Raw genomic sequence first — 57671 nt, 5'->3', positions numbered from 1 at the left:
ACCACGCGCGGAGGGCAGCGTTCGCACGGGCACGCAGCGGCACAACAACGAGGTGACAGTATGAGCTCCAGCTTCAAACTCTCCGCCGTTCCAGTTGTCGCTTCTCTCGCTTGCGCGCTTTCTTGCGGCATGCTCGCGCCTGCCGCCTACGCGGCCACGCCGATCACGGTGACGTCGCAATCCGCGCTCGACGGTCCGATTCGCTACACGGTGCGCGTCACATCGAAACAGTTCGGCAATTCGCAGGAAACCCGCACGATCCGCTCGGGGCAGTCGGACGACTTCACGTGGAAAACCGTGCCGCCGGGCGGCGCCGTTCCCGCGAGCGATGCGTGCCCGAACTACGCGTCGCTGCCGCTCGACTCGAATGGCGCGATGATTCGCCAGACGCAGATACGGCTTGCGCCCGTCGTCGGCGAAGATGGCACGGCGACCGTGCAGTTGAGCTTTCAGGCGCACAAGCCGGACGGCACGAAGACGGTCACGGCCGGCGGCAAATCGATCAAGTGTCCGAACGATGTCAGCGTGAGCCAGGTGCTGCGTTTCACCATGCCGGTGAACGGCAGCACCAAAACCCTGACCCTTAGCGACGGCACCACGGTCGCGATCAGCGCGAAACGCTGACACGGCTCCCGCTTTGCACCGCCGATAAAAGCCCGCGCGGTTCAGCGCCGCGCGGCGCCTCGCTCGAGAAGCCGCGCCGACAGGAAGCGGTGTTCCGCCGAAAAGAGCCGCCGGTAGGTGAGCAGCACCGCGCCCACGGTTCCAAGTGCCGACGAAGCGGCGATCAGGAACATGATCACGATCTGATAACGCACCGCCTGCAGCGGCGACTGGCCCGCCAGCACCTGGCCCGTCATCATGCCGGGCAGGCTCACCACGCCGACCACGGCCATCTGGTTGAGCGTCGGCATCATGCCCGCGCGCACGGCCTGACGCGCGGGCGCCTGCGCGGCTTCCCAGCGGGTCGCGCCGAGCGCGAGCGCCATGTCCACGCGGTCGCGCCGCGCGGTCAGTTCCTCGGTCATGCGCTCGATGCCGAGCGAGACGCCCGTGAGCGTATTGCCGAGGATCATGCCGAGAATCGGAATCGCATACTGCGGCTCATACCAAGGGCGAATGCGGATCACGACAAAAAGGCCGACCGCGGCCACCAGCCACGAACTGACCCAGATCGACAGCACGCTGTCCGCGCGTTGTCCCGCGTAGGTGCGGCTGCCGCGCTGCGCGCCCGCGAAGCCCGCAATCAGCGTCATCAGGATCATCAACGGCAGCACGACGAACCAGTGGTCATAGCGGAAGACCCAGCCGAGCACATAGCCGATGGCGAGCAGCTGCACGACGGTGCGCACGGCAGCCCACGCAAGCTTGCGTTCCAGATCGAGCTTGAGCGCGACCGATACCGCGCCGTTCACAACGATCAGCAACGCGGCGATTGCGACGTCCCAGAGACTCAGGTTTTGCAGGGTCATCGGCTGGATGCTCCGTGGGGGCAGACGACGGCGGGCTCGTCGAGCGTGCCGGCGCGCATCGTCAGATGGCGCGCGCTCATGCGCGCGGCCTGCGCCGGATCGTGCGACACCCAGATCGAAGCACGCGCGTCGGGCGCCGCATCGAACCAGGCGCGCACGAGCTCCTCGATCGCGCGCGACGACTCGGGGTCGAGCGAAGCAGTGGGTTCGTCGAGCAGCAGGACTTCCGGGGCGAGTTGCAGCACGCGGATGAGCGCCGTGATCTGCGCTTCGCCGCCCGACAGCTCGCTTGCGCGCTTGTCGAGGAAGTCGCTGCCGCGGCCCGCCTGCGCCGCGAGACTCGCCGCGTGGCCGCGCTCGAAGCGCACGTCGCGATAGGCGCGCAGCTCGAACGGATAATGCAGATTGTCTTCGACGGTGCCGTCGATCAGCGCGGGCCGTTGCCGGATATACGCGACGCTGCGCCGGTAGCGCGGAATCGCCGCGCGGGCGACGCTCGCGCCGTGCCACCGGATGCATCCGGCATCGAGCGGATCGAGGAGCGCGAGCGCGCGCAGGAACACGCTCTTGCCGGAGCCCGACGGACCGGTGATGGCGACGCGGTCGCCCGCGTGGAGCGCGAACTGCGTGGGCTGCAATAGCGTCTCGCCGCGCAGTGCGTCGCGCCGCACGATGCCGTCGGCAAGAATGAGGGGGACGTCGGTCATGGCAAAGAATGGGCGCGGCCCGCGTTGAGCGATGCAGCATGATAAAGGCATGGCGCGCGACGTGTGCCGCGGTGCGCAAGTGACGCTCCTTCACGCAATCGCAGCATTAAGCGTACGCTGGAAGCGGGCACAAAATCTGCTGGACTGTCCACAACCAGAAAAAGCGCGGGAGCGTTGAATGGCAGGGTCGGGCACAATCGGAAGACGGGTCGGCAAAGTCGCCGCATGGATCGTGGCGATCATCGTCATTCTCGTCGTTGCGCTCACGGTTTTCATCCTGACGTTCGACTGGAACCGCGCGCGCCCGTATGTCAACGACAAGGTCACGCAGGCTATCGGCCGGCAGTTCACGATCAACGGCGATCTGAAAGTCGGCTTTCGTCATGCCGTCGGCGAGACGGGCTGGAAAAGCTGGGTGCCCTGGCCGCGCTTCTCGGCGGCGAACATCACGATCGCCAACCCGGAGTGGGCCAGGCGCCCGCAGTTCGCGACCGTCGACGAAATCGACTTCCAGGTGAAGGTGCTGCCGCTCCTCGCGCACGACATCGTCATTCCCGCCATCAACCTCGTGAATCCTTCCGTCGATCTCGAACGCATGGCGGATGGCCGCAACACCTGGACCTTTCAGCTGCCCAAATCGAAAAAGCCGTCCGAGTGGAAGCTGCAGTTGCATGACATTGTGTTCGCGAAAGGCAACATCGCGCTCTCCGACGAACAGAAGAAGGTCGACGCGCAGATCGTGGTGGATACGCTCGGCAAGCCGATCCCGATCGGCGAGGCGATGAAGCAGCAGGAAGACGCGTCGCGCAAGGCATCGGCGGAAGCGGTAGGCAAGGAGGGCGCGAAGAAGTTGAGCGCCCAGGCCGAGGCGCAGGCGGCCTCCGCCGCGTCGGCGGCGTCTGCCGCGGCGGCGTCCGGGGCGTCGGCTACCGACATCCATGCTTCCGGCACCACGGCGGCCACGGGCGCGTCGGGTGGGCTCGTCGCCGGCGGTTCGAAGGGCGCGAGCGCGGCTGAGCGGGCGGGCGCAAGCACGCCAGCGGTGGGGGCGGCGAGCAGTGCCAGCGATGCCAGCGCGGCGCGCGGCGGCCCGCGCGATATTCCACCGTATGCGATCGGCTGGACCTTGAAAGGCACCTACAACAAGACGCCGGTTTCAGGCAGCGGCAAGGTGGGCGGCGTGCTGGCGCTGCAGGACGCAACCCGGCCGTTTCCCGTGCAGGCGGACGTGAAGGCCGGCGACCTGCACGTGGGCCTCGTCGGCACCATCACCGACCCCGCGCATCTCGCCGCTGTCGATCTGCGCCTGTGGGTGCAAGGCAGCAGCATGGCGAAGCTCTATTCGCTCACGGGCGTGACCTTGCCCGACACGCCGCCTTATGCCACGGAAGGACGTCTCGTCGGCCAGTTCAAGACGAGCGGCAACGTCTTCAAGTATGAAAACTTTACAGGCCGCGTGGGCGGCAGCGACCTCAATGGTTCGCTGACGTACACCGCCCGTCGACCGCGCCCGCTGCTGCAGGGCGAACTCGAGTCGCGCCTGCTGCAGTTCTCCGATCTCGCGCCGGTGATTGGCGCGGACTCGAACGCGAGCAAGGCAAAGCGTGGCGATGCGGCAAGGCAGCCTGCCGACAAGGCGTTGCCGGTCGAAGAGTTCCGCACCGACCGCTGGAAGGCGATCGACGCCGACGTGAAGTTCACCGGCCGGCGCATCATCAAGAACGTCAATCTGCCGATCAGCGACCTGTACACGCACATTGTGATGACCGACGGCGTGCTGTCGCTCGAGCCGCTCAAGTTCGGCGTGGCCGGCGGCACGCTCGCGTCCGACATTCACCTCGACGGCAGCGGCGCGCCGCTCAAAGCGCGCTTTGCGACCGCCGCGCGGCATCTCAAGCTGAAGCAGCTGTTCCCGAACTTCAAGACCATGCAGAACGCGCTCGGCGAAATCAATGGCGACGCCTCGCTCACGGCGACAGGCAATTCGCCGGCCGCGCTCGCGGCCACTTCCAACGGCGAGGTGAAGGCGCTCGTGACCGAGGGCACGGTGAGCCGTTTGCTGATGGAAGCCGCAGGGCTCAACGTCGCGAACGTCGTGTATGAAAAGCTTTTCGGCAACCGCGACGTGAAGATCAACTGCGCGGCCGCCGACTTCGTCGCCACCAACGGGGTGCTGGAATCGCGTGTGTTCGCGCTCGATACCGACGACGCCGTGATCGACATCGACGGCACCGTCAACCTGCGCGACGAGACGATGGACCTCGGCGTGCATCCGCATACGAAAGGCTTCCGGGTGTTCTCGCTGCGTTCGCCGCTGTATGCGAAGGGCACTTTCAAGAATCCGCATGTCGGCGTGAACGCCGCCGCGCTCGCCTTGCGAGGCGGCGCGGCAGTCGGCCTCGGTCTCATCAATCCGTTTGCGGCGCTGCTGCCGCTGCTCGCGCCGAGCAACAACAAGCCGTTGCCGTGCGCGCAACTGCTGTCGCAGGTGCGGCAGGCGCCGAAGGCGCCGCCGCCGGGCATGAAGCAGCCGCCCAAGTCGGCGATTTCGCTCGAGGGCGCGCCGGTCAACAAGCGTTCGTCGGATGGCGCCGCGGCGGCGTCCGCAGCTTCGGCGCCTGCGCCCGCGCAACGCAAGGCGGCACCGGCGTCGCCCGCGAGCGCAGCCGAATACAAGGGAAGCTGAGGCGCTTTCCTGTTTCCGCTGACAAGTGTTGAGGGGGAATTCGGCGGCGAGCTTTCTTTCTTCTTTCTGTTGCGGTTCAGCGTGCCTTCGACATTACGCCGATGTCGAAAGCAACTGACTCATTGGCGCGAACGAATCGTGCGAACGAATTTCGGCACCGAGGCGCCGCCCAATACGCTCCCCTGCGCCGCCGGTGGAAAACGCAAGTCGCCTAGCGCAACGAGCGTGGCGTTGCGTCGCCTGCTGCGTCCTGCCGGCGCACGCCGCGACGCGCACCCACGCGTGTCGCGCCGAACTCGGCCAGGATTTTGCCGCGCGCACGGCTGGCAAATACCAGGAATCCGAAGCCATCGGCTTCATACCAATAGCCGCCGTTCTCGAGACCGTCGAGCGGTTGTTCCAATGCATTGGTAATGGATTCGATGCAGCGCCGCCGCAATTCCGCCGCAGCCGGATAGGGCGGATGGGCGCCGCGCACACTGCACAGAAGCACGTCGAGCCCAGGTAGCACATGGGCATACAGGACCGGCTCGTCTTGAGCGCGAGCACGTGCGATCTTGGTGTCGAGTTGACCGAAGGGCTTGAAATGCCGCAGCACCGCGAGGAACGACTCATCGCCGTCCACCTTCGCGCGTCTACGCTTTTTCGGGAAGGACATAAAAATTCGCCTGAAAAAGAATTGCAAGAAACGCAGCGTCCTCATGCGACAACTCCCGGCTTCGCGCGCCGCACGTCGATCTTTTATAGCATACGACAAGGCCGGATTCACGATGATTCGACGATCCCGCCGCCTCACCGCCTCCCGCACGAATCATGCCGAACCGCCTCGCCGCGCGCCTGAGCATTCCAGCACATCTGACTCCATCATAGACGCACGGGGCGCCGAAAAAACATCTTGTACCAATAAAAAAGTCATTTTCATGTGCGCCGGGACATTCTTGCCTCACGTTGAAATCTTGCCGATTCACGTCGATAATGGCCCGTCCGGCTGGCGCGTTCCCGCGAGTCGCCGCAGCGTGAACGACCTTCGGGCGAACATGAAATTAGTCACCAAGGGTCTGTTGCTGATCGCAGTGCCTAGCCTCGTCGAACTGGCGCTTCTCGGCGTCGTCTTCGACACGCAGGAGCAGACAGCGCAGGCCGCGCAATGGGTTACCACCAGCAAGCAGATTCTTTATCAGTCGTCGGCGCTCGTCGATCCGCTGCTGCGTCAGGCCGCCCGGGTTCGCACGGGCATGGTGATCGGTGACGCCGCGCTGCTCGATCGGCACACGGTGTGGATCGACGTGAGCGACCGTTTGTCGAAGCTCGACGCACTGGTGGCGGACACGCCGCAGCAAGTGCAGCGTGTGCAGAACATGAGACGCGCGGTCGACGCCTATCGCGCGCAGACCGTCAGGATTTCGGAGGCGTTGCACGACGGGCAGAGCCCGCGGTCGCTCGCCGCGCTGGAGAGCGGGGCGCTGCCGCAGCCTATCGTCGTGTTTCGCGACGAACTCGCGGCGTTCGGCGAAGAGGCCTCGCGTCTCGATGCCGAGCGCTCGGCGGCGCTCGCGCGGCGCCGCGAGCGTCAGCAATATGCGTTGATCGCCGCCGTGATCGGTTCCATGCTGATCTGGGCCGGCACCGCGGTCGTGTTCGCGCGCAGCATCGGCCGGCGTTTCGAGGTGCTGACCGACAACGCGGAGCGCCTGGGCAACGGGCGGCCGCTCGCCGCGCGCCTGTCCGGCACGGACGAAATCGCGGCGCTGGACGCCGTGCTGCACGAGACGGGCGCGCGTCTGCGGGAGGCGGAGGCCGAGCAGGCCTCGCTCAAGCAGCGTCTCGAAGCGCGCGCGCAGGAACTCGTCGGCGTCAATGAGGAACTGCGCCAGGAGACGCAAGACAACGAAATGTTTATCTACAGCGTATCGCATGATCTGCGATCGCCGCTCGTGAACCTGCAGGGTTTCTCGAAGGAGCTGCAGGTTTCGTGCGACGAGCTGGACCGCATCGTCGTGGAAGCAGGCCTGCCGGCAGCGGAGCATAAACGGATGGCGCATATTCTCGACGGCGACGTGCGCGAATCCCTGCAATACTTGCGGGGTGCCGTTACGCAAGCGGCCGCCATCATCGAGGCGCTGTTACGCATTTCGCGTGCGGGCCGGCTCGAATATCAGTGGCAACGGGTGAGCGTCGCGCGCGTGGTAGTGCGCATCGTCGACAATCTGCAAAGCGCCATTGAGGCGCGCGGCGCGGTGATCACCGTGCGCGATTTGCCGCCGGCCTGGGGCGACCCGGCCGCGATAGAACAGATCTTCAGCAACCTGATTGGCAATGCGTTGAATTACCTCGACCCGGCGCGCAGCGGGCGCATCGAAATCGGCGCGCTCGAACCGGAACCCGTGGAGGCGAGCGGGCCGCGCCCGCTGCGCATGCGCACCTACTACGTGCGCGATAACGGCCTCGGCATTCCGGCCGCGTATATGTCGAAGGTGTTCCGCGCGTTTCAACGGCTGCACGTGGATGTGGCGCGCGGCGACGGCGTCGGCCTGGCAGTGGTGCGGCGCACGGTGGAGCGGCATGGCGGGCGAGTGTGGGTGGAGTCCGCGGAAGGCGCGGGGTCGACCTTTTTCGTGGTGTTGCCGGAACAGCCCGCGCGTCTCTAGCTTGCGCGGGGCGCAATGGAAACTTGCACCGCGCGATTCGGGCGGCACGACCTCGGCGCCGCCTTGCAGGAACCGGGCGGGAACTGGGAGAACGGAGGGCATATGAGTCACGGGGAAACGGTCAGCATCGTACTGATCGAAGACGACGACGGCCACGCCACGCTCGTCGAACGCAATCTGCGCCGTGCCGGCATTTCCAATGGTTTTATGCGCTTTCGCGATGGTCAGCAGGCGCTCGACTATTTCTTCGGCGGAGAGGCAGGCGGCGAGAGTGCGCCGGGCGCGCATCCGCAACCGGAAGATCTGAGGAATTCCGTCGTGCTGCTCGACCTCAAGATGCCACGCGTGGACGGCTTCGAGGTGTTGCGGCGTCTGAAGGAGTCGCCGCAAACCGCACCCGTGCCTGTGATCGTGCTGACCACCACGGACGATCCGCGCGAAATTGCCCGCTGCTATGAACTGGGCTGCAATGTCTACATCACGAAGCCCGTCGAGTACGATGCATTTATTGAAGCCGTGCGCCGCCTCGGGTTTTTCCTGCAGGTGGTCAAGCTGCCGTCCGGGCATCGGTTCGCGTCGTCGTCATGACGTGCGCGAATTGGTTACATACTCTATAAAACGACTACACAAAGATTGCGCATGACCGAAGACGTGTCTCCGCAGCCGGCCGCCTCCATTCTCGTCGTCGACGACGACGAGGGTATCTTGCGGCTCGCACGCAAATCGCTCGAACGCGCCGGCTGCCGGGTCGCGGTGTGTGCGAGCGTGGAGGCTGCGCGCGAACGGCTCGCCTTAGGCGGGCTCGATCTGCTGGTGCTCGACTACCAGTTGAGCGGACCGGAAACCGGCCTCGATTTCTTTCGCCGGCTGCGCGCGGAAGGCGTGCGCATTCCGGCCATCCTCGTGACCGGTTTTACGGATGAATCGCGTGTGATCGAAGCGCTGCGCGCGGGCGTGTCCGACGTGGTGCCGAAATCCGGCGATTACCTCGATTACCTCCCCGAAGCGGTGGAGCGGGTGCTTTCGCAAGTGCGTCTGCAACGCGCGTCGGACGAAGCGCTCTTGCTGCGCGATCGCGAGCAGCATTACCGCAATCTTTCCGAAGCGCTGCCGCATCTGGTGCTGACCTGCAATGCCGCGGGCGACTGTGATTTCCTCTCCAAGCAGTGGTACGACTACACGGGGCTCGCCGAAAACAGCTCGCACGGTCTCGCCTGGCTCGACGCCGTGCATCCCGAGGATCGCGAAGAAGTGCGCCGCAGCTGGCTCAAGGCGGTGGCCGGTCACGCGGGCACCTATCGGCACGAACTGCGGATTCGCCGCCACGACGGCGAATACCGCTGGTTCGACGCACGCATGGTCGCCACGCGCGACAACGACGGCAACATCAGCAAATGGTTCGGCAGTTGCACGGACGTTCATTCCGAGCGCGAGGCGATGCAGGAGCGCGAACGGCTGCTCGCTTCCGAACAGGCGGCGCGGCAGACCGCCGAAGAAGCGAACCGCGCGAAAGACCGCTTTCTCGCGATGCTGTCGCACGAATTGCGCACGCCGCTCACACCGGTGCTGGCCGGCGCGAGCGTGCTCGAAATGATTCCGGACCTGCCGGATCAGGCGCGCGCGAGCGTGCGCATGATTCGCCGCAACGTGGAACTCGAAGCGCGCCTGATCGACGATCTGCTCGACCTCACGCGTGTGGCCAACGGCAAGCTGCGCCTGTCTCTCGAAACGGTCGACGTGCACGAGGTGATCGACAGCGTGCTCGAGCTTTTTCGCAGCGAAATCCAGGTGAAGCAGCAGGACGTGCACGTGCACAAGGACGCGACGCATCACTACGTGCTCGCCGACCGCGCGCGCCTGCAGCAGATGCTGTGGAACCTGATCCGCAACGCCGCCAAGTTCACGCCCGACGGCGGCCATATCTATGTGCGCACGCGCGACGAGCGCATGCACGTGCAGATTTCGGTGGAAGATACCGGCATCGGCATCGAGCCCGAACAGATCGGCAAGCTGTTCAATGCGTTCGAGCAGGGCGATCAGAAAATGACGCGGCAGTTTGGCGGCCTGGGGCTCGGGCTCGCGATCACCAAGGCGCTCACCGACGTGCATGGCGGTACCGTCACCGCGCAAAGTCCGGGCGCGCATTGCGGCGCGACGTTCACGATTACGCTGCCCACCGCGGCCGCGCCCGCGCGGACCTCGCAAGCGGTCATGCCCGAGCCTGTCCATCCGGCCGGTGTACTTAACATTTTGCTGATCGAAGATCACGTCGATACCGCCGAAGTCATGGGGCAGCTCATTCGCACGCTCGGCCACGACGTGACGACCGTGGGCCGCGTGGACGACGCACTCGCGGCCACCCAGTTGCAGACTTTCGATCTGGTCATCAGCGATGTCGGCTTGCCTGACGGCACGGGCCTCGACTTCATCAAGGCGTACCGCGAGCGTTCCGACGTGCCGGCGGTCGCGCTGACCGGGTTCGGCACCGACGAAGACGTACGCCGTTGCCTTGCCGCCGGTTTCACCTCGCATTTGACGAAGCCCGTCAACTTCGCGCAGCTGGAAACGATGATCGAGAACGCGATCAATCTGAAGGCGCAGAAGGCAAGCTAGCGCGCGGCGCCTTCCGCCTTCCATGCCTGTGCATCAAGAGAAAGGCCTGTCGCGACGGTGTCGCAACATGCCTTTTGCTTTCGCCGGCGTACCGCGAGGCTACGCTTAGCGCGGCGAGTTTTTCAGCGAGTCGCGGATTTCGCGCAACAGCACGATGTCTTCGGGCGGCGGGGGCGGTTCCGACGGCGCGGCGTCGGCCGGTTTGCGCAGATTGTTGATGAACTTCACCATCAGGAAAATGATGAAGGCGAGGATGATGAAGTTGATGAGCACGGTAATGAACGAGCCGTAGCCGAATACCGCGACGCCCGCTGTCTGCAAGTCTTTATACGATTCGGGATTGCCTTTGAAACTGGCCGGAATGGCGCCGAGGCGAATGAATTTGTTCGAGAAATCGAGGCCGCCCGTGGCAACGCCGACCACCGGCATGATCAGGTCTTTCACGACTGAATTGACAATGGTGGAGAACGCGCCGCCGATGATCACACCGACCGCCAGATCCATCACGTTGCCCTTGAGGGCAAATTCCTTGAATTCCTTGACCATGCTCATAGGGGTTTCCTCCCGAATATCGATGACTTAATCATACCAATCTGAGACGGATAGGCTAGCCCTTCGGCCGCGAAACTGGATGCGCGTGGATCGTTTTGATTCAGCGTGGCGGCAAAGCGCGACTTAGTCCGGAAACTGCGACGCGCTGTGGCGCGCGCGTTCGATGTGCGCCGCAAAAGTGACCGGGTCGGTGTTCGTGCCGCACAGCAGAACTCCCACGCGTTTGCCCTGCAGCTTCTCGCGCAGCGGTCCGAGGAGCGCTGCGGTGGCCGCCGCACAAGCCGGTTCCACCGCGAGCTTCAGTTGTCCGAACAAGGTCAGCATGGCCGCGCGGAGCTGATCGTCGGAAACGGTCACGATTTCGTCGATATGACGGCGGCACAGCTCATAGCTGTATTCCTCGGTATGCGGAGCCATCAGCGAGTCGGCGATACTGTGCATGTGGCCCATCTTGACCGTGTGCTTCGCGGCGAAGCTCCTGCTCATCGCGTCGGCGCCTTCTGGCTCGACACCGAACACGTGCACGTCGGGATTCGCGAGGCGCATCGCCGTGGCCACGCCGGCCGCAAGACCGCCGCCGCCGATCGGCACGATCACCGCTTCGAGGTCGGGCGTCTGCGTGGTCCATTCGTAGCCGAGCGTGGCCGAACCGAGCACCGTGCGATAGCCGTTGAACGGATGCACGAAGTAGCGGCCTTCCTCCGCCTCGATGCGGCGCACGAGCTCGAAAGCCTCGGCGAGATCTTCCGCGAACACGATCTCCGCGCGATAGTGGCGGCACAGCGCGACCCGCGCCGGGTTGGCCGCGCGAAACAGCACGACCTTGGCGCTGATGCCGAGGCGCATCGCCGCATACGCGACCGCCACCGCATGATTGCCGCCCGACACGCAGGTGACGCCCGCGCTGCGCTGCGCTTCGTCGAGCGCGAGCAGGTTCGTGAACGCGCCGCGCGCCTTGAAGCTGCCGCCCGCCTGCAGCAGCTCGAACTTGAAGTTCACCACCGTGCCTTCGAGCGACGCGAAGTCCTGCCTGTCGAAAACCGGCGTTCGCGACACCCACGGCGTCAGCGCAAAATGCTGCGCGGCGATATCGTCGAGCGTGGGGATCGGCTCGCCGTCGATCGTATGGTCGGTGTGCTGCGGCGTGGCGGTTGACATGGCGTGGACGGAAATGGGTTGATGAAGAACGCTCGAGGCGTCTGTTCCCTGCGTCTATTTCGCGGCTCGCGCTTGACCCACGCGCCGCACTCAATGCGCCTGCGCTTCCACCGACATGCTGTGAATGAACTTGCGCAAAAAGCGCTCGCATTCCACGAGCTGATCCAGCGCGACGAACTCGTTTGCCTTGTGCGCCTGCTGGATGTCGCCGGGCCCGCACACGATGCTCGGAATCCCCGCCAGCGAAAACAGCCCGGCTTCCGTGCCATACGCGACCTTGCGCTTGTCCTGGTCCGCGGTGAGCGCGCGCACGAGCTGGGTGATGGCTGCCTGTTCGGACGAATCGAGTCCGGGCGCCGCTGCGATCTTCGTGATCTCGATCGCGGCCGACGGATGCTCGCGCAACATTTTCGGCAGCAGCGTTTCGCGGGCGTATTGCTCGATGCGCGCGAAAATCGGCTCGGGGTCGAGCGTGGGCAGATTGCGGAACTCGAACTGGAACTTGCATTCGGCCGGCACGGTATTGATCGCATTGCCGCCGACGATCGTGCTGGTCTGCGCGGTGGTGAAGGGCACGTCGTACAGTTCGTCGAACGGACCCTGCTCGCGGAACCGATCGGCCATGTCGCGGATATAGCAGATGAGGCGCGCCGCGTATTCAATGGCGTTCAGCCCCTTCGGCGTGAGCGACGAATGCGCCGCCTGGCCGCGCACGCAGCACTGGTAAGCGTTGATGCCCTTGTGCGCCACGATGGGCCGCATGCTGGTCGGTTCGCCGACGATGCAGCCGTCCGGCTTCACGCCGCGCTTCATCAGATCGGCGATCATGAGCGGTGCGCCCGCGCAGCCCACTTCCTCGTCGAACGACAGCGCGAAGTGAATCGGCTTGGCGAGTTTTGCGCGCTGCATGTCGGGCACGAGCGCGAGCGCCGCGCCGATGAAACCCTTCATGTCGCAGGTGCCGCGGCCGTAGAGTTTATCGCCGCGAATTTCCGGCTTGAACGGGTCGCTGTCCCACTGCTGGCCGTCCACGGGCACGACGTCGGTATGGCCCGACAGGACGACGCCGCCGTTGGTTTCGCCGTCGTGCGCGGGGATCGTCGCGAAGAGGTTGGCCCATTTGCCGCTCTCGTCGTGCGTGAGCGTGGCTTCAATGCCCGCGCCGCGCAATTCGTCGCGCACGGTTTCGATCAGGCCGAGATTCGGGTTGCGGCTCACCGTGTCCATCGACACGAGACGGGTAACCCAGGGAAGCGAGACAGGCGTGACGCCGGAGGCGGAAGCGGATGAAGCGTTGGCGGATGCTGGCGAGGACTGCGCTGAATCAGCGACGTGAGACATGACGAGGCTCCGGCATTTGAGTCTTTCGATCATACCCAAAAAATGCCGTGCCGTATGCCGTCCAGTGCGCCGTCGGCATACCGCGCTCATGTTGCGGCGCGCGCATGGCGCGCCGCAACATTGCCGAATCACGCTAGACGTCCTGCGGTTTTCTGCGTTGCCGTGACCGTGGTCACAGTGGCGGACAACGCGCGGCGAGCGATGACGCAGCCCTATCCATGCAACCTCGCGGCCGCCTACCGCGCCGCCGTGGCCGCCGCGGTGCCGCGGCTCGGCGAACCGAGCGCGCGCAAGGTCTCCTTCACGGTCGCAACGCGCACGGCAAGATCGGGACTGCGCGTTTCGATGCGCAGCTTGTCCTGGCCCGCCAGCTTGATGTGCTTGTGCTTCTGCACCATCTCGATGATACGCATGGCGTCGACGGGCGGATTCGGAATGAACTGCAGGCCGATCACGGCTTCGCCCGCGTCGATCTTCGAGATGCCCAACGGCTTGGCCGCAAGCCTCAGCCGATGGGTTTCCACGAGCGCCAGCGCCTGCGGCGGCAGCTTGCCGAAGCGGTCGATCAGCTCTTCCTGAATGCCGTCGATCGAATCGTTGTGCTCGCAATTCGCGAGCCGCTTGTAGAGCGACAGACGCTCCTGCACGTCGCCGCAATAGTCGGCGGGAAGAATGGCCGGTGCGTGCAGATTGATTTCGGTGGTCGCGGCGAGCGGCGCGGTCAGGTCCGGCTCCTTGCCGTCCTTCAGCGCCTTCACCGCGTCGTTGAGCATGTCCGTGTACAACTGGAAGCCGATTTCGTGAATTTCGCCCGACTGCTTGTCGCCGAGCACTTCGCCCGTGCCGCGAATTTCCAGGTCGTGCATGGCCAGATAGAAGCCCGAGCCGAGTTCCTCCATCTGCTGGATCGCTTCGAGACGGCGCTGCGCCTGCTTCGTCAGTCCCTGCGGATCGTGCACGAGCAGATACGAATAGGCCTGGTGATGCGAGCGTCCCACGCGGCCGCGCAACTGATGCAGCTGCGCGAGCCCGAACTTGTCCGCGCGATGAATCAGGATCGTGTTCGCGCTCGGCACGTCGATGCCGGTTTCGATAATCGTCGTGCACAGCAGTACGTTCGCGCGCTGCGCAACGAAGTCGCGCATCACGCGTTCGAGTTCGCGCTCGTGCATCTGCCCGTGCGCGACCGCGATGCGTGCTTCGGGCACGAGTGCCTCGAGCATTTGCCGGCGATTCTCGATGGTCTCTACTTCGTTGTGCAGAAAGTACACCTGGCCGCCGCGCTTCAGTTCGCGCAACATGGCTTCGCGGATCACGCTTTCTTCCTCGCGACGCACGAAGGTCTTGATCGCAAGGCGCTTTTGCGGCGCCGTCGCGATCACCGAGAAATCGCGCAGGCCTTCGAGCGCCATGCCGAGCGTGCGCGGAATCGGCGTAGCGGTGAGCGTGAGCACGTCGACTTCCGCGCGCAAGGCCTTGAGCGCCTCTTTCTGCCGCACGCCGAAGCGATGCTCCTCGTCGATGATCACGAGCCCGAGCCGCTTGAACTGCACGTCCGACGAAAGCAGCTTGTGCGTGCCGATCACAATGTCGACACTGCCTTCGTTGATCTGCTGGATCGCGGCGTTCACTTCCTTCGTCGACCTGAAGCGCGACAATTCGGCGATGCGCACCGGCCAGTCGGAGAAGCGGTCCGTGAAGGTTTGCGTGTGCTGTTCGGCGAGCAGCGTGGTGGGCGAGAGGAGCGCGACCTGCTTGCCGCCCATCACCGCGATGAACGCCGCGCGCAACGCGACCTCGGTTTTGCCGAAGCCCACGTCGCCGCACACGAGGCGATCCATCGGCTTGCCGCTCGTCATGTCGCCGATCACCGCCGCGATGGCCGCGGCCTGGTCCGGCGTTTCCTCGAAGCCGAAGCTCTCGGCGAACTTCACGTAGTCTTTCGGTTCGAGCGCGAATGCGTGACCCGAGCGCGCCGCGCGGCGCGCGTAAAGGTTCAGCAACTCGGCGGCGGTATCGCGGATCTGCTGCGCGGCCTTGCGCTTGGCCTTTTCCCATTGGCCCGAACCGAGCGAATGCAGCGGCGCGCTTTCCGGGTCGGCGCCGCTATAACGCGAGATCACGTGCAATTGGGCGACGGGCACGTAGAGCTTGCTGTCGCCCGCGTATTCGAGGTGCAGGAACTCGGTCTCGCCTTCGCCGAGGTCCATGGTGACGAGGCCCATGTAGCGGCCGATACCGTGCTGCGAATGCACGACCGGATCGCCGACTTTGAGCTCGGACAGATCGCGCACCATCGAGTCGACGTTGCTCGCCTGTTCCTGGCGGCGGCGCCCCGCGCGCCGCGCGAGCGGCCCGTAAAGCTCGGTCTCGGTGATGATCGCGATGCCGTCCGCCGGCACGGCAAAGCCGTTTGCAAGCGGCGCCACACCGAGCGAGAAGCGCGCGTCGCCGGTCAGCCAGTCCTGGAAGCTGTCGCTCGACGCAGGTTTCAGATGGTTGTCCGCGAGCAGTTGCAACAGCGTTTCGCGCCGGCCCGCCGATTCCGCGGCGAACAGCACGCGGTTCGGCGTCGTGTCGAGGTAGGCGCGCAACGCGGAAACGGGATCGTCCGCGTGACGGTCGATGGCGAGGTTCGGCAAAGGCGTCGACCAGCCGCCGCCCGCGTTGACCGGCAGCACGAGGCGCGCGAAGGGCTTGGCGAGCGTGAAGAAGTCCTCGTCCGTGAGAAAGAGGCGCTGCGGCTCGAGAATAGGCCGGTCGCGATCGTGCGACAGGAAGTTGTAGCGCTGCTTCGTGTCGTTGTTAAAGCGCCGGATCGCCGCGTCCAGATCGCCGACAAACGCGAGTTGCGCGCCGGGCGGCAAATAGTGGAAGAGGGTGGCCGTCTCGTCGAAGAAAAGCGGCAAATAATATTCGATGCCCGCCGACGGGACGCCGTTGCCGATGTCCTTATAGATCGACGCGCGGCTCGGATCGCCCTCGAACGTCTCGCGCCAGCGGCTGCGAAACGCGGTGCGCGCGGCTTCGTCGAAGGGAAATTCGCGGCCCGGCAAGAGGCGCACGTCCTTGACCGGATAGAGACTGCGCTGCGTGTCGGGGTCGAACGCGCGGATCGAGTCCACCTGGTCGTCGAACAGGTCGATCCGGTAGGGCAGGGGCGAGCCCATCGGATAAAGATCGAGCAGCGAGCCACGCACGCAATATTCGCCGGGACGCACGACCTGGCTCACATGTTCGTAGCCCGCGAGCGTGAGCTGCGCCTTCAGCTTCGCCTCGTCGAGGCGCTCGCCCTGCGAGAACGAGAACGTGTAGGCGGCGAGAAACGACGCGGGCGGCATGCGGTACAGCGCCGTGGTGGCCGGCACGAGCAGGATGTCGCAGCGGCCTTCGCCGAGATCGTGCAGCGTGGCAAGACGCTCGGAAACCAGGTCCTGGTGCGGCGAAAACGTGTCGTAAGGCAGCGTTTCCCAGTCGGGCAGAAGACGCACGCGTGCTTCGGGCGCGAAAAAGCCGATTTCTTGCGACAGGCGCTGCGCATCGACGGCGCTCTCGCACACGACCGCGAGCAACGGCACCTTCTCGCGGTAGGCGAGATGGTAGCGGGCGATCAGCAGGGCGTCGGACGAGCCGTGCGTGCCGTCGAAGGCGAAACGCTGGCCGGCTTTGACGAGCGCGACGGGCGAGGAGTACTGCGATGATGCGGCGATATCTGGCATAGAAAAGAAAAGGCGGCCTCGGGCTCACTCGAACGGCCAAGTTTACGCGTGTCGGGGCGTGGATGCGAAGGACCTATTATAAAATCCGTCCTTTACTTTCACCTCGCGGCATCCGCACTCGTGACTTCCCGTCTATTTGCCCTGATTCCGTGCGCAGGCACCGGCAGCCGTTCCGGTGCCGCGATGCCCAAACAGTACCGCACCGTCGCCGGGCGCGACATGTTGCATTACTCGCTTGCCGCATTCGACGCCTGCAGCGAATTCGCGCAAACGCTCGTCGTGATCGCGCCGGACGACCAGCACTTCGACGCGCGCCGCTTTGGCGGCCTGCGCTTTGCGGTGCGCCGCTGCGGGGGCGCATCGCGCCAGGCGTCGGTGCTCAACGGCTTGCACGCGCTCACCGAATTCAATGCGCGCGACGACGACTGGGTGCTCGTGCACGACGCCGCCCGGCCGGGCATCACGCCGGGCCTGATCCGCACCCTGACCGGCGCGCTCAAGGACGACGCGGTGGGCGGCATCATGGCCTTGCCGGTCGCGGATACCTTGAAGCGGATCGACGAGGCGTCGGCGGACAGCCGCATTGCCCGCACCGAATCGCGCGACGGCCTCTGGCAGGCGCAAACGCCGCAAATGTTTCGCATCGGCATGTTGCGCGAAGCGATCCTGCGCGCGCAGGCCGACGGTCACGACCTCACCGACGAAGCCAGCGCAATCGAATGGGCCGGCCATGCGCCGCGGCTCGTGCAAGGCAGCCTGCGCAACTTCAAGGTGACGTACCCGGAAGATTTCGATCTGGCCGAGGCGATCCTGCTGCGGCCTTCGGCCACGTAACGGTTGGGTTGTGAGTGGTTGATTTTCAGCTAACAGACTTGTGGACCTGAGGACTTGACGCAGATGGATTTCAGAATTGGACAGGGATACGACGTGCATGCGCTGGTGCCGGGGCGTCCGTTGATCATCGGCGGGGTGACGATTCCGTACGAACGCGGCCTGCTCGGCCATTCGGACGCCGACGTGCTGCTGCATGCAATCACCGACGCGCTCTTCGGCGCCGCCGCGCTCGGCGACATCGGCCGTCATTTCTCCGATACGGACGCGAAATTCGCTGGCGCCGACAGCCGCGTGCTGCTGCGCGAGTGCGTGGCGCGCGTGAAGGCCGCCGGTTTTTCGATTGCGAATGTCGACAGCAGCGTGGTCGCTCAGGCGCCGAAGCTCGCGCCGCATATCGAGGGCATGCGTGCGAACATTGCCGCCGACCTCGGCCTGCCCACCGAAAAAGTCAACGTCAAAGCCAAGACCAACGAGAAGCTGGGTTATCTCGGCCGCGGCGAGGGCATCGAGGCGCAAGCCGTGGTGCTGCTGGTCAAGGATTGACGGGCTTTTTAGCCGGGAGCCTGCTCCGCCGCAATGCACTGCGCGGCGGCATTGATCACCGCCGCAATCCGCCCGACGTCGCGCAACTGCGTGGCACTCATGCCTTCGGCGATCAGCGTGTCGAAGTGCGATTTCACGCAGAAATGACACTTGCCGATAATCGAGGCCGCGAGCGCGTACATCTCGAAGCGCCGCTTGTCCACGCCGCCATGCGATGCATAGGCGTTCATGCGCAACTGCGCCGGTTGCGATTTCAGGTCCGCGTTGCCGGCCATCTCCACGTACGGATACCAGACATTGTTCATGCCCATCAACGCGGCGGCGGTCAGCGCGCCCGTGGTTTCTTCGGGAGAGAGCACGCCCGCGTTGCGGATCGCATTGACGATCGCCGTGCTTTTCGCGGCGAACGCCGCCGCGAGCGCGACGCCGACTGCGTCGTTGCCTTCTAGCGACGAGCGCGCGATCGTGCCGTCCAGATTCAGCCGGATATCTTTCGCGTAGTCGGGTACGAGCGCCTTAATGGAAGACAAGAATTCCATTGTCATCTCCTATCGGGTTGTCGATAAAAAAGCCCGCTGCTTTTTCAAGCGTGGCGGGCTCGGGCGGGCACGGCTTACAGCGTTGCGCCGCCGACTGCGCGGTTGCACGGACAGAGTTCGTCCGTTTGCAGACCGTCGAGAATCCGCAGCACTTCCTCGGGATTGCGGCCGACGTTCAGGTTGTTGACCGAAACGTGCTGGATCGTATTGTCCGGATCGACGATAAACGTGGCGCGCAGCGCGACGCCTGCTTCCTTGTCGCGCACGCCGAGCTGGTCGATCAGCTCGCCCTTCACGTCGCCGAACGAGTAGTGGTTCAGCTTGCTGAGATCCTTGTGCTCGCGGCGCCAGGCGAGTTTCACGAACTCATTGTCGACGCTGCCGCCGAGCAGCACGGCGTCGCGCTCTTCGAAGTCTTTGGCCAGCTTGGCGAACTCGACGATTTCCGTCGGGCACACGAAGGTGAAGTCCTTCGGATAGAAATAGATGATCTTCCACTTGCCCGGGAACGACTGCTCCGTGATTTCTTCGAACGCCGAGGCGCCGTTTTCCTCATGGTTGTTGAAGCCAGGCTTGGCAGCGGTGACGGTGAACGCTTCGAGTTTGTCGCCAACGGTTTTCATGCGAGTGCTCCTTCGTGTGTTGGAAAAAACAGCATGTTGAGGCTACCAGCTCGTCATCACGAGCGCGTGTCAGGGTTTTAAACTATAGCTCTATTGAACTATCGGCTCAATAGTTTTTTCCTAACGAGTGGGATAGTTATTATTCAACGGAGCAGGCATCCGCAGTGCGGGCATCCCGCGGCGGATGCGATGCGGCTCACACGCCCTTGGCGAGCGGGAATTCGATGGTGACTTCGAGGCCCGGTCCCGGCGTTCTGTTACGCAGGCGCAGCGCGCCGCGATAACGCCCCACGAGCCGTTGCACGATGGCCATGCCGAGACCTGTGCCGTTCGCCTGCGTGCGCGCGGAATTGACACGATAGAACGGGCGTGTGACGAGCGCGAGCTGGTCTTCCGGAATGCCGGGGCCTTCGTCGACCACCGACAACTCGACGCGCGAGTGCGACACGCGCGTCTCCAGAATGACGTGCGGGATGCCGTCACCGTCGCTCAGACCGTACTTGCGCGCGTTTTCCAGCAGATTGCCGACGACCCGCCGCATGTCGGTCTCGTCCGCCTCGATCACCGCCGAGGGCGCGAGCCGCGTGATGAGCCGCATGCTGTCTTCGCTTTGCATACGCGCGGCGAGCTCGCTCGCGATCACGGACAGATCGACCGGCTCCGGCACGCGCTGCACCGGGCGCGCGTAGTCGAGGAACCGGCCGATGATCATGTCCATCTGCTCGATGTCGTCGACCATGGCGTCTTTCGTGCTCTGGTCGGACGGACTCATTTCCGTTTCGAGCCGCAGCCGCGCGAGCGGCGTGCGCAGGTCATGCGAGATACCCGCGAGCATCAGCGCGCGGTCGGCTTCCAGTTGCTCGAGGTCGCGCACCATCTGGTTGAAACTGCGATTGGTTTCGGCGGCTACGCCCATGCCGCGCTCGGGCAGCGGTTCGGGCGACTGCCCCGAGCCGACCTTGCGCGCGGCCATTGCGAGGCGGGCGAACGGCCGGTTCACGAGACTCGTGATGAAGGCCGCGCCGAAGAGGGACAGCGCGAGCGCGAACACGCCCCAGCCGGCCCACTGCAGGCCTGTCGCATTGTCGAGCTGATCGCGGTCGAGCGCGACCCAATAGTCGTCGTCGTCGATCTTGAAGCTGATCCAGACGCCGGGGATATCGTTCACGCTTTGCGCGATCACCGTGTCGTCGCCGAGACGGCCGCGAATGTCATGCTCGATCAGCCGGTTCAGCGACTCGTCCGGCTGCAGCTTGAACTTGTCGGTGGTTTCGCGCGGATACACGCGCACCCCTTCATTGCTTTCCAGGTCCTGCAGCAGGGCGCGCCGCAAGTCGGGATCGGAATAGAGGAGTGCGGTGCGCGTGAGCTTGACGATGGCGACGAGTTGCAGCGCCACGCGCTGTGCGCGCGGCTCGCGTTCGATCACCCGGAAGCTCTGGAACCAGGCAGCGAGACTGACCGCGATCAACAGCGCGATCAGCAGAAAGGTCCGCCAGAAAAGGCCGCCGAACGCGAGCGTCAGGAGGCGCCGGTCGATCCGCATGGGCCCTTCTTATCTGAAAACAAAAGCAGGAGGTGTGAACAAACTCAGGCTGCGCCGTCGGGAATGAACACGTAGCCAAGACCCCACACCGTCTGAATGAAGCGCGGGCTGCCCGGGTCCGGTTCAATGAGCTTGCGCAGACGCGAGATCTGCACGTCGAGGCTGCGGTCGAACACTTCATACTCGCGGCCGCGCGCCAGTTCCATCAACTTCTCGCGCGACAGCGGCTGGCGCGGATGACGCGCGAACACCTTGAGTACCGAAAACTCGCCCGTGGTCAGCGGAATTTCCTGGCCGGCCTTGGTGAGCGTGCGGGTCGCGAGATTGAGCGCGAACTCCCCGAACTCGAAAACTTCGGTCGTTTCGGACGGCGCGCCCGGCAACTCCGACGGCGACTGACGGCGCAGCACCGCGTGAATCCGGGCCACCAGTTCGCGCGGATTGAATGGCTTCGGCAGATAGTCGTCCGCGCCCATTTCAAGGCCGACGATACGGTCGACGTCTTCGCCCTTCGCGGTGAGCATGATGATCGGCGTGCGGTCATTGCTGCCGCGCAAACGCCGGCAGATGGACAGGCCGTCTTCGCCCGGCAGCATCAGGTCGAGCACCAGCAGATCGAAGCGCTCACGCACCCACAGCTTGTTCATGGACGGCGCGTTTTCGGCCACATACACGTTGAAGCCCTGTTCGCCGAGGTAGCGGCGCAGCAGATCGCGCAGGCGCGGATCGTCGTCGACGACGAGAATTTTCGAAGGGTTTTTGGTTTCCATGGTCGGCATCTTAGCGCGATTAGAAAGTAGTGCGCGGTTGCATCATTTATCGAGTTACAGTCAGTTACAAAATTTACCCGGCCTGTGGCACGGCGTAAAGCGGCGACAGTTAGACTCCTTTACTGAATGCGGCTGTTCGGTGGATACTTCACTCGACTAAAACCCACGCGCCCGGCTCGTTACCGGGTTTGTCACACGCATTTGAGGTAGCCGGTTGCCGCGCCACGAAGGGAACAACATGAAGGGAGGGGTTTGGCCGAATGTGCGCCTGAGCGTGATTGCACTGGCGGTTGCCGGTACGCTCGCAGGCACGTTGGGACCAACGCTCGCCCACGCCCAGCCTTCTGCCGACAGAGCTGCGAGCGAGCGCGCGTCCAGGCCCGGCACTTCAAAGGCAAACCGTCACAACTCCAGCACCGAGCGGCCAGCATCAGACGTGATGTTGCGCACCGCGGTTCCCCCCGATCTCGATCAGCGCCGTCGCGACGGACATATGACGCCGGACGAGCGTCGTTTGCTGAGGCAGCATATCGAAGACGCCGTGCGCGAGCTGTATAAGCGGTAAGCGCCGAACGGCGGCGCCCGCTGTCGTCCGCTGTGTTACCTCGCGCGCCAGGCAATCCAGAGCTTGCGGATCGGCGTCAATGCGATGCGTTGATGCAGCACGTGATAACCGTCGCGCTCTATTTCCTCGAGCAACGCTAACGCGAGCGCGCCCTGTGCAAGCAGCGTGCGCTGCGAGCGGCGCTCGCGTCCCGGCACCGCAGCGAGCGCGGCATGCAAGGCATCGCGCGCGCGCTTCGTCTGAAAGCGCATGAGCTCCGCGAACGCATCGGTATATTTTCGATTGATCAGATCCGCAGCTGTCACATTGAAGCGCTGCATTTCGTCAATAGGGATGTAGATGCGGCCGTGGCGCGCATCGTTGCCCGTTTCCACCACGAGCTGCGCGAGCAGCAACGCGTCGCCCAAGGGCGTAGACCAGGCCGGCGCCTGCGTGCCGTCTGTGGCAACCGCCTTGCTCGCCGCGCGCGCCACCAGCCCCGCGAACGTGCCGCCCACCGCCTGCACATAGCGTCGCAGGTTCGGGTAATCGAGGTAGCGTGCCTGGTCGAGATCCATTTCGAAACCGCTCAGCAGTGCCTGCAATGCCGGGTATTCGGCTTTCACGTCGGGCAGCGTGGCGGCGAGCGCTTTCGAAACCGGGTGCGTGGGCGCGCCCGAAGCAAGCGCGCCCAGTTCGTTTTGCCACCAGGCGAGCTTCGTGCGGCCAATGGCGGGGTCGCTGACTTCCTTAACCGTTTCCTCGAACTCGCGGCGCAGTGCGTACAGTGCGGTCAGGCGCGGTTGACTGGCTGCGGGCGCCTGGCGGAGCGCATAGTAAACGCTCGATCCTGGCGGCGCCGCTTTTTGCTGGCAATATTCGTCGAAATTCACGGCTTGGAATGTGGGGAAGGGCGGGCGATGAGCGCACGGCGTGCATGCGCGAAGCCGAAAATTGTAGCATCGGCGCAGGCGCCGCAGGCGTGCGGCCGTATGTGTGGCAGTTGCAGACAAGCGCGAATCAATGCGTTAGAATCTCGCGCTTACGCTTTTGGGCGCGTACCTCCGGACGCCGCGCAGAGCATGCAGACATCGGGCGAGACGCACAACGCTTGCCCGGCTGCGAGGGTGGCGAAATTGGTAGACGCACCAGGTTTAGGTCCTGACGCCCGCAAGGGTGTAGGGGTTCGAGTCCCCTCCCTCGCACCATTCATCTGTAGCGAAAAACCCCGTCAAGTCATTGGACTCGCGGGGTTTTTTGTTTGGCGGGCATCTGTGGCGCCCGCGTGGCCAAGCTTGCTCAGGCTTGCGGCGCGGGCGGCGTGTCGGCGCTGCCGGGCAGGTCGGCCTGTGCGGCGCCTTCGAGAAAGCGCCGGGTCGATTCGAAGGCCTGCAACATCTGATCGGGCCACGGCGTTTGGAGCATGACCGCCTGATGGTTTTCGAATGCCGACGACAACAGCTTCGCCAGTTCCGGCGAGCGCAGATGGCGCAGCAGCACGCTGACCGCAATCGCCGTCGCCTGGCTCGCGCCGGCTGTCTGGAGTTCCGAGGCGGTCAGCGCCGCGACCTGTTTGTTGATGTCCACTGAAACTTCCCTGAATAGATTGGATGACTGGAGTGGTGCGCCGCGCGGGTTGACAACCGCCCATAAAGCCGGGCCGATGTCTGCTGCGGTGGGTCTCGAATTTTGACACGGCTGGCATGTCGGTGCGAAGGCAGTGGCGCGATCAAAGAAACGTAACGCCCGCATAATCGCGTGCCGTTCGCTCAAGTCATTGTTCCGGTAATGGCCGTTTGTGCCCACTTTGATTCGCGGGCGATCCGGTGGATCCGCTCGATTAATCGGTGCGCATTAGTCGCATAATGGCCGGTGACACGCCAGCAGTTGTCGACGGACGCGCGGCAAACCGAATTTCAATTGGCGTCATTGCCGCCCGTTATGAGCTTCGAGCGGATAGTCGCTTGAAAAGCCCGCGGCGCATGCTATTCTGCGCGCCGATTTGCGCTGCTTGCCACTGCGGTATTCGCGAATAGTCCGTGCGGGAGCGCCTTGCGATCAAACGGATATCGCCGCACAAGACAATAAAAGAGGGTTGCGATGAGCGTGATATTTACCGTGCTGGGCGCTGTGGTCGGCCTGCTGGTTTCCTTGTCGAACGATATTCCGCTCGGGTATGGCGCATTCTTCGGCGCGCTGGCGGGGTTCGCGCTCGCACGCCTGCGCAGCAGAAAGTCGGCGAATGCCGCGCATCGGCCAGTGTCGACGCCCGCCGAATCGGATGCGCGTCGCGATCTGGCGAGCCGCGTCGAGTGGCTGGAGCGCGAGGTCGTTGCGCTGCGCGGCGAGATTCGACAGTTGCGCGAAGCCGCGGGTATCGCTCCGGCAGACAGCGACGCACCCGCGCCAGCGGCGCCGCCCGACCACGCTGCTGGCTTCGCGACGGTTCCCGGCGCGGCTTTCGCGGCCGCCAGCAGTCATCCCTATGCCATCCCGCCGCAGGCGCCCGTCGAACTGCAGGAGAGCGCGTCGGCAGCGCATGCATCCGCAAGCGTGGAGGCCGACGCATCGACTGAAACTGATCGGCGAATTGAAGCCGGCACTTCGGCCGTGACGCCCGTCGCCACGCCGGCCCGCGCCGGGACTGTCGAGACTGTCGAGACTGTCGAAGCGCCCCAAGTCGCGCCCGCGCCCGCACCGCCGCGCGGCCCGGGCGTCGTCGAGCGCCTTGTCAAAGCAGGCCGCGACTGGCTCTTCGGCGGCAATACGGTGGTGCGCGTCGGCATTGTCGTGCTGTTCTTCGGCATCGCCTTCCTGCTCAAATATGCGGCCGACAACAGCCTCCTGCCGATCGAATTCCGGCTCGCCGGTGTCGCTCTGGCAGCGACGGCCTTGCTCGTGCTCGGCTGGCGTATCGGCGAGAGCCGCGGCGCGTACGGACTCGTGCTGCAGGGCGGCGGCGTCGGCGCGCTGTACCTGACCGTGTTCGCGGCAACCCGGCTGTACCCTCTGCTGCCCGCCGCCGCAGCCTTGCCGCTGATGATCGCGATCTGCGCACTGAGCGCCTTTCTCGCCGTGCGTCAGAACGCGCCTTCGCTCGCGTTCATGGGCAGCGCCGGGGGCTTTCTCGCGCCACTCCTGCTGTCCACGGGCGGCGGCAGTCATGTGATGCTGTTCAGCTATTACGCGCTGTTGAACGCGGGCATCTTCGCGATCGCGTGGTTCAAGGCGTGGCGCCCGCTGAATCTGCTCGGCTTCGTCTTCACGTTTTCGATCGGCGCGGCGTGGGGCGCGACGGCCTACCGTCCCGAACTGCTTGGCAGCACCGAGCCGTTTCTGATTCTCTTTTTCGTCATGTACGTGGGCATCGCGCTGCTTTACGCGGTGCGCCGTGAACTGACGCTTAAGCATTACGTCGACGGTACGCTCGTGTTCGGCACGCCGCTCGTCGCAATCGGCCTGCAAGCCGCGCTGATGAGAAACGTCGAGTTCGGACTCGCGTGGAGCGCCGTCGCGCTTGCGCTCTTCTATCTCGCGATAGCGGGTTGGCTTGCCCCGCGCCGCTCACGCCTTGGCATGCTGTTCGACTCGATGTTCGCGCTCGCCGTGATCTTCGCCACGCTCGCCGTGCCGCTCGCGTTCACCGGGCCGACGACGAGCGCAACGTGGGCCATCGAAGGCGCCGCGCTCGTGTGGCTCGCCGTGCGGCAACGGCGCCTTGTCGCACTCGCTTTCGGCCTGCTCATGCAATTGGCCGCTGCGGGCGCGTTTGCCGTCGGCAGCATCGTGCCGGCCGGTGATGCGGCCGCGCTGCCGGTGCTGAACGGCGCGTATCTGGCGACGGTGCTGATGGCCCTGGCCGGCATCTTCACCGGATGGCGTTTGCATGGCCGCAGCGAAGCGGGCGACTGGCATGCCTCGCTGCCGCAACTCGGCGTGGTTGCGAGCGTGTGGGGGCTCGCGTGGTGGGTGGCGGGCGGACTCAATGAGATTCACGCGTACGTGCACAGCTTCGTGCCGGACGACCGTGAGCGTGTCGGCGCGGCACTGGCCGCGCTCTTTGCCGCGCTGAGCGCGTGGCTCGCTCATGGCGCGCGCCGCAAGCTGCGCTGGCCGCTCGCCGAATGGCCGGCGCTGCTACTCGTGCCTGTGCTGGCTGCGCTTACCGTCGGCCTTTTCGCCTTGGACATGAAGCCGGTCAGCGGCTATGGCTGGCTGGTCTGTCTGCTGGTCGCCGTGTCCACCTACACGCTGCTATGGCGTCAGCAGCGGGAGGTCGGCGATCGCCTTCTTGCGCCGCTGCACACGCTGATGTTCTGGAGCGCCGGCGCGCTCGCCGCGCTCGAAGGCTACTGGGCGTTGCGTGCCTACGTACCCGAAGGCGCGTGGAGCTGGAGCGCGTGGGCGTACGGCTTTGGCGCGTTGCTATTGCTGCTGGCGGGCGCCGGGCAGCGTTTGCGCTGGCCCGTGGCGCGCTTCACGCGCGCGTATCAGGTGTGGGCCGCGGCACCGCTCGCCGCGCTGCTGTGGGCGTGGAGCATCGCGAGCGTGACGAGCGACGGCAGCGCCGCGCCGCTTTTCTGGCTGCCGATTGTGAATCCGCTCGACGTGGCTCAGATCCTCGTGTTCGTGGCCGGCGCAGTGTGGCTGCGCCGGCTTCGCGCGCTCGGCGTGCAGTGGCATCCGCGCGCGCTCGATTACGCGGTGCTGGCGACCGTGTTCGTGTGGTTCAATGCGTTGCTGCTTCGCACGCTGCATCATCATTTCGATGCGGCGTACGATATGGCGGCGGTGCTGGCGTCGTTCGGGCTGCAGCAGGTTTTCCTCGTCGGCTGGAGCGCGTTTGCATTTGCCGGCTTGTGGCTCGCGCGGCGCGACAGCATCGTGCGGCTGTGCGCGATCGCTTCGACACCGCTCGTGCTCGTGATGTGGCTCTGGACGTTCTACGCGAATCTGACGCAGGACGGCGGCGCGTGGGCGCGCTTGCCGTTGCTCAATCCGTTCGATCTCGTGCAGGCCGTGATCTTCGCGCTGGCCGCGCTCTGGCTCTGGCGCGTGCACCGTCTCGGCGTGCCGCTCGACGACTACCGGCTGCCGCTGCAGGTCGCGGCCGGCGCAACCGCTTTCATCTGGTTGAACGCGATGCTGCTGCGCACGCTGCATCATTGGATCGGCGTGCCCTACGAGTTCGAACAGATGTCGCAGTCGATGCTGGTGCAGGCGTCGGTCTCGGTCTTCTGGACGCTGTGCGCGCTCGCGACGATGATCTGGGCGACGCGGCGCGCGAGCCGGATCGTCTGGTTCATCGGCGGCGCGTTGCTCGGCGCGACCGTCGTCAAGCTGTTCCTGTTCGACCTGTCGCACGTGAGCGGCATCGAGCGGATCGTATCGTTTATCGGTATCGGACTGATGTTGCTGCTGATCGGCTACTTCTCGCCGTTGCCGCCCAAGCTGATGGTCGGGGAAACTGAACAATGAAGCATCTTCTGAAGCGGACGGGCTGGTGTGTCGCGCTCGTGTCCGCCTATGCCGCGGCGCCTGCCTGCGCTGAAGATTTTGCGCGGCGCTTTGCGCTCCAGCTCGACGAGGGCGCCGCCTACTACAGCGTGACGGTGCCGGCCGCGGTCTATGCCGCGAGCCAGCGCAACGATCTCGGCGACCTGCGCATCTTCAACGGCGCAGGCGAGCCCGTGCCGTACTCGCTCGAGGCGCCGCGCGAGCCGGCCCGCACGCCGCCGTCGCTGCATCCAGTCAGATGGTTCCCGCTGCGGCCCGCTCCCGCGGGCCAGGCCGGCGCGCCGCTCGGCGTGACGATCGCCGCCGACGGCTCGCTGCGCGCAACCGCCGCGCCGCCCGGGCGCGCGCAGCACGACACGGATCTGATCGATGCCGGCGCGGCGTCGCATGAGGGCCGCGCGAGCGCGCTGCTGGTTCATCTGCGCGACGACAATTATCAGGGGCGCGTGTCGGTCGAATCGAGCGACGATCTGCGCAACTGGCAACCCGCCGGCGACGCGCAACTGCTCAAGGTCAGCTACAACGGCAGCACGCTGAGCCAGGACCGCATCGAACTGAACGGCGCCCACGCGCGCTATTTGCGGCTGCACTGGCTGGACGGCGCGCCGTTCCTCGAATCGATCGACGTGGAAGTGCAGGCGGCCGGCGCGGGGCGCGCGCAGCTCGCCGACAGCCGGCGCGAATGGCGCGAAGGCATCGTCGCGCAGGCGGGACCGAAGGCGGGCGAGTATTTCTTTTCGACGGGCGGACCGTATCCCGTCGACCGCTTGCGGCTCGACTTGCCGCAGCCGAACACGGTGGCGCCCGCGGTCGTCTATTCGCGCGGCGAGCTGGGCGGCGCGTGGCGCGAGGTGTCGAGCGCGACGCTCTTTCGCCTGCATAACGGAGCGGTCGAACAGAACAATCCTTCTTTGCAATTGACGCCTGATACGGATCGTCACTGGCGGGTGGTTGTCGATACGCGCAACGGCGGGCTCGGCAGCGGCGCGCTGACCGTCGCGGCGGGATGGCGGCCGGCGACGCTGACTTTCGTCGCGCGCGGGTCGGCGCCTTTTACGCTCGGTGTGGGCAGTGCGTCAGCGGTGTCGACGGCGGTTGGCCGCGACGAGTTGCTGATGGGCGCGTCGTCCGTCATTGCGACGGCGCGCGTGGGAGAGGCGCTCGCGCTTGCACAGAACGGCAACGGGCTCGCGCCGGCGAATGCGGACGCTTACCGCCGCTATGTGCTGTGGGCCGCGTTATTGCTGGCCGTCGGCTCGCTCGGGGCGATTGCATGGCGTCTTGCGCGAAGCGTGTCGCATCGCGTGCCGGCTGGCGACGGGGCCGGCGTGTCGAGTGTGCCGGGTGTGTCCGGGGCGATGGCGAGCGGCCCTGGCGAGACGGCGGCTGGGGTAACCGATGCAGTCCGCACTGCTAGTGCCGCGCCGCAGAACGCAGCGGCCGGTGGTACGGCGAGTGGGGCGAGTGCGGCGGGTGCAACACCAGCCGGACCTCAGCGCGACGACAACGACTGAACTGTGTGCGCGCACAACCAACTGTGCGCGTCATGATGTGTTGATGAGCGAAGCATTGACCGCGGAACGCCGGCGACGCCCGTCATGCGGGCCGCTGGCACGCCTCGATTTCCAGTTTTCTTCGATGCCGTTATGCAGCCGCGCTTTACGCGTCGCCTCCGGTGATGGCTGCGATCACCTTATCGAGCGCCTCGCCTAGCGCGCGCTTTTCCTTTTCGTCCAGAGAATCGAACAGATCGCCGTTCCACTTGCGCGCGATCGGCATCACCTTGCGATAGAGCGCGCGGCCCTCGGCGGTGAGCGAGACGAGCACCACGCGGCCGTCTTCTGCGCTCGCTTCGCGTTTGACGAGTCCCTGCCGGATCAGCCCTTCGGCGGCGCGACTCGCCTGGCTCTTGTCGAGATTGGCATGCCTTGCGAGCTCCATGATCGAAAACGGTCCGAACGATCCCACCGAGGCGATCACGCGAGCTTCCGGCAATGTCACGCCGAGCTTGTCCTGGTAACGCTCGCTGATACCGCGCTCAGCAAGCTTGTTGAGTACATGCAGACGATAGGTGAGGAGCTGTTCCAGGCCAGCTTTGGCGGAGTCCTTCATGGTCATCCCGTGATGAGTGGCGCGGTTGTGGCGCTGTGATTGTTGCCGCAACCATGCCGCCGGGTCAACGCGCGCCGTACTTCAAACGCGTCAGTTGTTCGGCCTCATCCGCCAGGAGTCGCGCGGCGTCGCGAATCGCGAATTCAAGGGTGATCGGACCGGGCGCTGGCGAGAAGCAGCCACTGAAATAGTCGGCAAGCCGCGGCAGTGCGGCGGAGTCCACGGCGCCCGAAAGCAGCGTGGCCGGCACGCCTGCCGCCTGCGCATGACGGCAGGCAATGAAGGGTGCCTTGCCGTGCAGCGTTTGCACGTCGGAGCGTCCTTCGCCGGTGATGAGCCAGTTCGCGCCCGCGAGCGCCGCGTCGAGGCCGATCTGCCGCGCGACCGTTTCCGCGCCCGGCTCGAACTGTGCACCGAGCAAGTGCAACGCGAAGCCGAGGCCACCCGCGGCACCCGCGCCGGGCAGCTCGCGCGCCGTGCGCCCGAGTGCCGCTTCGAGCAGATCCGCATAGCGGGCGAGGGCGGCGTCGATCGTCGCGACCTGGTCCGGCTTGACGCCTTTTTGCGGACCGAAAACAGCCGTTGCGCCGTGCTCGCCCGTCAGCGGATTGTCCACATCGGACATGCCGATGAAGTGCGCGTCCGCGAGCCGCGCGTCGAGCTGCGACACGTCCACGCGTGCAACGCGCGCGAGCTGTTCGGGCGTGGGCTCGAGCGCGTTGCCTCGCGCGTCGAACAGTTTCACGCCGAGCCCCGCGAGCAGGCCCGCGCCGCCGTCATTGGTGCTGCTGCCGCCGAGCGCCACGAAGAAGCGCCGCACGCCGGCGTCGAGCAGCGCGCCGATGGCTTCGCCCATGCCGCGCGTGCTGCGCGCCTCGACCGGGACGCCCATTCCAACCGGGTCCGTAATGCCGACGACCTCCGCGGTTTCGACGATCGCGCTGCCGTCGGCGAACACGCCCGCGAGCGCGTCCCGCACCGGGCCGGCCGCGCCGCGCACGCTCAGCGTGCGGCGCTCGCCGCCGCGCGTCAGCATGGCGTCGAGCGTGCCTTCGCCGCCGTCCGCCATCGGGCAGATGCGGACTTCGGCGTCCGGGCGGGCGCGCCGTACGCCCGACGCGATCGCCTGTGCGACCTGTTCGGCGCTGAGCGAACCTTTGAAGGAATCGGGGGCGATGACGACGACAGGCGTGGACGGCGAATTCGGCATGATGTCTCTGAATGGTTGGAGTCGTGGCGAGAGGCGAAGCGGCCGGCGGTTAAAGCCGATGAGGCCGATGCGGCCGATGCGGCGCGGCTGCGAGCGCGTTCGCTAGCTTAGCAGCATGCCTACGCTGGCCCAATATGTCGAACGGCATAGTGGGCATCGTCATGTCTCGCGACGCATGCGGCAGGCGTTGCAAGGCAACGCGCGGCGAAATTGTCCGGGAAACGCAAAACCGCCAGAAAAACGGCCCGGAAACGCCCCTGAATGGGCCTGAATCGCGATAAAAACGCGCGCAGGCATCGAATCCCGGCTAGCTGTGCAAATAGTTTGCTAAAATATTTGGCTCTTTGGACCCAACCGTGCTGCCGGCGGCCTGCAAGCCCGCGGCGCAGGCGCGCAAATGCGGCACGGAGAAGATAACTGAATTCGCTCGAATAATTTTAGGACGATTGAAGCCATGGCTAACGTTGTTGAAAACCTCGGCAAGCTCGAACGCCGCGTAACGATTTCCCTGCCGAAGGACGCCGTGCAGAAGGAAGTGGATTCGCGTATCCGTCAACTCGCGAAGAACGTGCGCATGCCGGGTTTCCGCCCGGGCAAGGTGCCGCTCAAGATGGTGACGCAACAGTATTCGGGCCAGGTGGAAGCGGAAGTGCTGAGCGACAAGGTCGGCAAGGAATTCTTCGACATCAGCCGCACCGAAAACCTGCGCGTCGCCGGCCAGCCGAGCTTCGCGCCGAAGACCGACGCCGCTGAAGGCGCCTACGCGTTCGACGCGACCTTCGAGGTGTATCCGGAAGTAAAGCTGGGCGACGTCGCCACGGCTGAAATCGAGCGCACCACGACGACCATCAGCGAAGCGGAAATCGACCGCACGCTGGAAATCCTGCGCAAGCAGCGCGTGCACTACCACGCACGCGGCGAAGCCGGCGAGCACGGCGACGGCGGTGCGGACACGGCGGCGAAGGAAGGCGATCGCGTCACGGTCGACTTCGTCGGCAAGATCGACGGCGAAGCGTTCCAGGGCGGCAGCGCCGAAGACTTCGTGTTCGTGCTGGGCGAAGGCCGCATGCTGCCGGAATTCGAAAAAGCAGCCGCGGGCCTGAAGATCGGCGAGTCGAAGGAATTCGACCTCGCGTTCCCGGCCGACTATCACGGCAAGGAAGTGGCCGGCAAGACGGCGCAATTCACGATCACCATGAAGAAGATCGAGTGGCCGCATCTGCCGGAAATCGACGCCGAATTCGCGAAGTCGCTCGGCATTGAAGACGGCGATCTGACCAAAATGCGCGCCGAAATCAAAGACAACCTGGAGCGCGAAGCGAAGCGCCGCACTCAGGCTATCGTCAAGAACCAGGTCATGGATGCGCTCCTGAAGATCTCGGAACTCGACGTGCCGAACGCGCTGATCGAACAGGATCAGGAGCGCCTCGTCGCCATGGCGCGTCAGGATCTGGAGCAGCGCGGCGTGCCGAACGCTAAAGATGCGCCGATTCCTGCCGCTATGTTCAAGGAACAGGCCGAGCGTCGCGTCAAGCTGGGTCTCGTTCTGGCCGAGCTCGTGAAGGCGAACAACCTGCAGGCAAAGCCCGAACAGATCCGTGCGGAAGTCGACGAATTCGCGAAAAGCTACGAAGACCCGAAGGAAGTCGTCCGCTGGTATTATTCGAACCAGCAACGCCTTGCTGAAATGGAAGCGTATGTCGTTGAAGCCAACGTCGTCGAATTCGTGCTGAGCAAGGCCAAGGTGACGGACAAGGAAGTGAGCTTCGAAGAACTGGCAAGCGCAACGGCGCAAGCGTAAGCGTCGCTGCAACGGCGTGCCGGCTGTCGGAGCGACGGCCCGCACGCCGTTTTTTTGTTCTGTGTTCTTGCGCCGCGCTTGTGTCACTTATGTGGGTCACTCATTCGTGTCACGTTTTTGCGCGGTTTATGTGCACTTGAATACGGGCTGGTCGACCACACCTGTCTAGCATCGAATATCCAGAATATTTCCAGACAAGGATCCATTGCATGACCTTTCGCGCCCAAATGCTGGACACGTTGACCTCCCAGTCGTCCCGGGATCTCGAAGCGCAGGCGCTCGGACTGGTGCCGATCGTCGTGGAAACGAGCGGCCGGGGCGAGCGCTCGTACGACATCTACTCGCGTCTTCTGAAGGAACGCATTGTGTTCCTGGTCGGCGAGGTGAACGATCAGACGGCCAATCTCGTCGTCGCGCAGATGCTGTTCCTCGAAAGCGAGAATCCCGACAAAGACATCTATTTCTATATCAACAGCCCGGGCGGTTCGGTGTCGGCGGGTATGGCGATCTACGATACGATGCAGTTCATCAAGCCGGACGTGTCCACGTTGTGCATGGGGCTCGCGGCCAGCATGGGCGCGTTTCTGCTGGCGGCGGGCGCGAAGGGCAAGCGCTTTGCGCTGCCCAATTCGCGCGTGATGATTCACCAGCCGCTTGGCGGCGCACGCGGTCAGGCGTCGGATATCGAAATCCAGGCGCGCGAAATCCTGTATTTGAAGGAACGGCTGAATCATCTGCTCGCGCACCACACCGGCCAGCCCGTCGAGCGCATTGCGCGCGACACCGACCGCGACAACTTCATGTCCGGCGATGACGCCCAGGCCTACGGTCTTGTCGATCAGGTGGCGCACAAGCGTCCTTGATCGGCTACGGGTTTGCGCTAAATCGGGGCAAATCCATCGCCGGGTCGGTTGTGAAATAATCAGGAGTCGTCCGAGCGCCTGCGGCAAACGCCGTCATCTTGCTCAGCCCGGCCGCGCCCAACTGCGTGGCTGGGGCAAACGGCGTATCATGTAATGGAGTGTCCGGAGGCTCACACATCTATGGCGGACAAAAAAGGTTCTAACAGCGAAAAGCTGTTGTATTGCTCGTTTTGCGGCAAGAGCCAGCATGAAGTCAAAAAACTGATTGCCGGCCCGTCGGTGTTCATCTGTGATGAATGTATCGACCTGTGCAACGAAATCATTCGCGACGAAGCGGCGGGTGCGGGTATCGAGGCGGGCTTGTCCAAGTCCGATCTGCCGGGTCCGCAGGAAATTCGTGAAATCCTCGACCAGTATGTGATTGGTCAGGAACGCGCGAAGAAAATTCTCGCCGTCGCGGTGTACAACCACTACAAGCGCCTGAAGCATCTCGACAAGAAGGACGAGATCGAGCTGTCCAAGAGCAACATCCTGCTGATCGGCCCGACCGGTTCCGGCAAGACGCTGCTTGCGCAAACGCTCGCGCGTCTTCTGAACGTTCCCTTTGTCATTGCGGACGCAACCACGCTGACGGAAGCGGGTTATGTCGGCGAAGACGTCGAGAACATCATTCAGAAGCTGCTGCAGAACTGTAATTACGAAGTGGACAAGGCCCAGCGCGGCATTGTTTATATCGATGAAATCGACAAGATCAGCCGCAAGTCCGACAACCCGTCCATCACGCGCGACGTGTCGGGCGAGGGCGTGCAGCAGGCGCTGCTGAAGCTGGTCGAAGGCACGATGGCGTCGGTGCCGCCGCAGGGCGGCCGCAAGCACCCGAATCAGGACTTCATCCAGGTCGACACCACCAACATTCTGTTCATTTGCGGTGGCGCGTTCGACGGCCTTGAAAAAGTCATTGTCGATCGTACGGAAAAGACCGGCATCGGCTTCGGCGCGAGCGTGAAGAGCAAGCAGGACCGCGACGCCGGCGAGGTGCTGCGCGAAGTGGAACCAGAAGACCTGATCAAATTCGGCCTCATTCCGGAACTGATCGGCCGTCTGCCGGTGGTGGCCACGCTCGGCAAGCTCGACGAAGCCGCATTGATGAAAATTCTCGTCGAACCGAAGAATGCGCTCGTGAAGCAATATCACAAGCTGTTCAACATGGAACGCGTCGAACTGGAGATTCGCCCGGCAGCGCTGCAGGCAGTGGCGCGCAAGGCGATCCGCCGCAAGACCGGCGCGCGCGGGCTGCGCTCCATCCTGGAACAGGCGTTGCTTGATGTCATGTACGACCTCCCGCAAATGAAAGGTGTCAGCAAGGTCATTATTGACGACAATGTGATCGACGGCGACGGCAAACCCTTACTGATCTATGAAGACGCGCCCAAAGTCGCGGGTTCGAACTGATCGGCTTTCGGGTACAGCAAAAAGCCGTTCATGGCGACGTGAACGGCTTTTTCGTTTATCGTGTGGTCAGAACGGTTGTTTTCACAATGGAGTCACTGAACCTTCGGAGTCACTGAACTTTTCCCACACGCGGAGGCTTGCAATATTTTCTGCTGGCCTCACCTATCGAACGAACTGATTCCACTCATGGGGAAATGAAATGTCAGGAACCCAACTCCTCCCGCAGGAACGCATTACGCTGCCGCTGCTCCCGCTGCGCGACGTAGTCGTTTTCCCGCACATGGTGATTCCGCTCTTCGTAGGCCGCCCGAAGTCGATCAAGGCTCTCGAAGCAGCGATGGAAGGCGGCAAGCACATCATGCTCGTCGCCCAGAAAACGGCTGCGAAAGATGAGCCGACCGAAAAGGACATGTACGAAGTAGGGTGTGTTGCCAACATCCTGCAAATGCTCAAGCTGCCCGACGGCACTGTAAAGGTGCTCGTCGAGGGTTTGCAGCGCGCGAAAACGCTTTCCATCGAAGAACAGGAAACGCAGTTCTCGTGCGAAGTCATGCCGCTCGAACCCGACCATGCCGACAGCGCTGAAACCGAAGCGCTGCGCCGCGCGATCGTGTCGCAGTTCGACCAGTATGTGAAGCTGAACAAGAAGATCCCGCCTGAAATCCTGACGTCGCTGTCGGGCATCGACGAAGCCGGGCGTCTGGCCGACACGATTGCGGCACATCTGCCGCTCAAGCTCGACCAGAAGCAGCACATTCTGGAAATGTTTCCGGTTATCGAGCGTCTCGAGCACCTGCTCGCGCAACTCGAAGCCGAAATCGACATCCTGCAGGTCGAAAAGCGCATCCGCGGGCGCGTCAAGCGTCAGATGGAGAAGAGCCAGCGCGAGTACTACCTGAACGAACAGGTCAAGGCGATCCAGAAGGAACTGGGCGAAGGCGAAGAAGGTGCGGATCTCGAAGAGCTCGAGAAGCGCATCACGGCTGCGCGCATGCCTAAGGAAGCCAAGAAGAAGGCCGACGCCGAGCTCAAAAAGCTCAAGCTGATGTCGCCGATGTCGGCGGAAGCGACGGTCGTGCGCAATTACATCGACACGCTGATCGGCCTGCCGTGGCGCAAGAAGAGCAAGGTCAACAACGACCTCTCGAACGCGGAGCGCGTGCTTGACGAAGACCACTTCGGTCTCGAGAAGGTGAAGGAACGTATTCTCGAGTATCTCGCGGTCCAGCAGCGTGTCGACAAGGTGAAGGCGCCGATCCTGTGCCTCGTCGGGCCTCCGGGTGTCGGTAAGACGTCGCTCGGCCAGTCCATTGCTCGTGCCACGAACCGCAAGTTCGTGCGCATGGCGCTGGGCGGCGTGCGCGACGAAGCCGAGATTCGCGGTCACCGTCGTACCTACATCGGTTCGATGCCGGGCAAGATTCTGCAAAGCCTGACCAAGGTCGGCGTGCGCAATCCGCTCTTCCTGCTCGACGAAGTCGACAAGATGGGCCAGGATTTCCGCGGCGATCCGTCGTCGGCATTGCTGGAAGTGCTCGATCCGGAACAGAACCATACGTTCGCGGATCACTACGTCGAAGTCGACTTCGATCTGTCGGACGTGATGTTCGTGGCGACGTCGAACTCGCTGAATATTCCGCCGCCGTTGCTCGACCGGATGGAAGTGATCCGTCTGTCGGGCTACACGGAAGACGAAAAGGTCAGCATTGCGCAACGCTATCTGCTGCCGAAGCAGAAGAAGAACAACGGCCTGAAGGACGGTGAGGTCGATGTGACCGAAACCGCGATCCGCGACATCATTCGCTACTACACGCGTGAAGCGGGCGTTCGTTCGCTCGAGCGTGAAGTGTCGAAGATTTGCCGCAAGGTCGTGAAGATGCTTCTGCTGAAGAAGGCGGAAGGCGCGGTGAAGGTGGACGGCAGCAATCTCGACACGTTCCTCGGCGTGCGCAAGTACGACTTCGGTCTGGCTGCGAAGGAAAATCAGGTTGGCCAGGTCACGGGTCTCGCGTGGACGGAAGTGGGCGGCGATCTGCTGACCATCGAAGCCGCCGTGATGCCGGGCAAGGGCAACGTGATCCGCACGGGTTCGCTCGGCGACGTGATGAAGGAGTCGGTCGAGGCAGCGCGTTCGGTGGTCCGCTCGCGTTCGCGTCGTCTGGGTGTCAAGGACGAGGCGTTCGAAAAGCAGGACATTCACATCCACGTGCCCGAAGGCGCGACGCCGAAAGACGGTCCTTCGGCAGGTATCGCAATGACGACCGCGCTGGTGTCGGTGCTGACCGGTATCCCGGTGCGTGCCGACGTCGCAATGACGGGCGAAATCACGTTGCGCGGCGAAGTGCTGCCGATCGGCGGTCTGAAGGAGAAGTTGCTGGCGGCGCACCGCGGCGGCATCAAGCTCGTGCTGATCCCGGAAGAAAACGTCAAGGATCTGACGGAGATTCCGGATAACGTGAAGAACGCGATCGAGATCGTGCCGGTCCGCTGGATCGACAAGGTGCTCGAACTGGCGCTCGAACGTGTGCCCGAAGCGTTGCCCGAAGAAGAGGCGAAGCCGGCGTCGCCGGTAGCGGGCGAGGCCGGTAAGGACTCGGGCGCAACCGAGGTCGTGAAGCACTAAGCCTGAGCAGTCTCTACTGCTCTACAAGAACCCGCGGTGTTGCTAGCCGCGGGTTTTTTATTGCAATTCGGGCGCGAACCATGTTCGACAAACTGCTGTCATGCGAGCAACGAAATGCCGCGCCGTAAGTTCGTTGTGCGCGCATCGAAAGCCCTGACACCCGCGGCGACGAATAGTCCGCGAGAATCCCTTCAAATCAGGCTCAACCCCGGTTGACACGGCGGTTTCGGCCAATTCTAATGACTCGGCCCGGCATTGCCGCCGGCCACACGATGTCAGGCGCCGCACGCGCCGTTTCGGTTCTAAAACATTCTCGGGGGTAGGGATGAACAAGACGGAATTGATCGACCACATTGCGCAGCAGGCAGAGATTTCGAAAGCCGCGGCCGGCCGCGCGCTCGATGCAGTGATCGGCGGTGTAAAGGGCACGTTGAAGAAGGGCGGTTCGGTGACGCTGGTCGGCTTCGGCACGTTCGCGGTCGGCAAGCGTACGGCGCGTACTGGGCGCAATCCGCGCACCGGCGATGCAATCAAGATCAAGGCCGCCAAGGTTCCCAAATTTAGGCCTGGCAAAGCGCTGAAGGATGCGCTAAACTAACGCGCTTGCTGCTTGGGCAACTCGTTGCGGTTGATGCGCAGTTGTTGGGTTCCTTCTTTCACGGTTGGACCAAACGCAGGCAGCAAGGCAGAAGCATCGGCAGTCTGCGGAACGGGTGCTTAGCTCAGTTGGTAGAGCGGCGCCCTTACAAGGCGTAGGTCGGGAGTTCGAGCCTCTCAGCACCCACCATTCGTTTCGCGATCCGCTTGTTTCGGCACGTTGGAGAAGTTCATAAAAACCCGCACGGCTATTGGCTTTGCGGGTTTTTTGTTGTCGATTGCGCGAGCGATTATTGGGGGCGGCGGGCGGACATTAAGGCGAGGCGCAAAAATCCGGCGCAACAAGCGTCGGATCGTCGCGCGGCAATTGCTGTTTTACCTGCGGAAGGATCGCGGGGAGGCAAAAGTTGCGAACACGCGGCCCTTTCCGCTACAATTCTTTTTCGCCGTGATTTTTTATAGGGATCAGGGATAGCAATCAGGGCGAGCAGCAACTAGTAACAAGACGTGCAAGAAGACGTGCGCTTAAACGCAGAGTGAAGCGCACGGCGCAAGGAGTGGTAGTTCAGTCGGTTAGAATACCGGCCTGTCACGCCGGGGGTCGCGGGTTCGAGTCCCGTCCACTCCGCCAGTATCCTCGAAAGGCGAACTCCGGTTCGCCTTTTTTATTGCCCGCTGTTGTAAGATCGGGCGTTCTGTTTTTGGCACTCACGCATGCTCGATTTTTTCCGCAATCACAAACGCCTGATGATGTTCATGCTCATCCTCGTCATTGTGCCGGGGCTGGGTTTTGTGGGTATTCAGGGCTTTCGCGGCTTCTTTGACGAAAGTGCAAACGTCGCAAGCGTCAACGGTCACAAGATCACGCGGGCAGAGTACGACAACGCGATGCGTCAGCAGCTCGACCGCGCGCGTCAGATGCTCGGCGCGCAGTTCGACATCAAGGCATTCGACACGCCCGAGCGTCGCAGCGAAATGCTCGACGGCCTGATCGAACAGCGTGTGCTCGCCGATGAAACGCAGCGCCTGCACCTCACCGCGTCGGACGACGCCGTGCGCCGCGTGCTGCTGAACGACCCGGTCATCTCGTCGCTGAAAAAGCCGGACGGCTCGATCGACGTCGACCGTTACAAGCAGCTGCTCGCCATGCAGGGCATGACGCCCGACCAGTACGACGAGCGCGTGCGCTACAGCATTGCCACGCAGCAGTTGCCGGCCAGCATTCAGGGCAGCGCATTCACGTCGAAGACGCTGGCGCAGCACTTGACCGAACTCGCCGAGCAGCAGCGTGAAGTACAGGGCATTGCTTTCCATCCGCGCGACTACGCCGCGAAGGTGCAGCCTACCGACGCACAGTTGCAGGCGTATTACGACGCGCACCGCAACGACTTCGCGACGCCGGCCACGGCCACGATCCAGTATCTGGTCATGTCGCCGGCCACGCTCGCTGCGTCCGTGCAGCCGAGCGACGCCGACCTCAAAAAATACTACGACGACAACATCGCGCATTACCGCACCGAAGGTCAGGTGCGCGCGAGCCACATCCTGATTGCGGCCCCGAAAGACGCGAGCCCGGCCGACAAGGCCAAGGCGAAGCAGAAGGCCGAAGAGTTGCTCGCACAGGTCAAGGCGCATCCTGATCAATTTGCTCAGATCGCGCAGCAGAACTCGCAGGATCCCGGCTCGGCTGCGAAAGGCGGCGATCTCGGCTACTTCGGCCGCGGCATGATCGCAGGCGGGCAGGCGTTCGACGACGCGGTGTTCGCGCTCAAGAAGGACGAAGTGAGCGGCATCGTGCAAACCGACTTCGGTTATCACATCGTCAAGGTGACCGACGTCAAGCCGGCAGTCACGAGGCCGTTTGACGAAGTGAAAGACCAGATCGCGCGCGACCTCAAGACGCAACTGGCAAGCAAGGCATTCAGCGACGACTCGGAAGGCTTCACGTCGATCGTCTATGAAAAGGCGAAGAGCCTTCAGCCCGCCGCCGATAAATACAAGCTGCAGGTGCAAACGGCCACGGTCACGCCGCAGCCCAATCCGAAGCTGCCGCCCGACAGCCCGCTGAACAACGCCAAGTTCCTCGCCGCCGTGTTCGCGAACGACTCCGTCAACGCGCGCAACAACACGCAAGCCATCGACGTCGGCGGCAACGCGCTGATCGCCGCGCACGTCACGGACTACAAGCCCGCAGCCGTGCCGGCGCTCGACGCGATCAAGGACGCAGTGCGCCAGAAGGTGATCGCGGTCCAATCGAACGAAGCCGCGCACAAGGACGGCCTCGCGAAGCTCGCCGAGTTCGAGAAGTCGAAGGCGACCACGGGCTTCTCGTCGCCGTTGAAGGTGTCGCGCAACGACGCGCAGGGCGTGCCGCCGGCGGCGTTGAGCGCGATCTATAAGGCCGATGCGCAAAAGTTGCCCGCCTATGTCGGCGTCGATCTCGGCGACGATGGTTACGCGATCTATCGCGTGAACGCGGTCGTCGCGGCCGCGCCGGTGGATCCGCAGCGCCTCGCCGCAGCCCAGCAGCAGATCGCGCAAGTGGAATCGCAGTCGGAAACGGAGGCCTACGTCAAGGCACTGCGCGCGCGTTCGAAGGTCAAGCTGTATGGCTCGCTCGAGAGCAGCGGCAACGCGCAGGCAGGCAACGAGTAAGCTTCACGCCGGCCTGGCAGTCGTCGGATCGGCCGGCGCATGCGACATACGCGTATTGCCACACACGAAAAAGCCCCGCATTTTGCGGGGCTTTTTCCATTCGGACTGCCGGGGACCTGAACGCCGGGCGCTCAGCGCCTCGAGGTTACAGGCATGAACTGATCGCGCTGGTGGCGTCGCTGCCCGCTGCGCCATTGGCGCGGAAGCCGACCCACGAGCCCTTGCCCGAGTACGAAGGACGCACGACGGCCGCCGCGCCGTTCGGCGGCTGCTCGCCGGGCACATAGACGTCGACGGCCTGATCGTTAGCCATCGTATCTTGCGAGACCACCTGCTTCTGCGAGCCGTCTGCCCACTTCTGCGCAATACAGGTTGCGACGGCCTTTGGGGGTTGCTGGCTCTGTCCAACGGATTGGACGCCAGCCGGCGGTTGCGCGGCGCAGGCAGAAATTGCCACGGTCAAAGCGATTAACGGTAGGAATTTCACGTTATCTCCTCAGAAGTCGCTCAGAATCGAGCCGGGTGCACGGGATTGCGAAAGCGCCGCAGGGCGCTTGCCGATCCGTGCTCCCGAGGTTTTCGGAAACAAGCCGCCAGCGGCGTTTCAGCGCGGCGAACCTGTGCGAAGGAGTGGCTTCACAGCGGGCCACACGTTGTTGAGTAGCACTGGCTGTGCCTGCTGCGTAGGATGAATCTGGTCCGCCTGGAACATCTCCGGCTTGTCGGCAATGCCCGCAAGCAGAAATGGGACAAGCGGCACGCGCAGTTGCTTCGCGAGCTGGCCGTAAATGCCGTGGAACTTTTGAGTGTAGTCCGGGCCGTAGTTAGGCGGCACGTACATGCCGACGAGCACGACCTTCGCATGGCCTTGCTGCGCTTCTTCGATGATCGTGCGCAGGTTGTCCTCGGTCGTGGCGAGCGGCACGCCACGCAACGCGTCGTTCGCACCCAGTTCGACAATCACGATACTCGGCTTCAAACGTTGCATGAGCGCGGGCAAGCGGGCTCGTCCGCCGCTCGTCGTGTCGCCGCTAATGCTGGCGTTCGCAACGCTATAATCGATTCGCTCCTCGCTCAGGCGCTGGCGCAGCAACGCAACCCAGCCCGTGTCGCGTGGCAGGCCATATTCGGCGGAAATGCTGTCGCCCAATACGACGATGACGGGCTTCGCCGGTTCTGGCGTATTGGCGGCATGAGCCGCGAAGCTCGTCGAAAAGAGGGCGGCCGCCAACATCAAAGAGCCGATTGCGGGCGACTTTGCTGCCAGAACGATTGCATTGGCGCGGCGTTTGATAACGCGCACTTTCAACCTACGCTTCACCATGCTAAACAAAACTGATCCAGTCATTGAAGTGCGGGGTTTGTGCAAGAAGGTTAAGGATGCAACGGGCGAACTGACCATTCTCGACAACATCGACCTGGCTATTCAGGCCGGCAGCAGTGTCGCGATAGTCGGCGCGTCGGGATCGGGCAAGTCTACGCTGCTCGGACTGCTCGCAGGATTGGACAGCGCGAGTTCCGGCTCGGTTCGGCTACTGGGCCGCGAACTCACCACTTTGAACGAAGACGAGCGCGCCGCATTGCGCAGCGGCTCAGTCGGCTTCGTGTTCCAGTCGTTTCAGTTGATGCCGCATTTGACGGCGCTCGAAAATGTCACGTTGCCGCTTGAACTGCAAGGCGGCATCGGCACGCGCGAAGCGGCACTGCGTGCGCGCCGGCTGCTCGAGCAGGTCGGCCTGGAGCAGCGCACCGGTCATTATCCAAAGCTGCTTTCGGGCGGCGAGCAGCAACGCGTTGCGCTGGCGCGGGCGTTCGTCACGCACCCCGCCATCCTCTTCGCCGACGAGCCGACCGGCAGTCTGGACGCCGCGACCGGCCACGCGGTGATCGACCTGATGTTCGAAATGAACCGCGCGAACGGCGCGACGCTGATTCTCGTCACGCACGACGTCGAACTGGCACGCCGTTGCGACACGACTGTCACGATCGAAGCGGGGCGTCTTGCCTGAATGAGCGGCTTGCTCGGTGAGCGGCCATTAGGGAAACGGGCCGCGACCGGCCCGCTCCTGGCCCACGGCAGCGCGCAACGCTTGCCGAATGCGCCGGTCACGAGAGACCGGCGCATGACCATCAAGACTTCAAAGCCGCACGCGCCCGCGCGATCAACGCGGACGTCGACGAATCGTGTTTCTTGTCGTCGACACTCGTCGCCGTCAGGTCGGCTTCGACAACCTTGCCGAGGATCTTGCCCAGTTCGACGCCCCATTGATCGAACGGGTTGATATTCCACACCGACGCCTGGACCAGCACCTTGTGCTCGTACAACGCGATCAGGGCGCCCAGCGAACGCGCGGTGAGCGCTTCGAGGATCAAGGTAGTGGTGGGACGGTTGCCAGGGAAGACGAGGTGCGGCGCGAGTTCCGGCTTATCCGGACCGGCGACCTTTTTGGCCTCTTCGAGCGTACGGCCGAGCATCAAGGCTTCGCTTTGCGCGAAGCAATTGGCGAGCAGCTTCGCATGATGGCTCACGAGCGGATGCTCGGGCGTGAGTACAGCGACGAAGTCGATCGGCACGATAGTCGGGCCCTGGTGCAGCATCTGAAAAAACGCATGTTGGCCGTTCGTGCCGGGTTCGCCCCACGTCACCGCGGCGGTCGGATAGTCGACCATGGCGCCGTCGAGCCGCGCCGACTTGCCGTTGCTCTCCATCTCCAGCTGTTGCAGATAAGACGGCAGGAAATGGAGCGCTTCGGAATACGGCGCGACCAGGTAGCTCTGCGAGCCGAAGAAGTTGCGATACCAGATGCCGATCATGCCGAGCAGCACCGGCAGATTCTTTTCCAGCGGGGCGGTGCGGAAGTGCTCGTCCATGTCGTTGGCGCCCGCGAGCAGTTCGTCGAACTGCTGCGGCCCGATCGCGATCATGATCGACAGACCGACAGCCGACCACAGCGAATAGCGGCCGCCCACCCAGTCCCACATTTCGAATACGTTCTCCTTCGCAATGCCGAACTTGACGACTTCCGACGGATTCGCCGACACGCCGACGAAGTGCCTGGCCAGCGCGTTCTCCGGACAGCCTTTTTCGAGGAACCAGTCGCGCAGCGAGCGCGCGTTGGTCATGGTCTCGAGCGTCGTGAACGTCTTCGAAACGATGATGGCGAGCGTCTCTTCGGGGTCGATCTGCTGCATCACGTTGTAGAGATCGGCGCCGTCCACATTCGACACGAAGTGCGTGGCGATCTCCGGCGTGGCGAGGTGATGCAGCGCATGCACGACCATTTTCGGCCCGAGGTCCGAGCCGCCGATGCCGATGTTCACCACGTGGCGAATGCGCTTGCCGGTGTAGCCGGTCCACGCGCCGCTGCGCACCTCTTCCGCGAACGCGGCCATCTTTGCGCGCTCGGCCTCGACCTGCGTGTGAAACGGCGCGTCGGGACTCCTCGCGCGCAACGCGGTATGCAGCGCCGCGCGGCCTTCAGTGGGATTGACGACGTCGCCCGCGAACATCGCGTCGCGGCGCTTTTCGACGCCGGCTTCGCGCGCGAGCTGAACGAGGAGCTTCAGGGTTTCGTCGGTGATGCGGTTCTTCGAAAAATCGGCCGCGAGACCGCCGCCCGCGAACGCAAAGCGTTCAGCGCGGGTAGGAGCGGGATCGTTCTCGGGGGCGAACCAGTCGCGCAGATGCGCATTGCGAATCTGTTCGTAATGCGCTTGCAGCGAGGACCAGGAGGGGAGCGAGTTCTGGGTCATAGCGTCCGTCTAACCAAGGGGCACGAAGAAAGGCGCGCGCGAAGCGCCGCCGAGGATGATGCAACGATGCTGTCGGAGCGAGGCCATACGGCCGCGTTCGCAGTGAAGTTTCCGATGCTGCCGCAGCCATGAACGTTTTGCTTTGCCGGATTCCCGGCAATGCGCGGTGATTCGCTGCGCAGGGCATGAGCGACCACGGAGTACGCCGGACCTTCACAGCGGGTCACGCAGTCACTCAGTATAGCGGCGTTGCGTGACGGGCGGCAGGGCATTAGCCAGGCGCTATAAGACGCTTGGAGATGCTTCGAGACGCTTCGCGGCCAGCGAGGCGCGAGACCGCTCACCGCGTTTTCGTGTTATCGCGCAATCGCGCTATCACTACCGCGCCGTCACGTTTGGGCCGACGGATAGAACATGCGGTTCAGCAAGGTCCGCACCATCGGCGCAAGTTCGCCTGCCGTGAGCCCGGCGGGCCCATCGCCTTGTGCGCTCAAGGTGTCCGCGGCGAGCCCGTGCAGATAGACGCCCGCGAGCGCCGCCTCGTAAGCCGGCAGGCGCTGCGCGAGCAGGGCGCCGATGATGCCGCCGAGCACGTCGCCGGTGCCGCCCGTGGCGAGCGCTGCATTGCCGGTCGGATTGATCGTCAGACGGCCATCGGCAGCGGCGATCACCGTGCCCGTGCCTTTCAGCACCACCACGCCGGCAAAGCGTGCGGCGAGCGAGCGCGCGGCGTTCAGGCGGTCGCGCTGCACGCCGGCGGCGTCGGTGCCGAGCAAGCGCGCGGCTTCGAGCGGATGCGGCGTCAGCACACACGGATCGCCTGCTGCGCCGCGCGCCGTGACGGCCGCCGCCAACGCCGCGTCTTTCGACATCAGATTGAGCGCGTCGGCGTCGAACAGCTTCGGCACATCCAGTTGCAGGACATCGCGCAGCACGCCCGCGGCGCGTTCGCCGTGGCCCATGCCGCAGCCCACCGCGAGCGCGTCCATTCGGTCGAGCGGCAGATCGTCGACGGGATGCAACATCAGTTCCGGATGAGGCGGGTCGTACGGCGGCGCGCCCGCGCCGAGGAGCGCGACGTGAACTTTCCCCGCGCCGCTGAAGAGCGCTGCGCGCGCGGCGAGAATCGGCGCGCCGCACATGCCGGTGTCGCCGCCCACCACCGCGAGGCTGCCGAACGTGCCCTTGTTGGTCGCGAAATCGCGCGGCGGCAGGAAGCCGGCGAACAGTTCCGGCGCGTTCAGCCGGACGCTGGCGCGCGCCGCGCTGTCGACGCCGATCGGCGCGACCGTCACCGCGCCGGCAAGATCGCGGCCCTGCGCCGTGAAGAGGCCGGGCTTCGCGGCGATGAAGGTGACGGTGTGCGTCGCGCGCACGGCGGCGTCGCCGTTGCCGGCAATCGTGCCCGTGTCGCTGTCGAGACCGCTCGGCACGTCGAGCGCCAGCACGCCGCCGCTGCGCGGCCGCGCCACGGTGCGTTGCGAGAGCCGCCGCGCGAGGTCCGCGAATACGCCTTCCAGCGGGCGCGTGAGGCCGATGCCGAACATGCCGTCGACAAGCCAGGTGTAACCGTCGAACGAAGCGGGCGGAGCCTCCTGGATGGCGACGCCGCACGCACGGGCCGTGTCGAGCGCCCAGCGGGCGTCGTCTGGCTTCACTGGGACCGGCATGCACAGTTCCACGGCGATGCCGGCCTTGTGCAGCTCCGCTGCGAGAATCAGCGCGTCGCCGCCGTTGTTGCCGGGGCCCGCGATCAGCCAGACGCGCTGCCGCGCTTTTTCCGTGGATGTATCGCGCGTGATCCGTTCCGCAAGGAAGCTCGCGGCCGCCTTGCCGGCTCGGTCCATCAGCGTGTGCGCGGGCAGCGCCGCCGCGGCTTGCGCTTCGGCGATCCGCAAGTCGGTCAGCGTCAGCAGGGAAAGGGCGCGGTTCTCAGGGCGAATCAGCGTCGGGGGCGTGAGGTCGGCGTGGGTCATGGCGAAGCATGGCAAGAAAGGGCGGGCGCGAGGAGGCAGGCGCGAAAGCCTGCGCAATCGCTATGGTAGAGCCGAAGGGCGCGCGGTGCCTGGATTCAAGACGCGTCCAAGCGCGTTAATAAGGGCGCATAGAAGCGCGCATAGAAGCGCCAGGACGGCGCGCGCTGTCCGCCGCCGCTGCCTACGCGCTTGCCTGGAACCTGTCCGCCCGCAGCGCGGCCAGCGTGTCATCGGGCAAATCCGGCGTCCGGCCGCCGATCAGATCGGCAATCAGCTTGCCCGCGCCGCACGCCAGCCCCCAGCCCGCGGGGCCGTGCCCCACATTGACGAAAAGCCGCGGATGCAGCGCGTTGCCCACCACCGGCAGCCCGTCCGGCGATAGCAGCTTGATGCCTTCCCAGGGCAGGGCCGCCGAAATGCGCGCGGCTCCCGGAATCCAGTCGTGCGTCGCCTGGCCGAGGAGCGCGAGCGCTTCCTTCGTCACCGCCTCGGCAAGCGGCCTGTCGAGCTGGTTCGCGGCCTGCAGCACGGCACCGCCGGCAATGCGCAAGCGGTGATTCATCCGGCTGATCGTGATGCGCTTGACCGCGTCGACGATCGCCACGTGCGGCGCACATTCTTCATGCGCGATCGGCGCGACGAGCGTGTGAAGCCGCAGCGGATGGAGCGGCAGCCGCAAGCCGAGGCGCTCGAGCAGCGCGAGACTGCCTTGTCCAGCGGCGACGACGACGGCGTCCGCCTGGATCACGTCGACTTCGCGCGAGCGCGCCGCCGCACCCGGGCGCGACGCCAGTTCTACCGCGACGCGCTGACCTTCCAGACGAATCGCCGAGACCTCGCAGCCGAGCATGAACTGCACGCCGCCCTGGTTATCGAGCGTCTGCTTGACCAGTTTGGCGAAGAGCGGACAATTGGCGGTTCGCTCGTGATCGAACAGCACGCCGCCCGCGAATTCCGGCTCCGTGCGCACGGAATGCTCGTAGGCCGCACATTCGGCGGGCGTGAGCACATGATGCGGCACCTCGTGGCGCGCGAGCAGGCCGAGCGCCGGCTGCAACTGCTCCCATTCCTCGGCGGAACGCACGAGGTACAGCACGCCGCTCGCCTGTTCGAACTCGTAGCCAAAGCGCGCTTCCATATCCGCCATCGCCTCGCGCGACGCCTCGACGAGCGGGCGCAGCAAGCCATATTGGCGGCCGTACCCGTCCGGTTCCTGCAAGGCGGCCAGTTTCTTGACGAACTGGCGCGCCGGTCCGCTGAAACCGGGCTTGCTGATGACGCCGTTTTTCGCGTTCTGGCGGCTTGCCATGAAAGTCGGGCCGAACCAGACGTCGAGCGGCGTCGGCAGGACGGTGCCGCCGTGCCCATAGGTCGCGCCCTGCGCGACGGTGGCATGGCGTTCGACGACGCATACCCGGTGGCCGGCCGCGCGTAGCTGATAAGCGGTGGCGACGCCAGCAATCCCGCCGCCAATGACGATGACATCCATTCTTCTGATTCGATTTGCCGGGCGAGGCGCCGAGGCGTGATATGCGGTGCGGCTGTCGCTCGCGCGCTGCCACGCGTGCCGGAAACGGCGTCGGGCACGGCTCGCGACATGAGGCTGGCGGCAAGGCCGCGCCTTCTTCGCACCGATCTGATGAAAGGCCGAATGATAGCAGTCAACGACCGCGCGCGGTCATGCGCGCCGCGCGGCGAGCCACCGTCCGCGATGCGAGGCGGGCATCGGGCGGGCCGGCGAGGGCACAGCGAGGGCACAGCGAGGGCACAGCGAGGGCACAGCGAGGGCACAGCGAGGGCACAGCGAGGGCACAGCGAGGGCACAGCGAGGGCACAGCGAGGGCACAGCGAGGGCACAGCGAGGGCACAGCGAGGGCACAGCGAGGGCACAGCGAGGGCACAGCGAGGGCACGGGGGCGGCTCGGCCACGGCATGAGCGAGCACGCGGCAACGGCACCGCCAGGGCCGCTGGGAGGCCGTTCCCGGGGTATAATCCCGGACTTCCTTTCCGCCTCATGTCGCCATCACGCGCGACTCTTCGGCATCATTGAGCGACGCAACGTCAAGTCCATGGCCCACTTCTCGTGTTTCCCCGGCGCTTCGGCCCTTTCCGATTTCCGTCAAACCCGCCTGCTCGAAACGCTTACGCGCATCGACCCGAACATTACGGGCGTGCGCGGGCAATATCTGCACTTCGTCAACGCGCAAACGCCGCTTTCCGCTGAAGACACCGCGAAAATCGAGGCGCTGATGCATTACGGTCACCCGCTCGAGGAAAGCAGGGAGCGCGGCGCCGCCGAAACGTTTCTCGTCGTGCCGCGCTTCGGCACGGTGTCGCCGTGGGCGAGCAAGGCAACGGACATCGCGCACCTGTGCGGGCTCACGCAGGTGCGCCGCATCGAGCGCGGCGTCGAGTACACGGTCACGCTGAAAAGCGGCCTGCTCGGCGGCAAGAAGGCGCTCTCCGACGAAGCGCGCGAAGCCGTCGCCGCCGCCTTGCACGACCGCATGACCGAGAGCGTGGCACCGTCGCGCGATCACGCGCTGCATCTGTTCGACGAACTGCCGGCCAAGCCGCTGCAAACGGTCGACGTGCTGGCCCGCGGCCGCGCCGCGCTCGAAGCCGCCAACTCGGAACTGGGCCTCGCGCTCGCCGACGACGAAATCGACTACCTCGTGGACGCGTTCACGAAGCTCGGCCGCAATCCGACCGACGTCGAACTGATGATGTTCGCGCAGGCCAACAGCGAACACTGCCGCCACAAGATTTTCAATGCGGAATGGACGATCGACGGCGAGAAGCAGGACATCTCGCTTTTCAACATGATCCGCAATACCGAGAAGCTGAACCCGCAAGGCACGATCGTCGCGTATTCGGACAATTCGGCGATCATGGCGGGCGGCATGGCCGAGCGCTGGTTCCCGCGCACGCCCGAGCAGCTCGGCGCGAACGAGCTGCCGCAGCACTATCGCCGCAGCGTCGAGCTCACGCACACGCTGATGAAAGTGGAGACGCACAACCACCCGACCGCAATCTCGCCGTTTCCGGGCGCTGCGACGGGCGCGGGCGGCGAAATCCGCGACGAAGGCGCGACCGGCCGCGGCGCGCGCCCGAAGGCGGGCCTCACCGGCTTCACGGTGTCGAACCTGGAATTGCCCGACGGCGTGGAAGCCTGGGAAAACGCGCGCGACGTAGCCGTCCCGCTTGGGCACCGCAATCCGAACGACACGCACGAGGTGTACGGCCGGCCGGACCGCATCGCTTCGCCGCTGCAGATCATGATCGACGGACCGCTCGGCGGCGCCGCGTTCAACAATGAATTCGGCCGGCCGAATCTGGGCGGTTATTTCCGCACGTACGAGCAGAACGTGGCCGGGGTGGTCCGCGGCTATCACAAGCCGATCATGATTGCGGGCGGTATCGGCAATATTTCGGACCAGCACACGCACAAGCACGACTTGCCGGAAGGCTCGCTGCTGATCCAGATCGGCGGCCCGGGCATGCGCATCGGCATGGGCGGCGGCGCGGCGAGCTCCATGGCGACCGGCACCAACACCGCCGAACTCGACTTCGACTCGGTGCAGCGCGGCAATCCGGAAATCGAGCGGCGCGCGCAGGAAGTCATCAACGCATGCTGGCAGCTCGGCGACAAGAATCCCATTCTGAGCATCCACGACGTGGGCGCAGGCGGCTTGTCGAACGCGTTTCCGGAAGTCGTGGACGGCGCGGGCAAGGGCGCGCTCTTCGATCTGCGCAAGATCCAGCTCGAGGAAAGCGGCCTGTCGCCGCGCGAAATCTGGTCGAACGAGGCGCAGGAGCGCTATGTGCTCGCCATCGCCCCGGCCGATCTGCCGGCCTTCGCGGCCATGTGCGAGCGCGAGCGCTGCCCGTTCGCCGTGATCGGCACGGCCACGGCCGAGCGTCAACTGAAGCTGATCGATCCCGAACTGAAGGACGGCAACGCGCACCAGCCGGTCGACATGCCGATGGAAGTGCTGCTCGGCAAGGCACCGCGCATGCATCGCGACGTCACGCGGGTCGAGCCGACGCTGCAGCCGGTGGACGTGACCGGCATCACGCTGTCCGAAGTCGCGGTGAGCGTGCTGCGTCATCCGACGGTGGCGAGCAAGTCGTTCCTCATCACTATCGGCGACCGTTCGGTGGGCGGCACGACCGCGCGCGACCAGATGGTCGGCCCGTGGCAAGTGCCGGTGGCCGACGTCGCGATCACGACGATGGACTACGCGGGTTTTCGCGGCGAAGCCATGACCATGGCCGAGCGCACGCCGCTCGCCGTGATCGACGCGCCGGCGTCGGGCCGGATGGCGGTCGGCGAGGCGGTCACGAATATCGCGGCCGCGCCGATCGCGTCGCTCGACAAGCTCAAGCTCTCGGCGAACTGGATGGCCGCGTGCGGCGCGCCGGGCGAAGACGCGGCGCTTTACGACACGGTCAAGGCAATCGGCATGGAACTGTGCCCGGCGCTCGGCATCAGCATTCCGGTCGGCAAGGACTCGCTGTCCATGCGCACGAAGTGGGAAGACCGCGGCGTCGCGAAGGAAGTCGTCGCGCCCGTGTCGCTCATCATCTCGGCATTCGCGCCCGTGGAAGACGTGCGCCGCCATCTCACGCCGCAACTGCGCCGCGCGGGCGGGGCGGACGGTGTGGGCGATTCGGTGCTCATCGCCATCGATCTGGGCCGCGGCAAGCATCGCCTTGGCGGCAGTATCCTCGCGCAGGTCACGCAGCAGATCGGCGACACGGTGCCGGATATCGACGATCCCGAAGATCTGAAGCGCTTCTTCAACGCCATCCAGTCGCTGAACGCAAACGGCAAGCTGCTCGCTTACCACGATCGCTCCGATGGCGGCCTGTGGGCGACCGTCTGCGAAATGGCGTTTGCGGGTCACGTGGGCGTGTCGCTGAACGTCGACATGCTGGTGCTCGACCCGCACCACGAATCCGATTACGGCGACGCCAAAGACTGGGCGAAGCAGACGAGCGGCCGTCGCGAAGACCGCACGATCCGCGCGCTCTTCACCGAAGAACTGGGCGCTGTGATTCAGGTGCGCGCGGCCGACCGCGACGCGGTACTCGGCGCGTTGCGCGAGCATGGCCTGTCGGCGTGCTCGCATGTGATCGGCAAGACCAACGACCGCGATGTGATCGAGGTGTATCGCGACGCGAAGAAAGTGTATGAGGCGCCGCGCGTCGAGCTGCATCGCGCGTGGAGCGAGGTGAGCTGGCGCATTGCGCGCCTGCGCGACAATCCCGCCTGCGCCGACGCCGAATACGACACGCTGCTCGACGCCGCCGATCCCGGCATCACGCCGGTGCTGACGTTCGATCCGGCTGAAGACGTCGCCGCGCCGTACATCGGCAAGAGCGCGCGTCCGCGTGTCGCGATTCTGCGCGAGCAGGGCGTGAACTCGCATCTGGAAACGGCGTATGCGTTCGACCGCGCGGGCTTCGACGCGCACGACGTGCACATGAGCGACCTGCTCGCGGGCCGGGCCAACCTCGCGGATTTTGCGGGCGCGGTGGCGTGCGGCGGCTTCTCGTACGGCGACACGCTGGGTGCGGGCGAGGGTTGGGCGAAAGCGATCCGCTTCAATGCGCAGCTGGCCGACATGTTCGCGGCGTTCTTCGGCCGCAAGGACACGTTCGCGCTCGGTATCTGCAACGGCTGCCAGATGATGAGCAGCCTCGCGTCGATGATTCCGGGCGCAGACGCCTGGCCGAAGTTCACGCGCAACAAGTCGGAGAAATTCGAAGCGCGCTTCTCGCTCGTGCAAGTCGAGGCGTCGCCGTCGATTTTCTTCGCCGGCATGGAAGGCTCGCGCATTCCGGTCGCGGTCGCGCACGGCGAGGGTTATGCGGACTTCTCGCAGCAGGGGGATGCATCGAAGGTCGCGGTGGCGATGCGCTATGTCGACCACCGTGGTCAGGCAACGGAGCTCTATCCGTTCAACCCGAACGGGTCGCCGGACGGCATCACGTCCGTCACGACGCCGGACGGCCGCTTCACCGTGCTCATGCCGCATACGGAGCGCGTGCATCGCGCGGTGCAGATGAGCTGGCACCCGGAAGGCTGGGGCGAGGGCGCCACCGACGCGAGCCCGTGGCTGCGTGTGTTCCAGAACGCACGGCGCTGGTTGGGCTGATCAGCGGGCCGCTGGTTGCGTTGATAAGCGAGGCAGGCTGCTGTGCGACGCAGCGGCCTGTCGTCCGCGCACATAGCGGCGCGGAATGCAAAGCGCCGCGCCGCGGCTTCCCCGCAAAACAAAAGCCGCCCGTAGGCGGCTTTTGTTTTTGAAGCGGCGATGAGACCCGCTTACTGGATCTTCGCGTTCTTGCGCAGACCTTCCTCGAACGCCTGCAGCTTTTCCTGCTGGATCTGCTGCACGATTTGCGGGCGCACCTGTTCGAGCGGCGGCGGCGTGATGCTGCGCACGTCGTCGACCCGGATGATGTGCCAGCCGAACTGCGTATGCACCGGCGTGTCGCTCATCTGGCCTTTCTGCAGATGCGTGGCCGCGTCCGCGAATTCCGGCACATAGGCCTTCGGATCCGACCAGTCGAGGTCGCCGCCGTTCTTGCCCGAGCCCGGATCCTTCGAATATTGCTTGGCCAGCTCTTCAAAGCTCGCGCCGCCCTTGATCTTCGCGATCAGATCTTTGGCCTGCTGCTCGTTGTCGACGAGGATGTGGTGCAGGTGATACTCCTTGCCGCCCGCGTCCTTGATCAACGCGTTGTAGCGCGCGGTGACTTCCGCGTCGGTCGGCGCATTCTTCTTCACGAAGTCTTCGATCAGCGCGCGCAGCACGACGGTTTGCTGAGCCACGGCGACTTGCGCCTTGATGTCCGGACGATTCTGCAAACCGCGGCGCAGCGCTTCCTGCATCAGCACTTCGCGATTCACGAGCTCTTCGCGCACGGCCATCTGCAATTGCGGCGTGTTCTGCTGGCCTTGATGAACCAGTTGATCGATCAGCGCGTCGGCGCGCGACTTGGGGATCGGCGTGCCGTTCACCACGGCGATGTTCTGTGCGATTGCAGGTGCGGCCGCGAACGCAGCCAGCAATACCCAAAGGCGGGTTTTCTTCAAGGTCATCGGAAGTTTTCCTAGCGGGACAACAAAGCGAATTCTTCGGGCGTGTAAGCCGTGATTACAAGGGCATGAATGCCGCGCTGCATGGCATCGGCCAGCGCATCATACACCATGCGATGCCGCGCCACGCGGGGCTTGCCGGCGAATGCCGCCGCCACGATCGTGACACTGAAATGGCCGCCCGCGGCGGCGCCCGCGTGGCCGGCGTGCTGCGCGCTGTCGTCGGTGATACGGATCGACGCGATGGGCGCGAGCGCGGCCGTGAGACGCGCCTCGATCAGCGCCGCGCGCTCGGCAGTGGTGGCGTGCATGAACGCGTCGCTCATGTCATTCCTCCTTCATGTACTTCGACAGCCACAGGCTTTGTCCGACGATAAACACCACCAGACAGCCCGTCGCGCCGAACAGTTTGAAATTGACCCACTGATCGGTCGTGTAGTTGTACGCGACGAACAGATTGAGCAGGCCGAGCAAGACGAAGAAGATCGCCCAGATCACGTTCAGCTTGCCCCAGATCGCGTGCGGCAGCGTGATCTGCTTGCCCATCATTGCTTCGATCAGGTTTTTGCTGAAGGCGAGTTGCGAGACGATCAGCACGACCGAGAACGCCCAGTAAAGCACGGTCGGCTTCCACTTGATGAAGGTGTCGTTATGCAGCACGAGCGTCGCGCCGCCGAATACGGTGACGACGCCAAGGCTCACCCACAGCATCGGGTCCACCTTGCGGTGGCGAAAGGCCACCCACGCGATCTGCACCAGCGTGGCGACGATCGCCACTGCCGTCGCCGTGAAGATGCCCCACACCTTGAAGGCGACGAAGAACAGGATGATCGGGAACAGATCGAACAGGAATTTCATTTCTGGACGGGAACTTGGAGAGTGGGTCGGAAGGGCAACGGTGCGTGCGGAAGACCAAAAAGCGCTGGGGGGAAAAGCCGCCCGCGCCCGACGGGCGGCGCCGCGCGGTGCATGTCTGGCGACGTGGGACGCACGGCGTGACTCGGCTGGCGTGCCCCCGGCTTCGCCCGTAAGCCGAGCGGGCCGATGCATGCCGCCGGGTGCGCGACGTCCGGACGGCTCGCCGCTTACTGCCGCCGGCCGCCAGCCGCCCGTCGAATCCCGCCGTCAGTGCAGAGCGCTGCCTTACTTGGGCTCGAATTGTAACGCAGCCGAATTGATGCAGTACCGAAGCCCCGTCGGTGCCGGACCGTCCTCGAATACATGGCCGAGATGCGCGCCGCAGTTCTTGCATTGCACCTCGATGCGCAACATGCCGTGCGAGCGGTCGGTTTTTTCGGCGATCACTTCGCCGTTGATCGGCTTGAAGTAGCTCGGCCAGCCGCAGCCGGCGTCGAATTTGGTGTCCGATTCGAAGAGCGGCGTACCGCAACAGACGCAGTCGTACACGCCGCGTTCCCAGTGATCGTGATAGCGGCCGGTGAACGGGCGCTCGGTGGCCGCGTGGCGCGTCACCTGATATTCGATGTCGGAAAGCTGCGCGCGCCACTCGGCGTCGTCTTTCTGCACCTTGGGGGCGTCGTGCTTGAGGTCGTCGGGATTATTCATGGTCGGTTCCTGTCTCATGCTTGTGTTGGGAGCGTGCCCGGCGCGTCAGGACGAGCAGCTCACTTCGAGCGAGCTCGCCCAGTCGGGCGGCAAGCCGGCATAGGCTTCGTGCTCCGGCTGTTCGTCGAACGGACGGCGCAGCACGGCGGCGAGGCGCTCCACTTCGGAAAAATCCTTCTCTTTCGCGCGGCAGATTGCCGTTTCCGCCAGATGATTGCGAAGGACGAATTTGGGGTTGACCCGGTTCATTGCAATGGCGCGCGCGGCGTCGTCGCGTGTTTCGTGGGACAGCCGCGCGCGGTAGTCGTTCGCCCATGCGTCGAACGCGGCACGATCGAGAAACAGATCGCGCACCGGCGCGTCGCCGCTCGCGTCGTGCTTCGACAGGCGCGCGAGGTTGCGAAAGGTCAGCGTGAAATCCGCACGATTGGCGTGCATCACGTCGAAAAGGCGGTTCGCGAGGGCCGCATCGCCTTCGCGTGCGTCTTCCAGCCCGAGCTTGGCGAGCATGCGGCGCTCGAGCGCAGGACCGAAGCGGTCCTTGAAGCCGGCGAGCACCTGCTGCGCGTCTTCAATCGATTTGTCGCCGCGCACCGTGTCCTCGTACCGTTCGCCGAGCAGCGGCAAAAGTCCCTGCGCGAGGCAAAAGAGATTCCAGTACGCAATTTGCGGTTGCATCCGGTAGGCATAACGGCCCTGCGAATCCGAGTGATTGCAGATATAGCCGGCGTCGAAGCCGTCCATGAAGCCGAACGGACCGTAGTCGATCGTCAGGCCGAGAATCGACATGTTGTCGGTGTTCATGACGCCGTGGCAAAAGCCCACTGCCTGCCATTCGACCATCAGGTCCGCTGTCGACATCACCGCTTCGTTCAGCAACGCGAGGTACGGATCGTCGGCTTCGCGGCAATGCGGATAGAAACGCTCGATCACATGGTCGGCGAGCGCGCGCAACGCGTCGGTGCGGTCGTTCGAATAGAAGTGCTCGAAATGCCCGAAGCGCACGAAGCTCGGCGCGACGCGGGTGACCACCGCGGCCGTCTCGATCTCCTCGCGCCGCACAGGCTGGTCCGAGCCAATCACGCAGAGCGCACGCGTGGTCGGAATGCCGAGATGATGCATCGCCTCCGAGCACAGGAACTCGCGAATCGACGAGCGCAGCACCGCGCGGCCGTCGCCCATGCGCGAGTAGGGCGTGCGCCCCGCGCCTTTGAGCTGCAGTTCGTAGCGGCGGCCCTCGTGTTCGACTTCGCCCAGTCCGAGCGCGCGGCCGTCGCCGAGCTGACCCGCCCATACGCCGAACTGATGTCCCGAATAGACCGACGCGTAGGGCAGCGCCTCGGACGGCCACTCGCGCGTCGCGTTACCCGAAAACAGTTCGGCGAAGCCCGGGTCGGTTTCGAGCCCGGGCTCTAATCCGAGCATCGCCGCGGTGTCGGCCGAGAAACCTACGAGGTACGGCGCGTTGAGCGGCGCGGCCGGCAGGCGCGTGAGAAATGTGCTGCCGAGCCGCGCGAACGCGTTGTCGGTGGAGGTGAAAAGAGCTTCGGAAAGTGCCGCCAGAGGCCCGGACAGGCCTGCAATGCTTGGGGAAAACGACATGTTGAGCGCCTCACTATTAACCGATATTGTAAGTCCGCACCCGCGGCGCTGCTGGCGGGCCGGCGGTGCCTTGCCCCGCGGGCCGTGCGTGGCGATGCGCGAGGACGCGCGGGCGCGCTTGTCGACTGCTTCAGCAATTTCACTGCCGCGGCGCTGTCTGGCGAACGGCGCTCATCCGATTCGCATTCCCCGAAAGCACAAGGCAAGGAGACGACTCTTTATGACGATGCCGCTGCTTGGCCAGATGATGGACGTGCCCCTCACCGTGTCCTCGCTGCTTGCGCATGCCGCGCGGCATTTCGGCAGCGCCGAGATCGTGTCGCGGCGCATTGAAGGCGACATCCACCGTTACACCTATCGGGACTGCGAACAGCGCGCGAAGCAACTGGCGCAGGCGCTGATCGCGCTCGGCGTTCAACCCGGCGAGCGCGTCGCGACGCTCGCGTGGAACGGCTACCGGCATCTCGAAACGTATTACGGTACGACCGGCTTCGGCGCCGTATGTCACACGATCAACCCGCGCCTCTTTCCGGACCA

The 57671-nt window shown here is 64.5% G+C and carries 44 protein-coding genes and 3 tRNA genes (1 of these 47 running past the window's edge); 22 read left to right on the top strand and 25 right to left on the bottom strand.

Annotated features, from left to right (window positions below; genetic code table 11):
* Positions 1–60: 60 nt before the first annotated feature.
* Positions 61–624: a DUF6013 family protein gene (locus tag ACEN8U_RS23510; RefSeq protein WP_013588392.1), complete on the top strand. Its 564-nt coding sequence runs from the start codon at positions 61–63 to the stop codon at positions 622–624.
* 41 nt (positions 625–665) lie between these two features.
* Here the strand turns inward: ACEN8U_RS23510 and ACEN8U_RS23505 are convergent, their stop codons facing one another.
* Positions 666–1472 (bottom strand): ABC transporter permease, encoded by an 807-nt coding sequence (locus ACEN8U_RS23505; RefSeq protein WP_015002652.1) that lies wholly within the window; start codon positions 1470–1472, stop codon positions 666–668.
* Complete coding sequence (locus ACEN8U_RS23500) at positions 1469–2179, bottom strand: ATP-binding cassette domain-containing protein (protein ID WP_015002651.1); 711 nt, start codon at positions 2177–2179, stop codon at positions 1469–1471. Before ACEN8U_RS23500 ends, ACEN8U_RS23505 begins: the two co-directional genes overlap by 4 nt.
* Before the next feature lie 178 nt (positions 2180–2357).
* Between ACEN8U_RS23500 and ACEN8U_RS23495 the strand changes: the two genes are divergently transcribed.
* Positions 2358–4865, top strand: coding sequence for an AsmA family protein (locus ACEN8U_RS23495; RefSeq protein ID WP_310110422.1), 2508 nt, complete (start codon positions 2358–2360; stop codon positions 4863–4865).
* A gap of 211 nt (positions 4866–5076) precedes the next feature.
* Here the strand turns inward: ACEN8U_RS23495 and ACEN8U_RS23490 are convergent, their stop codons facing one another.
* Positions 5077–5568, bottom strand: coding sequence for a hypothetical protein (locus ACEN8U_RS23490; RefSeq protein WP_013588388.1), 492 nt, complete (start codon positions 5566–5568; stop codon positions 5077–5079).
* 334 nt (positions 5569–5902) lie between these two features.
* Between ACEN8U_RS23490 and ACEN8U_RS23485 the strand changes: the two genes are divergently transcribed.
* The 3 genes from ACEN8U_RS23485 (at position 5903) to ACEN8U_RS23475 (ending at position 10126) form a co-directional block, all read left to right on the top strand.
* Complete coding sequence (locus ACEN8U_RS23485) at positions 5903–7513, top strand: sensor histidine kinase (RefSeq protein WP_310110420.1); 1611 nt, start codon at positions 5903–5905, stop codon at positions 7511–7513.
* Positions 7514–7615: 102 nt separating this feature from the next.
* Positions 7616–8101 carry a response regulator gene (locus tag ACEN8U_RS23480; protein WP_015002648.1) on the top strand — a complete coding sequence of 162 codons (486 nt, stop codon included), beginning with the start codon at positions 7616–7618 and terminating at the stop codon, positions 8099–8101.
* Positions 8102–8152: 51 nt separating this feature from the next.
* Positions 8153–10126, top strand: a complete 1974-nt coding sequence (locus ACEN8U_RS23475; RefSeq protein WP_041746160.1) for a response regulator — start codon at positions 8153–8155, stop codon at positions 10124–10126.
* A 105-nt stretch (positions 10127–10231) separates the two neighbouring features.
* Here the strand turns inward: ACEN8U_RS23475 and mscL are convergent, their stop codons facing one another.
* The 4 genes from mscL to mfd form a co-directional block, all read right to left on the bottom strand.
* Positions 10232–10678 carry a large conductance mechanosensitive channel protein MscL gene (gene mscL / locus ACEN8U_RS23470; RefSeq protein WP_013588384.1) on the bottom strand — a complete coding sequence of 149 codons (447 nt, stop codon included), beginning with the start codon at positions 10676–10678 and terminating at the stop codon, positions 10232–10234.
* 123 nt (positions 10679–10801) lie between these two features.
* The gene (locus tag ACEN8U_RS23465; protein ID WP_015002646.1) at positions 10802–11836 is read right to left on the bottom strand and encodes a threonine/serine dehydratase; all 1035 of its coding nucleotides are present in this window, start codon (positions 11834–11836) and stop codon (positions 10802–10804) included.
* Positions 11837–11926: 90 nt separating this feature from the next.
* The gene (gene argE / locus ACEN8U_RS23460; RefSeq protein WP_041746158.1) at positions 11927–13177 is read right to left on the bottom strand and encodes an acetylornithine deacetylase; all 1251 of its coding nucleotides are present in this window, start codon (positions 13175–13177) and stop codon (positions 11927–11929) included.
* Between the two features lie 236 nt (positions 13178–13413).
* A complete protein-coding gene (gene mfd / locus ACEN8U_RS23455) occupies positions 13414–16896 on the bottom strand; it encodes a transcription-repair coupling factor (RefSeq protein ID WP_015002644.1) in 3483 nt (1160 codons plus the stop codon).
* A gap of 120 nt (positions 16897–17016) precedes the next feature.
* Here mfd and ispD point away from each other — a divergent pair, with 120 nt between their 5' ends.
* The gene (ispD, locus tag ACEN8U_RS23450; protein WP_013588380.1) at positions 17017–17730 is read left to right on the top strand and encodes a 2-C-methyl-D-erythritol 4-phosphate cytidylyltransferase; all 714 of its coding nucleotides are present in this window, start codon (positions 17017–17019) and stop codon (positions 17728–17730) included.
* Positions 17731–17793: 63 nt separating this feature from the next.
* Complete coding sequence (gene ispF / locus ACEN8U_RS23445) at positions 17794–18273, top strand: 2-C-methyl-D-erythritol 2,4-cyclodiphosphate synthase (protein ID WP_006048913.1); 480 nt, start codon at positions 17794–17796, stop codon at positions 18271–18273.
* An 8-nt stretch (positions 18274–18281) separates the two neighbouring features.
* On the opposite strand, the gene ACEN8U_RS23440 is transcribed toward ispF, so the two are convergent.
* From ACEN8U_RS23440 to ompR, 4 genes are all read right to left on the bottom strand, one after another.
* Complete coding sequence (locus ACEN8U_RS23440) at positions 18282–18812, bottom strand: carboxymuconolactone decarboxylase family protein (protein WP_015002642.1); 531 nt, start codon at positions 18810–18812, stop codon at positions 18282–18284.
* Between the two features lie 74 nt (positions 18813–18886).
* Positions 18887–19435: a peroxiredoxin gene (locus ACEN8U_RS23435; protein ID WP_013588377.1), complete on the bottom strand. Its 549-nt coding sequence runs from the start codon at positions 19433–19435 to the stop codon at positions 18887–18889.
* Positions 19436–19631: 196 nt separating this feature from the next.
* Positions 19632–20981 (bottom strand): ATP-binding protein, encoded by a 1350-nt coding sequence (locus tag ACEN8U_RS23430; protein ID WP_015002641.1) that lies wholly within the window; start codon positions 20979–20981, stop codon positions 19632–19634.
* Positions 20982–21025: 44 nt separating this feature from the next.
* Positions 21026–21760: a two-component system response regulator OmpR gene (gene ompR, locus ACEN8U_RS23425; protein ID WP_006048917.1), complete on the bottom strand. Its 735-nt coding sequence runs from the start codon at positions 21758–21760 to the stop codon at positions 21026–21028.
* A gap of 229 nt (positions 21761–21989) precedes the next feature.
* On the opposite strand from ompR, the gene ACEN8U_RS23420 reads away from it, so the two are divergent.
* Entirely contained in the window at positions 21990–22316 is a 327-nt protein-coding gene (locus tag ACEN8U_RS23420; RefSeq protein WP_041746156.1) for a hypothetical protein, read from the top strand.
* 35 nt (positions 22317–22351) lie between these two features.
* On the opposite strand, the gene ACEN8U_RS23415 is transcribed toward ACEN8U_RS23420, so the two are convergent.
* Complete coding sequence (locus ACEN8U_RS23415) at positions 22352–23188, bottom strand: squalene/phytoene synthase family protein (RefSeq protein ID WP_015002639.1); 837 nt, start codon at positions 23186–23188, stop codon at positions 22352–22354.
* Between the two features lie 228 nt (positions 23189–23416).
* Between ACEN8U_RS23415 and ACEN8U_RS23410 the strand changes: the two genes are divergently transcribed.
* Positions 23417–23503 (top strand) — tRNA-Leu (locus ACEN8U_RS23410).
* 91 nt (positions 23504–23594) lie between these two features.
* On the opposite strand, the gene ACEN8U_RS23405 is transcribed toward ACEN8U_RS23410, so the two are convergent.
* Entirely contained in the window at positions 23595–23882 is a 288-nt protein-coding gene (locus ACEN8U_RS23405; RefSeq protein WP_015002638.1) for a hypothetical protein, read from the bottom strand.
* A 513-nt stretch (positions 23883–24395) separates the two neighbouring features.
* Here ACEN8U_RS23405 and ACEN8U_RS23400 point away from each other — a divergent pair.
* Positions 24396–27773 (top strand): DUF2339 domain-containing protein, encoded by a 3378-nt coding sequence (locus ACEN8U_RS23400; protein WP_015002637.1) that lies wholly within the window; start codon positions 24396–24398, stop codon positions 27771–27773.
* Positions 27770–29326 carry a DUF3999 domain-containing protein gene (locus ACEN8U_RS23395; RefSeq protein WP_015002636.1) on the top strand — a complete coding sequence of 519 codons (1557 nt, stop codon included), beginning with the start codon at positions 27770–27772 and terminating at the stop codon, positions 29324–29326. The genes ACEN8U_RS23400 and ACEN8U_RS23395 overlap by 4 nt, the downstream gene beginning before the upstream one ends.
* Positions 29327–29471: 145 nt before the next feature.
* On the opposite strand, the gene ACEN8U_RS23390 is transcribed toward ACEN8U_RS23395, so the two are convergent.
* Both ACEN8U_RS23390 and ACEN8U_RS23385 read right to left on the bottom strand, forming a co-directional pair.
* On the bottom strand, positions 29472–29924 hold the full coding sequence (locus tag ACEN8U_RS23390; RefSeq protein WP_041746155.1) for a MarR family winged helix-turn-helix transcriptional regulator: 453 nt from the start codon (positions 29922–29924) through the stop codon (positions 29472–29474).
* A 64-nt stretch (positions 29925–29988) separates the two neighbouring features.
* Positions 29989–31134, bottom strand: a complete 1146-nt coding sequence (locus ACEN8U_RS23385; protein WP_015002634.1) for a glycerate kinase — start codon at positions 31132–31134, stop codon at positions 29989–29991.
* 454 nt (positions 31135–31588) lie between these two features.
* Here ACEN8U_RS23385 and tig point away from each other — a divergent pair, with 454 nt between their 5' ends.
* The 8 genes from tig (at position 31589) to ACEN8U_RS23345 (ending at position 41125) form a co-directional block, all read left to right on the top strand.
* Positions 31589–32935 carry a trigger factor gene (gene tig, locus ACEN8U_RS23380; protein WP_015002633.1) on the top strand — a complete coding sequence of 449 codons (1347 nt, stop codon included), beginning with the start codon at positions 31589–31591 and terminating at the stop codon, positions 32933–32935.
* A gap of 209 nt (positions 32936–33144) precedes the next feature.
* Positions 33145–33798, top strand: coding sequence for an ATP-dependent Clp endopeptidase proteolytic subunit ClpP (gene clpP, locus ACEN8U_RS23375; RefSeq protein ID WP_006048927.1), 654 nt, complete (start codon positions 33145–33147; stop codon positions 33796–33798).
* Positions 33799–33978: 180 nt separating this feature from the next.
* Positions 33979–35250, top strand: coding sequence for an ATP-dependent Clp protease ATP-binding subunit ClpX (gene clpX, locus ACEN8U_RS23370; protein ID WP_013339179.1), 1272 nt, complete (start codon positions 33979–33981; stop codon positions 35248–35250).
* A 199-nt stretch (positions 35251–35449) separates the two neighbouring features.
* Positions 35450–37873 carry an endopeptidase La gene (gene lon, locus ACEN8U_RS23365; RefSeq protein ID WP_013588367.1) on the top strand — a complete coding sequence of 808 codons (2424 nt, stop codon included), beginning with the start codon at positions 35450–35452 and terminating at the stop codon, positions 37871–37873.
* Between the two features lie 325 nt (positions 37874–38198).
* Positions 38199–38471 (top strand): HU family DNA-binding protein, encoded by a 273-nt coding sequence (locus ACEN8U_RS23360; protein WP_006048930.1) that lies wholly within the window; start codon positions 38199–38201, stop codon positions 38469–38471.
* A gap of 113 nt (positions 38472–38584) precedes the next feature.
* Positions 38585–38660: transfer RNA gene (locus ACEN8U_RS23355), tRNA-Val, on the top strand.
* Between the two features lie 364 nt (positions 38661–39024).
* A tRNA-Asp gene (locus ACEN8U_RS23350) sits at positions 39025–39101 on the top strand.
* An 83-nt stretch (positions 39102–39184) separates the two neighbouring features.
* Entirely contained in the window at positions 39185–41125 is a 1941-nt protein-coding gene (locus ACEN8U_RS23345; RefSeq protein ID WP_015002630.1) for a SurA N-terminal domain-containing protein, read from the top strand.
* Between the two features lie 145 nt (positions 41126–41270).
* Here ACEN8U_RS23345 and ACEN8U_RS23340 read toward each other — a convergent pair whose 3' ends face one another.
* Positions 41271–41612: a hypothetical protein gene (locus ACEN8U_RS23340; protein ID WP_041745292.1), complete on the bottom strand. Its 342-nt coding sequence runs from the start codon at positions 41610–41612 to the stop codon at positions 41271–41273.
* A 117-nt stretch (positions 41613–41729) separates the two neighbouring features.
* Positions 41730–42359, bottom strand: a complete 630-nt coding sequence (locus tag ACEN8U_RS23335) for an arylesterase (RefSeq protein WP_374725939.1) — start codon at positions 42357–42359, stop codon at positions 41730–41732.
* An 88-nt stretch (positions 42360–42447) separates the two neighbouring features.
* On the opposite strand from ACEN8U_RS23335, the gene ACEN8U_RS23330 reads away from it, so the two are divergent.
* Positions 42448–43134: an ABC transporter ATP-binding protein gene (locus ACEN8U_RS23330; RefSeq protein WP_051156734.1), complete on the top strand. Its 687-nt coding sequence runs from the start codon at positions 42448–42450 to the stop codon at positions 43132–43134.
* Between the two features lie 121 nt (positions 43135–43255).
* Here the strand turns inward: ACEN8U_RS23330 and pgi are convergent, their stop codons facing one another.
* The 3 genes from pgi to ACEN8U_RS23315 all read right to left on the bottom strand — a co-directional run bounded on the left by pgi (position 43256) and on the right by ACEN8U_RS23315 (position 48343).
* The gene (gene pgi, locus ACEN8U_RS23325) at positions 43256–44878 is read right to left on the bottom strand and encodes a glucose-6-phosphate isomerase (RefSeq protein WP_015002626.1); all 1623 of its coding nucleotides are present in this window, start codon (positions 44876–44878) and stop codon (positions 43256–43258) included.
* 389 nt (positions 44879–45267) lie between these two features.
* Entirely contained in the window at positions 45268–46854 is a 1587-nt protein-coding gene (locus ACEN8U_RS23320) for a bifunctional ADP-dependent NAD(P)H-hydrate dehydratase/NAD(P)H-hydrate epimerase (RefSeq protein WP_015002625.1), read from the bottom strand.
* Positions 46855–47035: 181 nt separating this feature from the next.
* A complete protein-coding gene (locus tag ACEN8U_RS23315; protein WP_015002624.1) occupies positions 47036–48343 on the bottom strand; it encodes an FAD-dependent oxidoreductase in 1308 nt (435 codons plus the stop codon).
* A 581-nt stretch (positions 48344–48924) separates the two neighbouring features.
* On the opposite strand from ACEN8U_RS23315, the gene purL reads away from it, so the two are divergent.
* Positions 48925–53019: a phosphoribosylformylglycinamidine synthase gene (gene purL, locus ACEN8U_RS23310; RefSeq protein ID WP_015002623.1), complete on the top strand. Its 4095-nt coding sequence runs from the start codon at positions 48925–48927 to the stop codon at positions 53017–53019.
* A 170-nt stretch (positions 53020–53189) separates the two neighbouring features.
* Here the strand turns inward: purL and ACEN8U_RS23305 are convergent, their stop codons facing one another.
* From ACEN8U_RS23305 to ACEN8U_RS23285, 5 genes are all read right to left on the bottom strand, one after another.
* Positions 53190–53969 (bottom strand): peptidylprolyl isomerase, encoded by a 780-nt coding sequence (locus tag ACEN8U_RS23305; RefSeq protein WP_015002622.1) that lies wholly within the window; start codon positions 53967–53969, stop codon positions 53190–53192.
* Positions 53970–53980: 11 nt separating this feature from the next.
* Positions 53981–54292 carry a BolA family protein gene (locus tag ACEN8U_RS23300; RefSeq protein WP_015002621.1) on the bottom strand — a complete coding sequence of 104 codons (312 nt, stop codon included), beginning with the start codon at positions 54290–54292 and terminating at the stop codon, positions 53981–53983.
* 1 nt (position 54293) lies between these two features.
* The gene (locus ACEN8U_RS23295; protein ID WP_013588356.1) at positions 54294–54824 is read right to left on the bottom strand and encodes a septation protein A; all 531 of its coding nucleotides are present in this window, start codon (positions 54822–54824) and stop codon (positions 54294–54296) included.
* A gap of 285 nt (positions 54825–55109) precedes the next feature.
* Complete coding sequence (gene msrB, locus ACEN8U_RS23290; protein WP_013588355.1) at positions 55110–55532, bottom strand: peptide-methionine (R)-S-oxide reductase MsrB; 423 nt, start codon at positions 55530–55532, stop codon at positions 55110–55112.
* 45 nt (positions 55533–55577) lie between these two features.
* Entirely contained in the window at positions 55578–57134 is a 1557-nt protein-coding gene (locus ACEN8U_RS23285) for a protein adenylyltransferase SelO (protein WP_015002620.1), read from the bottom strand.
* A 220-nt stretch (positions 57135–57354) separates the two neighbouring features.
* Here ACEN8U_RS23285 and ACEN8U_RS23280 point away from each other — a divergent pair, with 220 nt between their 5' ends.
* Positions 57355–57671, top strand: the 5' portion of a protein-coding gene (locus ACEN8U_RS23280) for a 3-(methylthio)propionyl-CoA ligase (RefSeq protein ID WP_015002619.1). 1369 nt of this gene lie beyond the right edge of the window; the window shows 317 of its 1686 coding nt (coding positions 1–317); it begins with the start codon at positions 57355–57357; its stop codon lies off the right edge, out of view.

This window comes from Paraburkholderia phenoliruptrix (assembly GCF_047325075.1).
In the GTDB taxonomy this organism is placed as follows: domain Bacteria; phylum Pseudomonadota; class Gammaproteobacteria; order Burkholderiales; family Burkholderiaceae; genus Paraburkholderia; species Paraburkholderia phenoliruptrix.
Note: the sequence above shows the minus strand (reverse complement) of the source record. Positions and strands in the feature narration are given on the sequence as shown.

What these genes read in the sequence shown, in the direction of transcription:
- ACEN8U_RS23395 (WP_015002636.1), top strand. Translation starts at nt 27,770, where the DNA reads ATGAAGCATCTTCTGAAGCGGACGGGCTGGTGTGTCGCGCTCGTGTCC.
- ACEN8U_RS23495 (WP_310110422.1), top strand. Translation starts at nt 2,358, where the DNA reads ATGGCAGGGTCGGGCACAATCGGAAGACGGGTCGGCAAAGTCGCCGCA.
- ACEN8U_RS23440 (WP_015002642.1), bottom strand. Translation starts at nt 18,812, where the DNA reads ATGGAATTCTTGTCTTCCATTAAGGCGCTCGTACCCGACTACGCGAAA.
- ACEN8U_RS23505 (WP_015002652.1), bottom strand. Translation starts at nt 1,472, where the DNA reads ATGACCCTGCAAAACCTGAGTCTCTGGGACGTCGCAATCGCCGCGTTG.
- ACEN8U_RS23430 (WP_015002641.1), bottom strand. Translation starts at nt 20,981, where the DNA reads ATGCGGATCGACCGGCGCCTCCTGACGCTCGCGTTCGGCGGCCTTTTC.
- ACEN8U_RS23420 (WP_041746156.1), top strand. Translation starts at nt 21,990, where the DNA reads ATGAAGGGAGGGGTTTGGCCGAATGTGCGCCTGAGCGTGATTGCACTG.
- ACEN8U_RS23345 (WP_015002630.1), top strand. Translation starts at nt 39,185, where the DNA reads ATGCTCGATTTTTTCCGCAATCACAAACGCCTGATGATGTTCATGCTC.
- pgi (WP_015002626.1), bottom strand. Translation starts at nt 44,878, where the DNA reads ATGACCCAGAACTCGCTCCCCTCCTGGTCCTCGCTGCAAGCGCATTAC.
- ACEN8U_RS23300 (WP_015002621.1), bottom strand. Translation starts at nt 54,292, where the DNA reads ATGAGCGACGCGTTCATGCACGCCACCACTGCCGAGCGCGCGGCGCTG.
- mscL (WP_013588384.1), bottom strand. Translation starts at nt 10,678, where the DNA reads ATGAGCATGGTCAAGGAATTCAAGGAATTTGCCCTCAAGGGCAACGTG.
- ACEN8U_RS23500 (WP_015002651.1), bottom strand. Translation starts at nt 2,179, where the DNA reads ATGACCGACGTCCCCCTCATTCTTGCCGACGGCATCGTGCGGCGCGAC.
- ACEN8U_RS23360 (WP_006048930.1), top strand. Translation starts at nt 38,199, where the DNA reads ATGAACAAGACGGAATTGATCGACCACATTGCGCAGCAGGCAGAGATT.
- ACEN8U_RS23305 (WP_015002622.1), bottom strand. Translation starts at nt 53,969, where the DNA reads ATGACCTTGAAGAAAACCCGCCTTTGGGTATTGCTGGCTGCGTTCGCG.
- ACEN8U_RS23475 (WP_041746160.1), top strand. Translation starts at nt 8,153, where the DNA reads ATGACCGAAGACGTGTCTCCGCAGCCGGCCGCCTCCATTCTCGTCGTC.
- ACEN8U_RS23330 (WP_051156734.1), top strand. Translation starts at nt 42,448, where the DNA reads ATGCTAAACAAAACTGATCCAGTCATTGAAGTGCGGGGTTTGTGCAAG.
- ispF (WP_006048913.1), top strand. Translation starts at nt 17,794, where the DNA reads ATGGATTTCAGAATTGGACAGGGATACGACGTGCATGCGCTGGTGCCG.
- ompR (WP_006048917.1), bottom strand. Translation starts at nt 21,760, where the DNA reads ATGCCGACCATGGAAACCAAAAACCCTTCGAAAATTCTCGTCGTCGAC.
- clpX (WP_013339179.1), top strand. Translation starts at nt 33,979, where the DNA reads ATGGCGGACAAAAAAGGTTCTAACAGCGAAAAGCTGTTGTATTGCTCG.
- ACEN8U_RS23485 (WP_310110420.1), top strand. Translation starts at nt 5,903, where the DNA reads ATGAAATTAGTCACCAAGGGTCTGTTGCTGATCGCAGTGCCTAGCCTC.
- msrB (WP_013588355.1), bottom strand. Translation starts at nt 55,532, where the DNA reads ATGAATAATCCCGACGACCTCAAGCACGACGCCCCCAAGGTGCAGAAA.
- ACEN8U_RS23295 (WP_013588356.1), bottom strand. Translation starts at nt 54,824, where the DNA reads ATGAAATTCCTGTTCGATCTGTTCCCGATCATCCTGTTCTTCGTCGCC.
- ACEN8U_RS23285 (WP_015002620.1), bottom strand. Translation starts at nt 57,134, where the DNA reads ATGTCGTTTTCCCCAAGCATTGCAGGCCTGTCCGGGCCTCTGGCGGCA.
- ACEN8U_RS23320 (WP_015002625.1), bottom strand. Translation starts at nt 46,854, where the DNA reads ATGACCCACGCCGACCTCACGCCCCCGACGCTGATTCGCCCTGAGAAC.
- ACEN8U_RS23315 (WP_015002624.1), bottom strand. Translation starts at nt 48,343, where the DNA reads ATGGATGTCATCGTCATTGGCGGCGGGATTGCTGGCGTCGCCACCGCT.
- ACEN8U_RS23480 (WP_015002648.1), top strand. Translation starts at nt 7,616, where the DNA reads ATGAGTCACGGGGAAACGGTCAGCATCGTACTGATCGAAGACGACGAC.
- ACEN8U_RS23335 (WP_374725939.1), bottom strand. Translation starts at nt 42,359, where the DNA reads ATGTTGGCGGCCGCCCTCTTTTCGACGAGCTTCGCGGCTCATGCCGCC.
- argE (WP_041746158.1), bottom strand. Translation starts at nt 13,177, where the DNA reads ATGTCTCACGTCGCTGATTCAGCGCAGTCCTCGCCAGCATCCGCCAAC.
- lon (WP_013588367.1), top strand. Translation starts at nt 35,450, where the DNA reads ATGTCAGGAACCCAACTCCTCCCGCAGGAACGCATTACGCTGCCGCTG.
- ACEN8U_RS23465 (WP_015002646.1), bottom strand. Translation starts at nt 11,836, where the DNA reads ATGTCAACCGCCACGCCGCAGCACACCGACCATACGATCGACGGCGAG.
- mfd (WP_015002644.1), bottom strand. Translation starts at nt 16,896, where the DNA reads ATGCCAGATATCGCCGCATCATCGCAGTACTCCTCGCCCGTCGCGCTC.
- ACEN8U_RS23390 (WP_041746155.1), bottom strand. Translation starts at nt 29,924, where the DNA reads ATGAAGGACTCCGCCAAAGCTGGCCTGGAACAGCTCCTCACCTATCGT.
- clpP (WP_006048927.1), top strand. Translation starts at nt 33,145, where the DNA reads ATGACCTTTCGCGCCCAAATGCTGGACACGTTGACCTCCCAGTCGTCC.
- ACEN8U_RS23435 (WP_013588377.1), bottom strand. Translation starts at nt 19,435, where the DNA reads ATGAAAACCGTTGGCGACAAACTCGAAGCGTTCACCGTCACCGCTGCC.
- ACEN8U_RS23400 (WP_015002637.1), top strand. Translation starts at nt 24,396, where the DNA reads ATGAGCGTGATATTTACCGTGCTGGGCGCTGTGGTCGGCCTGCTGGTT.
- purL (WP_015002623.1), top strand. Translation starts at nt 48,925, where the DNA reads ATGGCCCACTTCTCGTGTTTCCCCGGCGCTTCGGCCCTTTCCGATTTC.
- ACEN8U_RS23510 (WP_013588392.1), top strand. Translation starts at nt 61, where the DNA reads ATGAGCTCCAGCTTCAAACTCTCCGCCGTTCCAGTTGTCGCTTCTCTC.
- ACEN8U_RS23385 (WP_015002634.1), bottom strand. Translation starts at nt 31,134, where the DNA reads ATGCCGAATTCGCCGTCCACGCCTGTCGTCGTCATCGCCCCCGATTCC.
- tig (WP_015002633.1), top strand. Translation starts at nt 31,589, where the DNA reads ATGGCTAACGTTGTTGAAAACCTCGGCAAGCTCGAACGCCGCGTAACG.
- ACEN8U_RS23490 (WP_013588388.1), bottom strand. Translation starts at nt 5,568, where the DNA reads ATGAGGACGCTGCGTTTCTTGCAATTCTTTTTCAGGCGAATTTTTATG.